The organism is Oceanobacillus massiliensis str. N'diop, from assembly GCF_000285495.1.
GTDB classification, from domain to species: domain Bacteria; phylum Bacillota; class Bacilli; order Bacillales; family Amphibacillaceae; genus Oceanobacillus; species Oceanobacillus massiliensis.
This window is the reverse complement of record NZ_HE610976.1, coordinates 646,056-690,469: the sequence shown is the minus strand read 5'-3', so window position 1 is coordinate 690,469 and position 44,414 is coordinate 646,056. Positions and strand designations below refer to the sequence as shown.

At 36.9% G+C, this 44,414-nt stretch carries 36 protein-coding genes and 1 pseudogene; 17 read left to right on the top strand and 20 right to left on the bottom strand.

Annotation, left to right across the window (positions count from 1 at the left end):
* Nucleotides 1-21: 21 nt before the first annotated feature.
* Nucleotides 22-168: a lmo0937 family membrane protein gene (locus OMHG_RS18225; RefSeq protein WP_010648309.1), complete on the bottom strand. Its 147-nt coding sequence runs from the start codon at nt 166-168 to the stop codon at nt 22-24.
* 224 nt (nt 169-392) lie between these two features.
* Between OMHG_RS18225 and fabZ the strand changes: the two genes are divergently transcribed.
* A complete protein-coding gene (gene fabZ / locus OMHG_RS03340) occupies nt 393-815 on the top strand; it encodes a 3-hydroxyacyl-ACP dehydratase FabZ (RefSeq protein ID WP_010648307.1) in 423 nt (140 codons plus the stop codon).
* A 292-nt stretch (nt 816-1,107) separates the two neighbouring features.
* The gene (locus OMHG_RS03335; RefSeq protein ID WP_010648305.1) at nt 1,108-1,290 is read left to right on the top strand and encodes a YjfB family protein; all 183 of its coding nucleotides are present in this window, start codon (nt 1,108-1,110) and stop codon (nt 1,288-1,290) included.
* A gap of 70 nt (nt 1,291-1,360) precedes the next feature.
* Here the strand turns inward: OMHG_RS03335 and OMHG_RS17470 are convergent, their stop codons facing one another.
* From OMHG_RS17470 to OMHG_RS19205, 3 genes are all read right to left on the bottom strand, one after another.
* Complete coding sequence (locus OMHG_RS17470) at nt 1,361-1,669, bottom strand: hypothetical protein (protein ID WP_049887918.1); 309 nt, start codon at nt 1,667-1,669, stop codon at nt 1,361-1,363.
* A gap of 112 nt (nt 1,670-1,781) precedes the next feature.
* On the bottom strand, nt 1,782-1,925 hold the full coding sequence (locus tag OMHG_RS18220; protein ID WP_154648217.1) for a hypothetical protein: 144 nt from the start codon (nt 1,923-1,925) through the stop codon (nt 1,782-1,784).
* Between the two features lie 114 nt (nt 1,926-2,039).
* Nucleotides 2,040-2,171, bottom strand: coding sequence for a hypothetical protein (locus tag OMHG_RS19205; protein WP_261796301.1), 132 nt, complete (start codon nt 2,169-2,171; stop codon nt 2,040-2,042).
* Nucleotides 2,172-2,356: 185 nt separating this feature from the next.
* On the opposite strand from OMHG_RS19205, the gene OMHG_RS03325 reads away from it, so the two are divergent.
* The 4 genes from OMHG_RS03325 (at nt 2,357) to OMHG_RS03310 (ending at nt 7,431) form a co-directional block, all read left to right on the top strand.
* Nucleotides 2,357-2,830 carry a competence protein ComK gene (locus OMHG_RS03325; RefSeq protein WP_237566131.1) on the top strand — a complete coding sequence of 158 codons (474 nt, stop codon included), beginning with the start codon at nt 2,357-2,359 and terminating at the stop codon, nt 2,828-2,830.
* A 282-nt stretch (nt 2,831-3,112) separates the two neighbouring features.
* Nucleotides 3,113-3,970: an efflux RND transporter periplasmic adaptor subunit gene (locus OMHG_RS03320; RefSeq protein WP_010648299.1), complete on the top strand. Its 858-nt coding sequence runs from the start codon at nt 3,113-3,115 to the stop codon at nt 3,968-3,970.
* 3 nt (nt 3,971-3,973) lie between these two features.
* Nucleotides 3,974-7,024, top strand: a complete 3,051-nt coding sequence (locus tag OMHG_RS03315) for an efflux RND transporter permease subunit (RefSeq protein ID WP_010648297.1) — start codon at nt 3,974-3,976, stop codon at nt 7,022-7,024.
* A 104-nt stretch (nt 7,025-7,128) separates the two neighbouring features.
* Nucleotides 7,129-7,431, top strand: a complete 303-nt coding sequence (locus OMHG_RS03310) for a hypothetical protein (RefSeq protein ID WP_010648295.1) — start codon at nt 7,129-7,131, stop codon at nt 7,429-7,431.
* Between the two features lie 265 nt (nt 7,432-7,696).
* On the opposite strand, the gene zwf is transcribed toward OMHG_RS03310, so the two are convergent.
* The 4 genes from zwf to OMHG_RS03285 form a co-directional block, all read right to left on the bottom strand.
* Nucleotides 7,697-9,172 (bottom strand): glucose-6-phosphate dehydrogenase, encoded by a 1,476-nt coding sequence (gene zwf, locus OMHG_RS03300; protein WP_010648293.1) that lies wholly within the window; start codon nt 9,170-9,172, stop codon nt 7,697-7,699.
* A 167-nt stretch (nt 9,173-9,339) separates the two neighbouring features.
* A complete protein-coding gene (locus tag OMHG_RS03295; RefSeq protein WP_010648292.1) occupies nt 9,340-9,780 on the bottom strand; it encodes a threonine/serine exporter family protein in 441 nt (146 codons plus the stop codon).
* Between the two features lie 23 nt (nt 9,781-9,803).
* Nucleotides 9,804-10,547 (bottom strand): threonine/serine exporter family protein, encoded by a 744-nt coding sequence (locus OMHG_RS03290; RefSeq protein WP_010648291.1) that lies wholly within the window; start codon nt 10,545-10,547, stop codon nt 9,804-9,806.
* 101 nt (nt 10,548-10,648) lie between these two features.
* Nucleotides 10,649-11,056, bottom strand: a complete 408-nt coding sequence (locus OMHG_RS03285; RefSeq protein ID WP_010648290.1) for a hypothetical protein — start codon at nt 11,054-11,056, stop codon at nt 10,649-10,651.
* Nucleotides 11,057-11,299: 243 nt separating this feature from the next.
* On the opposite strand from OMHG_RS03285, the gene OMHG_RS03280 reads away from it, so the two are divergent.
* The 5 genes and pseudogenes from OMHG_RS03280 (at nt 11,300) to OMHG_RS03260 (ending at nt 19,796) form a co-directional block, all read left to right on the top strand.
* Nucleotides 11,300-12,379: a glycosyltransferase family 4 protein gene (locus OMHG_RS03280; RefSeq protein ID WP_010648289.1), complete on the top strand. Its 1,080-nt coding sequence runs from the start codon at nt 11,300-11,302 to the stop codon at nt 12,377-12,379.
* 281 nt (nt 12,380-12,660) lie between these two features.
* Nucleotides 12,661-16,416 carry a S8 family serine peptidase gene (locus tag OMHG_RS19200; RefSeq protein ID WP_010648288.1) on the top strand — a complete coding sequence of 1,252 codons (3,756 nt, stop codon included), beginning with the start codon at nt 12,661-12,663 and terminating at the stop codon, nt 16,414-16,416.
* Between the two features lie 223 nt (nt 16,417-16,639).
* The gene (locus OMHG_RS03270; protein WP_010648287.1) at nt 16,640-17,770 is read left to right on the top strand and encodes an acyltransferase; all 1,131 of its coding nucleotides are present in this window, start codon (nt 16,640-16,642) and stop codon (nt 17,768-17,770) included.
* Nucleotides 17,771-17,969: 199 nt separating this feature from the next.
* Nucleotides 17,970-18,701, top strand: coding sequence for a glycerophosphodiester phosphodiesterase (locus OMHG_RS03265; RefSeq protein ID WP_010648286.1), 732 nt, complete (start codon nt 17,970-17,972; stop codon nt 18,699-18,701).
* A 46-nt stretch (nt 18,702-18,747) separates the two neighbouring features.
* Nucleotides 18,748-19,796: pseudogene (locus OMHG_RS03260) on the top strand (glycosyltransferase family 4 protein).
* A 149-nt stretch (nt 19,797-19,945) separates the two neighbouring features.
* Here the strand turns inward: OMHG_RS03260 and OMHG_RS18720 are convergent.
* From OMHG_RS18720 to OMHG_RS03225, 7 genes are all read right to left on the bottom strand, one after another.
* The gene (locus OMHG_RS18720) at nt 19,946-21,685 is read right to left on the bottom strand and encodes a glycoside hydrolase family 26 protein (RefSeq protein ID WP_010648283.1); all 1,740 of its coding nucleotides are present in this window, start codon (nt 21,683-21,685) and stop codon (nt 19,946-19,948) included.
* Nucleotides 21,658-22,788 (bottom strand): polysaccharide pyruvyl transferase CsaB, encoded by a 1,131-nt coding sequence (gene csaB, locus OMHG_RS03250; RefSeq protein WP_010648281.1) that lies wholly within the window; start codon nt 22,786-22,788, stop codon nt 21,658-21,660. Before csaB ends, OMHG_RS18720 begins: the two co-directional genes overlap by 28 nt.
* Nucleotides 22,788-24,683: a DUF5693 family protein gene (locus tag OMHG_RS03245; RefSeq protein WP_010648279.1), complete on the bottom strand. Its 1,896-nt coding sequence runs from the start codon at nt 24,681-24,683 to the stop codon at nt 22,788-22,790. The genes csaB and OMHG_RS03245 overlap by 1 nt, the downstream gene beginning before the upstream one ends.
* A gap of 34 nt (nt 24,684-24,717) precedes the next feature.
* On the bottom strand, nt 24,718-26,274 hold the full coding sequence (locus OMHG_RS03240) for a putative polysaccharide biosynthesis protein (protein ID WP_010648277.1): 1,557 nt from the start codon (nt 26,272-26,274) through the stop codon (nt 24,718-24,720).
* A complete protein-coding gene (locus OMHG_RS03235; protein WP_010648275.1) occupies nt 26,271-27,005 on the bottom strand; it encodes a WecB/TagA/CpsF family glycosyltransferase in 735 nt (244 codons plus the stop codon). The genes OMHG_RS03240 and OMHG_RS03235 overlap by 4 nt, the downstream gene beginning before the upstream one ends.
* 76 nt (nt 27,006-27,081) lie before the next feature.
* Nucleotides 27,082-29,295, bottom strand: coding sequence for an S-layer homology domain-containing protein (locus tag OMHG_RS03230; protein WP_161603056.1), 2,214 nt, complete (start codon nt 29,293-29,295; stop codon nt 27,082-27,084).
* Between the two features lie 196 nt (nt 29,296-29,491).
* Nucleotides 29,492-30,448, bottom strand: coding sequence for a CDP-glycerol glycerophosphotransferase family protein (locus OMHG_RS03225; RefSeq protein ID WP_237566130.1), 957 nt, complete (start codon nt 30,446-30,448; stop codon nt 29,492-29,494).
* A 1-nt stretch (nt 30,449) separates the two neighbouring features.
* Between OMHG_RS03225 and OMHG_RS18935 the strand changes: the two genes are divergently transcribed.
* Nucleotides 30,450-30,656, top strand: coding sequence for a hypothetical protein (locus OMHG_RS18935; protein WP_237566129.1), 207 nt, complete (start codon nt 30,450-30,452; stop codon nt 30,654-30,656).
* An 18-nt stretch (nt 30,657-30,674) separates the two neighbouring features.
* Here the strand turns inward: OMHG_RS18935 and tagD are convergent, their stop codons facing one another.
* Both tagD and OMHG_RS17460 read right to left on the bottom strand, forming a co-directional pair.
* Entirely contained in the window at nt 30,675-31,061 is a 387-nt protein-coding gene (tagD, locus tag OMHG_RS17715) for a glycerol-3-phosphate cytidylyltransferase (protein ID WP_044476689.1), read from the bottom strand.
* A gap of 211 nt (nt 31,062-31,272) precedes the next feature.
* Nucleotides 31,273-33,417 carry an SH3 domain-containing protein gene (locus OMHG_RS17460; protein WP_010648267.1) on the bottom strand — a complete coding sequence of 715 codons (2,145 nt, stop codon included), beginning with the start codon at nt 33,415-33,417 and terminating at the stop codon, nt 31,273-31,275.
* A 384-nt stretch (nt 33,418-33,801) separates the two neighbouring features.
* Here OMHG_RS17460 and OMHG_RS03210 point away from each other — a divergent pair, with 384 nt between their 5' ends.
* Complete coding sequence (locus OMHG_RS03210; RefSeq protein WP_161603055.1) at nt 33,802-34,884, top strand: O-antigen ligase family protein; 1,083 nt, start codon at nt 33,802-33,804, stop codon at nt 34,882-34,884.
* 363 nt (nt 34,885-35,247) lie between these two features.
* Here OMHG_RS03210 and OMHG_RS17455 read toward each other — a convergent pair whose 3' ends face one another.
* Nucleotides 35,248-37,674 carry a CDP-glycerol glycerophosphotransferase family protein gene (locus OMHG_RS17455; RefSeq protein ID WP_010648265.1) on the bottom strand — a complete coding sequence of 809 codons (2,427 nt, stop codon included), beginning with the start codon at nt 37,672-37,674 and terminating at the stop codon, nt 35,248-35,250.
* 213 nt (nt 37,675-37,887) lie between these two features.
* Here OMHG_RS17455 and galU point away from each other — a divergent pair, with 213 nt between their 5' ends.
* On the top strand, nt 37,888-38,772 hold the full coding sequence (gene galU, locus OMHG_RS03200; protein ID WP_010648264.1) for a UTP--glucose-1-phosphate uridylyltransferase GalU: 885 nt from the start codon (nt 37,888-37,890) through the stop codon (nt 38,770-38,772).
* A gap of 48 nt (nt 38,773-38,820) precedes the next feature.
* Here galU and OMHG_RS18215 read toward each other — a convergent pair whose 3' ends face one another.
* Both OMHG_RS18215 and OMHG_RS17450 read right to left on the bottom strand, forming a co-directional pair.
* A complete protein-coding gene (locus tag OMHG_RS18215) occupies nt 38,821-39,144 on the bottom strand; it encodes a hypothetical protein (RefSeq protein WP_010648263.1) in 324 nt (107 codons plus the stop codon).
* A gap of 130 nt (nt 39,145-39,274) precedes the next feature.
* Nucleotides 39,275-40,330, bottom strand: coding sequence for a glycosyltransferase family 2 protein (locus tag OMHG_RS17450; protein ID WP_010648262.1), 1,056 nt, complete (start codon nt 40,328-40,330; stop codon nt 39,275-39,277).
* Between the two features lie 141 nt (nt 40,331-40,471).
* Here OMHG_RS17450 and OMHG_RS03185 point away from each other — a divergent pair, with 141 nt between their 5' ends.
* The 3 genes from OMHG_RS03185 (at nt 40,472) to tagH (ending at nt 44,357) form a co-directional block, all read left to right on the top strand.
* Nucleotides 40,472-42,589 carry a CDP-glycerol glycerophosphotransferase family protein gene (locus OMHG_RS03185; RefSeq protein WP_010648261.1) on the top strand — a complete coding sequence of 706 codons (2,118 nt, stop codon included), beginning with the start codon at nt 40,472-40,474 and terminating at the stop codon, nt 42,587-42,589.
* 127 nt (nt 42,590-42,716) lie between these two features.
* On the top strand, nt 42,717-43,538 hold the full coding sequence (locus OMHG_RS03180; RefSeq protein WP_010648260.1) for an ABC transporter permease: 822 nt from the start codon (nt 42,717-42,719) through the stop codon (nt 43,536-43,538).
* Nucleotides 43,539-43,553: 15 nt separating this feature from the next.
* Nucleotides 43,554-44,357 carry a teichoic acids export ABC transporter ATP-binding subunit TagH gene (tagH, locus tag OMHG_RS03175; protein ID WP_010648258.1) on the top strand — a complete coding sequence of 268 codons (804 nt, stop codon included), beginning with the start codon at nt 43,554-43,556 and terminating at the stop codon, nt 44,355-44,357.
* The last annotated feature ends 57 nt before the right edge of the window (nt 44,358-44,414 follow it).

Genomic DNA, 44,414 nt, shown 5'->3' with positions numbered 1-44,414 from the left:
CTTTTTTATATATCTTGTTTGTTAAGGTACTTTGCGGCCGGTCACAAGACGAATAATTAAGATAACCACCGCAATTACAAGTAACAGGTGAATGATACCTCCACCAACTTCAAATGCGAAACCAAGTGCCCATAAAACGAGCAAGATGACTAAAATTGTCCAGAGCATCGTAATGCCTCCTTTTCTTGCAAAATAATTGCGAAACAATGAATAATGATTACTGCCTTTTGGTTAATAAATACCTCATATTGCTTTTTCTGAAACATTTCTTTCGATATAATGGAAAGGAACCAGAGCGTGATCGCCGGAAATAAGGCGGAACATGCAACATGTTCCGCTTTTGAATCAGATAGCCCATTTAAATATTTTAATGACTAAAGGAGAACAGACCTATGCTGGAAATTGAACAGATTAAAGAGATTATACCGCATCGTTATCCCTTTTTATTGGTGGACAAGGTAACGGAAATGGAAGAAGGAAAGCGGGTAGCGGGAATTAAGAATGTAACCATTAACGAACCATTTTTCCAAGGGCATTTTCCGGAATATCCGGTAATGCCTGGCGTATTGATTCTTGAAGCACTTGCACAGGTTGGCGCAATTGCTGTATTGGATATGGAAGCTAACAAAGGGAAAATCGGCTTTCTTGCAGGTGTGGATAAATGCCGCTTCAAGCGCCAGGTAAAGCCTGGAGATCAATTAAAATTAGAGGTCGAGATTCTGCGTATGAAGGGGCCAATCGGAAAAGGAAAGGGTATCGCAACAGTAGATGGTCAGCTTGCGTGTGAAGCAGAGATTACGTTTGCAATCAAATAAGGATGTAAGCAGAGCTTCTGAAAACTCCACAGCGATGATTTTCCGCGAGAAGGCTGAAGCTGTGTCCAAGGAAAGCGACTTCCCGAAGCTGAAATCAACGAAGCAGTTACTTAGGAGTTTATATCATATATATTAAGCACTCAACCGTCAAAAATTAGCTTTCTTTAATAAAATCGTTCATCTTTAGATAGGTGATTTTTTGTAATGTCCCAGTCTTACTTTTAAATGCGGGGCATCTTATTCGATATGTTATACTGTCCTTAACAAGTGGATAAATATGGGAGGGGATAATATGGATATAGCCGCAATGTCAGTAGCTATGGCAAGCAGTCAGGTTCGTTCGGAAGCAAGTCTCGCCGTAATGGACAATGTCATGGATGTATCGGAGCAGCAAGGTCTTCAACTATTGGAAATGCTGCAGGAGCCGGCAGCAGCTCACCCGACACTAGGAAATAGCATCGATATAAAATTATAGGTTTCTCACTTTCATACAAAAGCAGAACACCTCTTGATGGGGCTGTTCTGCTTTTTTTGTCTTTTAACATTTACTCTTGGTCTTCTAAATCATCATTAGGCGTTCCCTCTGTCCCGCCATTTGTACCGTTTTCTTCTTCCATTGCGCCGCCGTCTTCCATGTCTCCGCCATCGGTGCCGTCTCCTTCATCAGGAATCTGGTCTTCCTGATTTAATGGAGCTTCTTCTTCTGTAGGACCTGATTCGTTGGCAGGGTCTTGTTCATTAGTGGGATCTTGTTCATTAGCTGGATCTTGTTCATCGGCAGTTCCACAGGCTGCGATTAGGGATATTGCCAATACAGGCGCACCTAATTTTATGAGCAATTTACTTTTCATCATAATTTTCCTCCTTTTGATGTTCGCTATCGCAATTAGCTTAACCATTTTCAAAAAAGAAATACTAATTTTTTTGAACGGAAATGATAAAATGTTCCATGACTCGATTGCAAACCTAATCGTGCTGTTCCCGCAGGAAGCCGACCTTCTGCACTTCAATCAACCAGCTTAATAGCAGGAAGCTATCTCCATTTAGAAATAGCATACCCACATTCACATGCCAGGAATCAAAATCACCAAACAAGCGTAGTAAATACACCAACCATCAATCGTTCGTGATAACATCCCTAAGGTAAAATTCGACCTGTTTTGCAGCGGTCAGACTTAACTTTGACTTAAATATTTGGTCCCAGTCTTACTTACAGTTGGAAATTTATTCGTCCTCATCCTTCGTTTCCTTTTTATTTCCCTGTGCTTTCTCCATTTCGTTGGATTGCAGCTGTGATCCTTTTTCCGTATCTTTTTGATCCTGCTGTATATTTTTATCTTTTTCCTTTTCAGCCATTTGTAATGCCTCCCTTGAGATTAGAAAATTATTCTATATTTATACTTTACCCTGACTTTAGGAATTAAAAACAAACCGCAATAAAGAGAAAATTTGCAAATCAAAGTAAATTTAATGAAAATTCATGTAAATTGGTATAATATGGAGATGTACGTTTTGCGGGAAATACTTTTTATTTAATGGAGATGATAGGAATACTCTATCTTATTGCGAAAGAAACAAAGGCATTAATGATTGCTGATTCTTCCTACTACCGTACGAAGGTGCTGGAAGGAAGTGAAGAGAAGCTTTCCATACATTGGCCGGAACAGATAATTGATAATAGCTGTATACTTCATGGAGCAGATCTCAAAGGAAGAAAAACGGCAGTAAAGAACATCCTGAATTCAACCTCTAAATTGCCCATCCCCATTGCCCCGGCTCGAGGGATATTCATGTTCCCGACAGCATCGATAAAAAAGAAGGATTGTATTTGGTTAGCATTTCATCATATAAAATTTTATGAACAGAGGGGAAGTCAAACATACATAGGATTTTATGACGAAACGGGTGTTACAGTGAATGCATCAGAAAAAACCGTTGACAGTCAATACAAAAGGGCAAGCCAGGTAATCGTTCATTACAACAGAAGAATGCTGTTCGGTACTGGTGTATGGTAACGACAGGCAATTTCCCGCTGTCTGGAGTTACCTTTTTTTCGATAAATCCAGAAGATAGAAAGCTTCAGAAAAGTAAAAGTGCCTAGAAAAACGAAACCAACGTCTAGAAAGATGAAACCATTTAAAACGAACTATCGTATTAGAAGTAACTGGTCAGATTTCATATGTCAGGGCAAACTAAAAAAGCGAAATCGGTTAGACAACATAATTGGAGTACCATTTTGAATGTACATAGAGTCAATATGAAATCGAAATACAAAAGGTATTTGGGGGGAAGCGATTGTGAAGAAGATACTGCAGGGAATTACATTATTACTGCTGATAGGACTGCTTGCTGCGTGTACAGAGGATAACGCGGATGAGGAGGAAGAAGCTCGTGTCGTACCAGTCGAGACGGCCGAAGCCGAGAAAGGAGATTTTGTCATCGAAAAGGTTCTTTATGGCCGTACAGCACCTAGCAGTATGACACCGGTTATGCTGCAGGCACCGGGAGAAGTAGATTCGATTGAAATAGAAAATGGTGAAGAGGTAGAAGAAGAGGACTTGATTGCAACAATCTCTACTGCAGCCGGCAAGCAGAATATCCGTGCTTCAAGGAGCGGTGAAATCGTCCAGCTGCAAGCTTCAGAAGGGGAGATGGCAACAAACGAGGAACCTTTTGCAATGATTGCGGATATGAACCCAATGAAGCTGCAATTATCTGTTACTGCAAACGTACTATCTCTTATAGCTGTAGACGATAACTATACATCGCTGCTAGGCGGAAAAGAATATGAAGCTACTATTACGGAAGTAAGCGCCATGCCGGATGATACAGGCCTATATCCTATTGAAGCAACAATAGAAAATGATGGATCAGAGATGCTGACTGGACTTATTTCGGAACTGCAGATCCCGGAAACAACCATCAGTGATGCGGTTCTTGTTCCGACCACAGCAGTTGTACAAGAAGATGATCGGTCCTTTGTTTATGTTGTAAACGACAATACTGCCCAAAAGGTTGAAGTGCAGGTACTTGAAACACAATCCGATCAAACGGCAATCGAAGGTGACATCGAGGCTGGCGATCCTATTGTCATTACAGGTCAGCTTACACTATCTGATGGTGAAAAAGTAGATGCAGCAGCGAAAGGGGAATAAGTCTTGAAGCTAGTAAACACATCTGTTAAACGACCAGTTGGGGTCATCATGATTGTTCTTGCCATCATAGCGCTAGGAGTTGTATCTGTAAGAAGTCTGGCGGTAGACCTTTTCCCAAAAATTGATCTGCCAATTGCCGTCGTCGCAACAAACTATCAGGACGGAGCACCGGAAGATGTGGAGAACTTAATCAGTCGTCCGATCGAATCCTCAGTCAGCTCCGTAGAAGGAATTGATACCGTACAATCCCAATCACAGTCAGGATCCTCGCTCGTTATGATGATGTTCAAAAACGGGACAAATCTGGATCAGGCGCTACTTGATGTGCGGGAGAAAGTGGATCAGGTAAAAGACTTCTTGCCTGAACAAGCAGCCGAACCGACTATCTTGCGATTTAGCCCAGATGCATTGCCTGTTGTATATCTCGGTTTAACCGGGGATGAACCGGAAGTATTAACCGAGATTGCCAATGAACAAATTGTACCGTATTTTGAACGTCAAGGTGGAGTGGCATCCGTTACTGTGGAAGGAAGCAAGGTTCGGGAGATACAGGTAGAGCTGGACCAGGCCAAAATGAAGCAGTATAGTGTCACCGCCCAGGGAGTTATGCAGTCCCTCAGCAGTACCAATAGCTCTGCATCTGTTGGTACGGTTGAAAAAGGCGATCAGGATCTCCAATTGCGTGTGACGGGAGAATTCGAATCATTAGACGATATCAGAGAGACCATTATTCAAACAGAAGCAGGAGCAACACTGCTTGTTGAAGATATAGCGGATGTCAGGGAGGCTTTTAAGGATTCTTCTTCCACAACCTTGGTTAATGGAGAGCCATCGATTGTCTTATCGATTATGAAGCAGACAGACGCCAACACTGTGGAAGTCGCGGGGAATATTCAAGAAAGTGTGGAAGAGTTGACAGCAGACTTACCGGAAGAGGTAAATCTGGAAACGATTATTGATACATCTGAATTCATTCAGGTGTCAATCGATTCCATCATATTCAATATCCTGATTGGTGGAGCGATTGCCGTTATCATTTTGCTTTTATTTTTGAAGAGCATTCGTGCAACCATTGTGATCGGACTATCCATTCCGATTGCACTTATCTCCACATTTGCTCTTATCTATTTTACCGGTCAGACGCTAAATGTGCTTACACTTGGAGGACTTGCTCTGGGGATAGGGATGATGGTGGACAGCTCTATTGTCATTCTGGAGAACATCTACTCCTATCGGAAAAAAGGCTATAATCTGTTTGAATCAGCAACAAAAGGTGCCTCAGAACTTGCGCCAGCGGTAATTGCATCGACAACCACAAGCCTGGTTGTGTTTTTGCCGATTGTATTTGTAGAAGGCTTGGCATCCGATCTATTCACACCACTTGCCCTGGCCGTATCCTTCTCGCTGATTGCATCCCTAGTGGTCGCAGTAACACTCGTACCGATGCTTTCGTCAAAGCTTCTTTCCAAAACATTTGAGAACAATGGGCGGAGATATTGGTTTGACCGTTTCCTCGACTGGCTGCGGGATAAATACAAAGGCGGACTGAAACGCGTATTGAAATTTCGTAAAACCACTGTGTTTGTGACAGTGCTGGCAATCATTGGCAGTCTTGGTTTAATACCGCTCATCGGTGCTGAACTAATACCGGCATCTGACCAAGGGCAGGCACAGATAGTTATAGAAACAGCTTCGGGCAGCAGTCTGGAATATACGGAAGGAATTGCAGAACAAGTAAGTGAAACAATAAATAAATATGATGATGTCATCGAGATTAGCTATGTAACAATCGGGGGAACCGGGTTGACTGGAGGTTCCGGTAATCAGGCGACATATACCGTGCAGCTGACACCATCATCAGACAGAGAAAGATCGACACAGGAAATCGTTAAAGAAATGGATGAAGAACTACAGCACATTGCCGGGGCAGAAATTACGGCTACCGCACTCGATGGTGGAATGAATATGGGAGACCCCATTTCCATACAGATTAACGGTCCAGAGCATGAAGTACTGCGTGAAATATCCAATCAGATTGTTACGGAAATCTCATCCGTGGAGGGTGTATTTAACCCAACCTCAGCAGCATCTGAAGGAATACCGCAGATGACTATTTCAATAGACGAAGAGAAAGCAGCAACCTATGGCCTGACAGAGGAGCAGATTTCCGGACAAATTCAATTGCAGTTTACCGGCCAGACAGCAACAAAGTATCGGGAAAATGGCCAGGAAATGGATGTTACCCTGCTCTATCCAGTAGATGAGCGCAGTACCATCAATGACATGGAAGACATGAAAGTACAGCTGCCGACAGGGGAGAGCCTCGCGCTTGAGCAAGTTGCCGACTTTGAAGAAATCCAAGGACCTGTATCATTACTGAGGGAAAATCAACAACCACAAATGAATGTAACGAGTGAAATAATTGATCGTGATCTTGCCAGTGTTGCAGCGGATGTAGAGGCGAAGCTCGATACCATGAGTCTTCCGGAAGGTTACAGTATTACTATTGGCGGCCAGGCAGAGGATATGGCCGATTCCTTTACAGATCTTGCCATCGCGCTAATCTTCTCGATCTTCCTTGTCTATGCCGTTATGGCAGTACAATTTGAGAACTTCCTGCAGCCATTCATTATTATGTTTGCACTGCCAACAAGTATCGTTGGGGTACTCGGAGGATTGTTTATTACGAATCTTTCCATCAGTATACCTGGATTCATCGGGCTCATTATGCTCGCCGGAATTGTTGTAAATAACTCCATCGTGCTGGTGGATTACATCAATATCCTGCGTGATAGAGGGGTAGAGCGGTACGAGGCCATCACGGAAGCGGGACGAAGCAGACTGCGCCCCATCCTGATGACAACGTTGACTACCGTCTTGGCTATGATTCCACTGGGTATGGGACTTGGAGAAGGGGCTGAAATGCAGCAGCCGCTTGCAGTCACAATCATCTTCGGCCTTAGTGTTTCAAGTATCTTCACCCTGTTCTTTGTGCCAGTCATCTACACATTTTTTGACGACCTCAGTGCAAAAGTCAAAAGGAAGAAAAAATAAAATGGAAGCTCTCCACCAATGGAGAGCTTCCATTTTAGAATGTGTCAGATCCGGAAAAACAGGGAATATTAGAAGAAGTTAAATGAAAGTAGGAGGCGGGCAATTTGTCGACATCACGAATTTTTAAATGGATAACGGGGATCTTTGAAGCACTTCTAGGTATTCCGATTCTCGGCGGCTTTTATATCATTGCTAATGGATGGTCACCGCTTTTCGTCATGCTGGTATTGCATATCATCACATGGGTCCTTACTGCAAAAGACAATGGATCCCAAGCAGGAAGCATTCTCGGAGTCATTACCTCCATCATCGGATGGATTCCAATTATAGGGATGATCATGCATATTATCACAGCAATCGTTCTGCTTCTTTCTGCTATGAGACCGGAGAGAAAGCAATTTGTATAGAGGCAGATGGCTTTTTGGGGGAGCGGCTACTTAGCAGTTATGACTGGTGGCTTTGGGCAATGGGGAGATAAGCTACGATGCTGGATATTTTATCCTGGCAGAGGATTTCTTCCGAGCGAGGGGAGGAATAAGCCGATCAGCGAATATATCATCCGTGGAGAGGATATATCGCCAGAAAGCTACCGTACTAAAATCCCAACACAGCAGGCCATCAAGCCTACAAAAAAACGCCACTGCATTTTCTTGTGCAGTGGCGTTGATTAAATTAAATATCCCACCAATGGAAGCCATCTTTTTCAAGCAGCTCGTTTGCTGCGTCTGGCCCCATGGATCCGGATTTATAATTAGGGAAATTTGCTTCATTCTTGGACCATACATCCAAAATGGTATCAACGAATTTCCAGGAAAGGGCAACTTCATCCCAATGGGTGAAATTAGTTGCATCACCAATCATACAATCATATAGCAGCTTTTCATAGGCTTCTGGAGTGTTGATGCCTGAAACAGCATTGTGATTGTAGGCCAGCTGAATGGGCTGGGCAAGTGAGCCGGAACCGGATTTTTGTGCGTTTAGGCATAGCGTAATCCCTTGGTTTGGCTGAATATTAATAGAGAGCAGATTCGGACGCTTGTCTTTATCTCTCTTATAATATAAATTCATCGGAATATCTTTGAACTCAATGACAATCTTAGTTGATTTTTCTGCCATATGTTTTCCGGTTCGTATGTAAATCGGAACACCTGACCAACGGTAATTATCGATAAGCAGTTTTCCGGCTACGAACGTTTCTGTATTGGAATCAGCAAGCTCATCGGCTTCATCACGGTAGGCGGATACAGCTTCCCCTTTTATTTCTCCACTATCATATTGTCCACGAACAAAATATTGGCTGACTTTATCGGAATCCATGTTTCGCAGTGCACGCAGCACCTTGATTTTCTCGGAACGAATCTCCTCGGTTGTCAGACTGATAGGCGGCTCCATCGCAAGTAATGCAACCATCTGAAGCATATGGTTTTGCACCATATCTCTGGCGGCACCAGAATGGTCATAATAACGGGCGCGTTCTTCAACCCCAAGTGTTTCGCTCGAAGTGATCTGGATATTTGAGATGAAACGGTTATTCCAGAGATGTTCAAAGATACCATTGGCAAATCGAATAACCTCGATATTCTGGACCATTTCCTTCCCTAGATAATGATCGATTCTGTAAATCTGCTTTTCATCAAATGCAGCGCGCAATTCTTTATTCAGCTTTTTCGCTGATTCCAAATCGCGTCCGAAAGGCTTTTCAATTACAAGACGTGACCAGCCTTCAGAATCCTTCAAGCCATTTTCCTGAAGTTTATTGGCTATTGTACCAAAGAATTCAGGAGCCATTGCCAGGTAAAAGACACGGTTCCCTTCCGTTTGGTAGGTACCCTCTAAATCATTTATCAATATATTTAATCCGCTATAGGAGGATTCATCCGTCACATCGAAAGATTGGTAATAGAAATGGGAGATGAATTCTTCAAGATCCTCATTGGGAGAAATAGCATCACCAATTGATTTTGCGACATTTTCACGCAATACTTCATCTGTCCAACCCCGGCGTGCCAAACCAACAACAGCAAAGTTCTTACTTAATTTGCCGTTTTGATAGAGGCGGTAGATGGAAGGGAACAATTTTCGCTTAGCTAAGTCTCCTGTTGCTCCAAATATTACGATAACTACTTTAGGTTGTAGCACATTACTCATGATTGATTCCCTCAATTCTTATCAAAATATAGTTCTATTTTATAGGAAAAAAATTATTAATCAAACGATGGGATTGTAAAGGGCTAAAATGATAATGAAATGAACGGAAATGGGTGAGTCAAGCGCGCCATTCCCGAATTACATCCTATGATCAAGGTCATATTTCGCTACTCTCTTTCCATCGATTCAATTTTCTTTACAATCTGATTCACTACTTCAGAAAACATCAATCCAAGTGCAATTCCACCGGCAAGCAGCATGACCTGGGCAGAGAGCTGGACAGCGGTATTATAGTCATTCTGGACGAAGCTGCGCATTGCATTATAAGCGATTCCTCCGGGGACAAGGGGGATAATACCGGATACGTTAAAGATAATGATCGGCATTTTATAATATCTGGCACAGAGATGGCTGAGAACGGCAACAAGCATTGCAGCGAAAATCGTTGCCGGAACGATATCCATGCCCCGTTCCGAAAGTATGTAGTATACAATCCAGCCGAACATGCCGACAAGACCGCATTGAATGAGTGATTTTTTTGGAGCGTTAAACAACACGCCGAATCCAGCAGATGCGAAAAAGCTTGTTATAAGTTGTGTGACAATCATAATTTACCTCCTAATCCAGAAACCTATACAAACGTAAATATTAAGGCAACCCCCGCACCGATGGCAAATGAGGTCAACAATGCCTCCACACCTTTAGAGACACCGGAAACCAAATGACCAGACATCAGGTCGCGGATGGCATTGGTAATATGCAAGCCGGGCACAAGCGGCATGACGGCCCCGATAATGACCATATCAAGTGAAAGCCCAAATCCTGCCCTTACAAATACGTATGCCGATATGCCAACCAGAAAAGATCCGAAAAGCTCTGCGAGGAATCTGATTTCAATAAGGCGTTCAAAGCCTAGCATCCCAGTAAAACCAATCGCCCCGGCTATAATCGTTGGAAGGAAGTCAGGCCATGAACCGCCAAACATAATGGTAAAGCAGCCACTTGCAAATGCGGCAGCGATAATCTGCACCCAAGGATTATAGGCAACTTTCTCATGGTCAATCACCCGCAGCTGCTCATATGCCTCTGTAATCGACATTTCTCCTGCTGTAATCTTGCGTGACACGCTATTTACATCCGCTATTTTATTTAAATCGGTGGACCGTTTGCTAATCCGAAGCGAATTCGTCATTGTGGCAACGTCCACTGAAAAATTAATTCCCGTAGGTGTCGCATAGCTTTGTGGGTTCTCAATGCCGAAATTGGTAGCAATACGATTCATCGTATCCTCCACGCGATGCGTCTCCGCCCCGCTGACAAGCATGATTTTCCCTGCCATCATACACACCTTTTCAATAGTAATCCGTTCTTTCATCCGTAACACCAGCTCTCGAAAATCATTTAATCTTCATTATAAGTAAAGGACCACAGGAAAGAAAGAAAAAATGCTCCTGCCAACAGGAGCATTCAAACGTATTAGGCAATATTCATGAACATCATAACCAAGGCAATGATCGGTATGGAATTCGCAAGTGCCAGAGCAATCATTGAAAAGCTGATTACCTGTTGCTTCTGGCCTTCCTCGACATCCACTTTCTGCTGCAAAAAAATAAAAAATGCTGCAAATACCATCATCATAATCACAATCAGAGCAGGAATATACAGCTCATCAACCGGTACAGGCTCTTCCTGAATATTGATGAATGCGTAGATAATCAGAATTAATGGAAGGCTTTCGCTTATCGCCACACCAATAAAGAAATTTGTCTGCGCTTTTTCCATCAAATTAGGATTTTCTTTAATCTTATCCAGGTTAATTTTAAAAACAATGATAATACCAATAACTGCAATTACTGCCGCAGCAGCAAATATATAGGGTGCCAAATAATTCTCCTCCTATTGCTCAGATAATTGAGAATCATGCCTATCGTAGCATAGATTGGAAGGGGTGTCAGCAGGGTGGGAGGAAGTTATATATAGCAGATAAATGGTTCAGCTAGGTAAGATTTGCTAAACCTTCCTATCTTTAGTTATAATTTAAGTCGCATACATACAGTGAAGGGATATAATTTCAATTTCAATTTCAATCCATAAATAACTGTCATCAAAGCACAGTAGGAGAATTCTATGTTTAACTATGTTGATTTATTTATCGCATTTCTAATAGCCGCAGTATCATCTTGGCTGATCACTTATCCTGTAAAAATGTTCGCTACCAAAATTGGCGCTATGGATAAGCCTGAAAGTCGTAAAATCCATAAAAAAACGACACCTAGACTAGGTGGTCTGGCAATATTTTTCGGTGCTCTTCTAGGAATGCTTTATTTGCAGCCGCATCACGGAGAATTACCCGAAATACTAGTTGGAGCAATTGTAATCGTCCTAACTGGGGCTATAGATGACAAATTCACTATTAAACCTATCGCTAAATTGACAGGGCAGTTGCTTGCCGCCTCATTATTAATAAATGCAGGATTGATCATAGAACGGATAACACTACCAATTTTCGGTGTGGTTGAACTGGAGTTTTTCAGTGTATTCATTACCATACTTTGGGTTGTAGGAATTACCAACGCAATTAATCTGATTGACGGTCTAGACGGCTTGGCAACTGGGGTCACAACGATTGCCATGACAAGTATTTTTATCATGGCTATTATCGATTATCAGGTTATCGTTGCTTTTTTATGTATAACCTTAATAGGTGCTAATCTAGGATTCCTTTATCATAATTTTTATCCTGCAAAAATCTATATGGGAGATACTGGTTCGAACCTTCTTGGATATATGATTGCAGCAATATCGATGCTAGGCTTGTTCAAAAATATCACGTTTTTTAGTTTTATTATCCCAGTTATCATACTTGCAGTACCAATCTTTGATACACTCGTCGCGATGGTGCGCAGAGCATATAATAAAGAGAGCATTATGGCTGCCGATAACAAACATATTCATTATCAATTGATAGAAGCGGGTTACAGCCACAGAAAAACTGTACTTATTATTTATACCTTTAGTGCTCTTTTCGGTTTGTTGGGCATATTTTTCTCTAATGCAAGTTTAAGCGTATCGCTTATTATAACGTTGTTCGTCGTTTTTCTCCTGCATATCTTTGCCGAACTTGCCGGATTAGTTATGGGTGGCAAACGCCCAGTAGTTAGTTTACTTCGGAAAATACTTCGAAAAATACAGAAACGATCGCGATAATAACCAAGGCTCCCAATACAGGGAGCCTTATTTTTTTGCGACAAACCCCGACAAAAACCGGGGAGTGACAGTCACTGTTCGATATTCGACAAAAACCGGGGAGTGACAGGCACCCATATGGCACCCATGCACAACTTTGGGACTATGTCTTTTTACACTGTTTGGGGTGATAGAATTTCTATATGATAGATATATCTGAATATTAAGTCTCTTAAATTTCAAACGATGGGACCGATATAATCAGAAATCTAGCATTTTATTATATACGAAGGGAGAAAATTATGCTGAAAAGAGTCGGAACATTATTATTAGTCATTTTATTGGTATTTAGTAATTTTTCAGCAGTAAGTGCCTCATCGGCAACGCCAAAGCTACAAAAAAAGGAGGACCTGTCTTCAGAGGATGTAAAGGAAACCGTAGATCCGAATGATGAAGTAAGGGTTCTGGTGGAGATGGAAGATGAAGCTCCGATAAAAAAGGCAACAAAAAAAGGCGTAAAGTATGATAAATTAGCAAAATCCGAAAAGAAAAGCCTGGAGAAGGCCGCAAAAGCAAAGCAAAAAACAGTTAAGGACAAAATAAAGGACAAGCGCATCGATGCTGAGTACATAAATGAATTTACAGCAGTAGTTAACGCATTTAGCGCTGAAGTAAAACAAGGCGACATTGAAGAAATCAAATCAATCACGGATGTAAAAGGTGTTTATATTGTTAATGAATATGAACGCCCGATAGCTGAACCAGATATGAAATATAGTAAAGAATTGGTACAAGCCCAGGAAGCATGGCGCGATTACGGATATAAGGGCGAGGGTATGATTGTCGGTATTATCGATACAGGAATTGACCCAAGCCATCGCGATATGGTTCTAAGAGATGCTGAAACAGCTGAACTGACTGAAGAAGATGCCAACCAAATCATCAGTCAAGATGCATTGCCGGGTCAATTTTATTCCGAAAAGGTACCATATGGATATAACTACATGGATGGAAACGATGAGATTCGCGAAATCCATTCAGAAGCATCCTATCATGGTATGCACGTTGCAGGTACAGTTGGTGCAAATGGTGATGAAGAGAATGGGGGAATTCTCGGAATTGCACCAGAAGCACAGCTGCTTGCATTAAAAGTTTTCGGAAATGATCCAGAAATGCAGTCAACGTATGGAGACATCTATATCAAAGCGATTGAAGATGCTATTAAATTAGGGGCAGATGTATTGAACATGAGTCTTGGTTCAGCAGCTGGATTCGTCGATCCGGAGTCACCGGAGCAGACGGCAGTGGCAAATGCAGTCGATAACGGTGTGCTCATGTCCATCTCGGCTGGAAACTCTGCAATGTTTGGTGATGGCTATTTCTATCCATATGCATCCAATCCGGATTATGGTGTGAGTGGTTCTCCAGGAGTTTCTTATGACTCCCTGCAGGTTGCTTCCTTTGAAAATACGTATATGGAAGTGGATGCAGTTGAATATACGATTGATGGAGAAGCAGATATAGCGGCATATTTATCAGCAAGCAGCACCCATCCGAATGATGTCGAACAGAAATCCTTTGATGTCATTGAAGCGGGCGAAGGTTATCCGGAAGATTTTGAAGGGGAAGATGCAACAGGCAAGTATGTTCTGATCCAGCGTGGCGGCATCGCCTTTACAGAAAAAGCATTAAACGCACAGAACGCAGGAGCAGCAGGTGTGATTATCTATAATAATACGGATGGTATCGTAAATATGGCGACAGAAGCAGCCATAACCATTCCACAGCTATTTATGCTGAAAAGCGATGGGGACGCACTGGCAGAGTCCATCCGAAACGGTCAGTCCGTTACATTAGAATTTAATGGAGAAAAAACAACTATAAATAATCCGGATGCAGGTAAAATGAGTGCATTCTCTTCATGGGGATTGACACCAAATCTTGATTTCAAACCGGAAATAACAGCACCGGGTGGACAAATTCTTTCCACACTGAATGATAACCAATATGGGTTAATGAGTGGTACTTCGATGGCCGCTCCGCATGTATCAGGTGGCGGTGCCCTGGTTATGCAGCGGGTTGATGAAGAGTTTGGCTATGAAGGTTCTGAGCGCGTGAACCTCACGAAGAAACTATTAATGAACACATCGGAACAAGTGGAATTTGATGGGGCACTTGTATCACCGCGTCGTCAAGGTGCAGGACTGATGCAGCTCCATGCAGCATTATCTACGCCGGTTGTCGTTACAGAATCATCAACAAATGAAGCCAAAGTGGCATTGAAGGAAATCACAGAAAATGAAGTTACATTTGAGCTGACTGCAGAGAACTTCTCTGATGAGGCAGCTGTTTATGAAGTACAGGCGAATGCCCAAACAGATACCCCAGCTGATGGGGGCGGTGTGATGGTAAGCGCACCTAATTTATTCGGGGCAACAGATCTCGGTGACATCGCAACAATCAATGGAGAAGCAGTTAGCACAGTAGAGGTGCCAGCGAATGGAACTGCTTCATTTGAGGTAACGATTGATGTAAGTGAAGTGGATGCGGAGCTAAACAGTACATTCACGAACGGGTACTGGCTGGAAGGATTCGTCACGTTAACAGATCCAACCGACACAAACCCTAAACTGACTGTTCCATATGTTGGCTTCAAAGGGAATTGGGATGCAGCACCAATCTTTGATACGCCAATGTGGGATCCTCTGACATTTTATGGCATGACTGGAATCGGAACGTCCTTAGGTGAAGACAATTATGGATTCCTTGGTGAAGATTTAGCAACAGGAGAATATGACCCTGAAAAAATCGCATTCTCGCCAAACGGGGATGGTGTGCAGGATGATGCATTGCTTATTCTATCGTTCCTGAGGAATGCGAAGGAAGCGAAATTCAATGTATTGGATGAAGATGGAAAAGTGGTCCGTACAATCAGACTGGAATCGGAAATAAGAAAGGACTACTACGACAGTGGACTGGCCTCCTATTATTCACTGGATCCAGCACGTGCATGGGACGGGGAAATAAATGGAAAAGCGGCTGAAGAAGGACAATATTATCTATCCGTCGATGCAGTAATTGACTATGAAGGTGCCGAATGGCAGTCACTTGAGTTACCAGTTCTGCTTGATGTAACGGCACCTGAACTGGAAGCAACTATTGATCCGGATACAGATATTGTTACAGTAGAAGCAGCGGATAATGAAGAAGGCAGTGGACTAGCATCATGGGATGTCCTCGTTGATGGCGAATCTGTTTTGGACGCACCATATGTTGCCGATGAAACGGAACATCAATTAGAGAACCTTGAGGATGATCAGATAGTCAGCGTTGTAGCAGTTGATTATGCCGGTAATTCAGTGGAAGAAGAGGCGGAAGAACCTGTAGCGGAGGATGTTACGGTGCCAGACCTTCACTTATTAACACCAGAGTTCTTAGGTGTTGAAACAAGCAAAAAAGTAGAATTCACAGGATATGTTACGGATGAATCCGGTGTGAAGGAAGTTACTGTTGACGGCAAGCAGGCAAAACTCGTCTATAATGAGGCGGAAGACCGCTATGACTTCTCCTTGACGGTCAAACAGAAAAAAGATGGCTACTATTTCAACCAGATAAAAGCAGTTGACAATGCTGGCAACGAAACAGAAATCGGCCGCAGATACTTTGTTGATACAGAAAAAGCAGATCTGTCTGTTAAAGCGAAGAAGAAGACGAAGGAAGATACGATTAATGTAACAGCCCATGTAAAAGATGAATTTGATGAGATCAGTCTATATGTCAATGGAAATCATGTTTACGCGAATGAACTTTCCGAACCATATGGCGATAATAAATTCAATGACAAGATTGAAATGGAACTGGATTTAGAGGAAGGCAAGAATGTATTTGAATTTAAGGTTGTCGATCTTGGCGGACACGAAACGATTGAAAAAGTCGTCATTGAGAAGCAAAAAGACAGAGGCAAAGATAAGGATAAGGAAGACATTGGTGAAGCAATCGGATACTTCGTAGATAAAATCCGTTACCTGCTTACCGCCTTATGGAGCTTTTTTGGATAATAGAGAGTATGTTATGGAAGGCTATCGACTAATGATGGCCTTCTTTTTTTGCAAATTTTCAAGAGGAGCTAATGAATTCGTGAATAACATGATACATAAATGAAACATAAATTGAGCCCTAAAAAGATAAACATAAACGAATTTTATGTTAGATGGTACCAAAAAATAGCGAAATTAAACTCTTTTATAGAACTCTAAAGCAGCGATAGGAGATGTGCAGACAATGGAACGTAATTATAGTATTGATTTTGTGAAATTTTTTGCCATATTTGCAGTAGTATGTATTCATACAGGCACATTAAGAGGAACACTTATCGGTAATATAAACGGAGATGACATTGATTTTATTATTGATATCTTAGCTAGATTCGCAGTGCCTTTTTTCTTTGTAACATCAGGATATTTATTTTTACAGAAAATGAAAGGTATTGAAGTAAAAAACGCTTCTGCTAATGCCACAAAAATTCAGATTTCCTATTTCAAAAATTATTCGCTTAAACTGATAAAACTTTGGGCAGCATGGTTTTTATTTTATTTTATGTTTGATTTAGCAATTAGATATATAGAGACGGAAAAGAATATCGAAGCATTAAAAGCAATGTTTTTAGACTTAGTCTCAAATGTCTTTACATTGGATCTATTTTATTATGGTGCGGGTCACTCACAATACCATTTATGGTTTCTATTAGCACTCATATGGTCTGTATTTATCTTATTCATATTTTATAAATGGAAGCTGCTGCCCTTGCTGGTTATTATAAGTTTTGGGTTTAATATCTATGGAGTGTTTGGCCAGTCCTATTCTTTCCTTTATGAGGTAACAATGAATACAAGGGATCCATTGTTTTTTGGATTGTTTTATACAACGCTTGGTGGAATGCTGGGCATGTATGCACATAAAGTAACAGCAGCTGTTGCTAAGATACCATCTGTCTTGTTAGTACTAATGATTATCTCGCTTGGTTTTCTACAAGTAATTGAAGCATATATAACACTAAAGATAAATCAAGGGAATGCACAGGACTATTTTTTAATGACAATTCCTTTGAGTATCGTATTATTTCTTACTGTAATGAAGCACAGGAATATCGGAAGGAATTCATTAATATCTAAGATTGGTTCTCAGTCAGTAGGGATATATGTATCACATGTATTTGTTATGGAATTCATTCGAATCATAATGACAAGATTGGAACTAAACTACATTCAAGATTCTTTAGGATGGAAACTTTTATTTACTCCGGTAGTATTTATTTTTGCATATCTTATGTATATGGGAATACAGCATCTGAAAAGCTATTCCTTTACGAACAAAAAAATTCTTGTTTTAAGAAAAAAACAACTTAAATCATAACTATAAGAGGCGATCATTCCGTTTAGCTTAAATGCGGATGAAGGCCTTTTTTTATATAACAATCATGACTTCATTTTAAATTTACAAACAATTCACTCTTGGTTAATACGTGATTAACATTCTATCTTTATAATTAAAAATAAGGAAACGGAATCTATTCCCTTAAGAAAGTACAACTTACCAGAAAAGGAGAATGATGATGAGTATAAGAGGCATAGCTCACAGAGGTTATCCTGTAAAGTATCCAGAAAACACAATATCTTCATTTCAGGCAGCTATAGATTTAGGGTTTTCACATATGGAGCTCGATGTTCACCTTAGTAAAGACGGTATTCCAGTTGTTATGCATGATCATACGATTGACAGAATGACAGATGGAAGCGGGGAAATCCGTATGTATACATTTGAGGAATTACAGCATTTTAAAGTAGCGGAAAATGAAAGAATTCCATCATTGGAAGAAGTACTTAAAATGGCAAAAGATAGAATCATTGTTTCCATAGAATTGAAGAATACAGAACTATATCGAGGGGTAGAAAAAATAGTATATGATGTTATTCAAAAATTAGGAGTAGTGGATCAGGTCTATATTATCTCTTTCAACCATAAATCGCTGGCAAAACTGCGAGGGTTATCAAAGGAACTTGAACTAGGTCCTTTGGTAAATAAAATAAGATCTTCGAATTATCGGCTCATTGAGAAACTAAATGCCAAGTATTTTGCAGTCCGATACGATGGATTAAAGGAAAAGCATATAAAAAGATGCAAGGAAATGGGCATCCAGCTTGTAGCGTGGAAAGTGAATACATTAGAACACATGCAATACATTAAACGGAATCCATCCATATTGGGAACGACGGATGAATTAGAGAAGTATAAAGAGTGTTTCCAAAAAGATATTCATTTGGAGATGGAGCAGGTCATTATCTAAGACGTTGCCAACCTGACAACTGGCTTCATCTAGTAGGAGGATTTATATGAGTTATATAGCTTTAGTCGTTTGCTTTTTAACGGCTATTATCGTAACCCCTTTCGTAAAAAAATCGCATTTAAGATAGGTGCTGTAGATCAGCCGGATAAGAGAAAGGTTCATAGTAAACCAATGCCCAGAATAGGTGGACTAGCCATATATACTAGTTTCCTAATCGGGCTATTTTTCTTTTTTCCGGATTCAGATGTAATAGGACCAATAATAGCAGGATCATTCATCATTATCATGACGGGATTGCTGGATGATATATTGCAATTGTCACCGAAGATCAAGCTTATCGGACAAGTAGGGGCAGCAGTTGTAACCGTTCTTGGTGGAATCCGCATCGAATTTATAACACTGCCATTTGGTGATAGAATAGAATTTGAACTTTTTGTCATTCCAGTTACAATTTTATGGATTATAGCAGTAACAAATGCTATCAACTTAATTGATGGACTGGATGGACTTGCTGCTGGAGTGTCATCAATAGCACTTATTACCATATCGCTGTTGGCGATTTCAATGGGAGACTCTACCAGTGCATTGATAGGATTGATACTGCTTGGAAGTACACTAGGTTTCTTAGTCTACAATTTTTATCCGGCCAAGATTTTCATGGGAGACACTGGTTCTCTCTTTCTGGGCTATATGATCAGCGTACTTTCTGTTACGGGATTATATAAGAATGTAACACTGTTTTCCCTTATCGTTCCAATTATTATATTGGCTATCCCGATTCTGGATACAGCATTTGCGATAGTCCGCCGCATCGTTCATAATAACCCAATATCTGCACCGGATAAATTTCATCTGCATCACTGTATAATAAGACTGGGGTTTTCCCACCGGCAGACAGTAATCATGATCTATGCAATGAGCAGTTTGTTCAGTATTGCAGCCGTGATTTTTACAAAATCGACGCTATGGGGAGCGACAACGATAATTATTTCCTTAGCTATACTCGTTGAAATAATGGTTGAGATAACAGGTTTAGTAAGTGAAAACTATCGTCCAATATTAAGACTGTTTGAAGGAAGTAAAGTAAGAAAGTAAAATAGAATCTGTCCTGCCAAGTCTTATTGAAAAACTACTATCACAGCAACCTAGCTGTTCTCCTAATGGTTTTCTGTTGCCTATTCAAAAGAACGATTAAATCAAAAGCATCAATAATGAAAGCCCCTTCGTATGAGAAGGGGCTTTCATTATTGGTATATATGGAGGTCGCCGTTTTCATAGCGATATTCGAATTCAAGTTTGTCCAGAACTTCTTCAATAGGGACCCCATGGATCTCTCTCTTTTCAAAGAAAGCAGCTTTATCTATCGTTAAATCTTCTCTTTTGATTGTAAACTTCTTGCCTTCATAAGAGGCTTCATATGTTCCATCATCTATTTCCTTGATTTCTACACCTAGATATTCTTCTGCAAACTGAACATCTACAAATAGCTCGCTTTTATATTTAAAAAGAAAATCCCGATAGGAAAAGGTTTCCTCGTTCATAGCGTTTTCTTGGACACCGGATAAATAGTTATCATGTTTAATGCTTGAGGCATAAGCATTTGTAATGCGTTCATTTTCTGTAATGGCATAATTGTTTATTTTTCTTCCTTCAGGTGCATTCACCAAATTATTTACATCGAAGTAGTAAATAAATTTTACTCTCGGATACAAATCAGGGAGATGCTTATACATTCGGGTAATCTTTTCCGTTGCGAAGTCAATGTGAAATAATCCGTCGGTGACTGTATAATTTGTAGCTCCGAATTCGCCGATAACGATAGGCTTTGTATCGCTGTACGTATTATATACGTAGTCCAATAATCTTAACGGATCCTCAAAATCTGATTTTCCTTCCAGGCTATCGTTGTGATAAACCACATTATAAATATTGACTCCGACATAATCAACGTAGTCATCGCCTGGATAAAAGTCCTCTATAGTTCCTTCAGGCATTGTAAATACATTCCAAAGCATCATGACATTAGGGGCCTCTTCTTCCATAACATTATGAACCAGCTTCCATTTTTGAATATACAATTCCTGATTTCCGGAATAGGCTGTCCATGTTCCATTCATTTCGCTTGCATAGCGCAGTAATACTGGAACTCCTGCTGAAGCGGCATCCTTTGCAAATTGACGAAGATATTCGTCGTCTTGTACTTCTTCAAGGCCGTTATTTGGTTCCCATGCAATCTGAGGGAATCCGCCTGCTGCAATTACTTCATTAACCCACTCAGTAGGGAAAGGCTTTCCATATCCTACATATCTGAAATAAGATGCATGTTCTTTACCGGTAAGTTGATTAAATTTATTCATACTTGTATCAATATATTCATCTTGAATGACGTAACCACCTAAATAGATGCCATTCCTTGGCTCATATTTGGCTAAAGGAACATTTTGTCTATGTAGAAATATAGTAGAACCAATCTCCTGATCATAATTCTCCTTTTGTTGCTCTGCAGGGCTTAAAAGTGAGATTGTATTTGTTTGCTTATCAAGGTAATAATCAACTTGGATTCCTAAAAACTTTTCAATATGCCTATCAGGTATAAATATAGTATCTCCTTTGACTTGATATTCGTTAATTTCATCTTCTTTCAAATTACTGTTTTGTACGACCTTTTCCTGATAGGTTAAGGTACTGTCTTGATAGTTCAGAATCAAAGATTGCCCATCTAGTTGAGTATCTAAATCAGTAATTTCTTCAAGGTCGGAAAGCGAGAGATATAAATGGCCTTGATCGTTATATGGTGCGTGATCTGCTTTAAAATGATTGCCATTATATACAATATCCTTTGAATAATTCACGGAATCAGTGGCTATCTCTTTAACTGCCTGTTCAGTTTTATTTAGGATTCCTCCTGGATTTATAGCAATAATTGTCAGTATACCTATTATTACGAATGCTGCTATTATGAATAGAATTTGCTTCTTTCCCACTTTTTATCACCCTTTTTTGATTCAATATGAAGCGAAAATGTTTGCAGTGCTTTTTCTGCAGTTTGAAATGCCATCTCTTTATATGGATTTACATTATTTTTTAAGATTTCCTTTACATCACTTTCATTAGCTAAGGTGCTGATTACCGCCTTATAAAGCTTATCTTCATCCCAATCCTTCTTTTCTACATGTCCAACGATAGTCTGCTCACAAATCTCAGCAAAGGAGTCGATTTTTGGATCATATGAAATCGCGATAAAAGGAATATAATTTATTGCCGAAAAGATAAGGGAATGCAGTCTCATGCCAATTAATAGTTTGGACATACCTATGATAGCTATCTTTTCATTGATTGTTGAATCCCCAGGTGATATGTAGCTTTGTGCGCTCATGAATGATGCCGTTTCTCTCGATGCCCTTTCATCATGTTTTCCGTGCATTGGGACAAATACGATTGTATATCCACGAAGGGCTAAACGATCTAGACAGATTGCTAATTTCCTTTTAAAGCCCGTATCGGAAGACCAATTTCTTACACTTACTGAAATAAATGGTTTATTCCAATTCTGGGATTGCAGCCACTGGCTTACATAGTTACGTTCCTTAAGAATCATTACAGGATCAGGTACAATTGAAGACTGCTGTTTAACTCCAAGATTCAACAGCAGGGATTGAGAATCTTTATCCCTAACTGTAATTCCTTCAACCCCTTGCAAAGTGTTTCTCACAATCCATTTACATAGTTTCCTTCGAATCGGTCCAATACCTTGCGCATAAATGAAGACAGGCTTCCTATGCCATTTGGCAATTTTAATGATGCCGGTGTAGTATGGAATAGATTTTATCCCTGTTGCATCCTGGAGGAGACTTCCTCCACCACTGATCAAACCATCGGAATTTCTTATGGCACGGCTTACTTCATGTATTTTTAAACGATTTACAGCATTGACCTTATAGGTTTCTTTCGTAGCATCAGGATTGTTCGAAAGCACAGTTATTTGGATGTCTGGTTGGATATTTTTCAGGGCAAGAATGATAGAAAACAAGATTGCTTCATCGCCTACATTGTCAAACCCATAATAGCCTGATATTACAACGTGCATTATGACCACATCCTTTTATATACTTTGCCAATATAAGGTGTACAGATTTTGTATAAGTAAATAAGCAGAAGCCCGATAATATATCCAATGACAATACTATAAGCTGTTCTTAAAAAGGATATATGCAAAGGTATATGAAAATGTGTAAAAGTATTCATGATCGACAAAAATCCTATCGTGCCGGGGATTAGTAGCAATTTCCCAAGATTATAGTGTTTGCTCAATACATAAAGCGAAAGGATATATAAAGGGAAGCCAATCAAAAATTCTTTCGTCCTTGGTCGGACATATAAGACTTCCTCCAATGTGTTTCGAATCATCAATTCAATTTCACTGACAGTTCCAGTATTACCCGTGCGACTAATATAATAGATCCCCATTGCTCCTATTATGATAAAAATGATGAGATGCCAATATTTTACTTCTGCTTTAAGTAAATTAATTCCATGATTCTTAAGAAGTATCGTTCCTGGCTTAATAAATAAGTATCCAGCAACAAAAAGAATAGGAAGTATGTAAACCAGTTTCACACCTCTAAATATTTCAAATCCGGTAATAAATGCATTCCCATTCAATAATCCAATTACGATAAATATGCCAAGGAAGCTAATAAAAACGGCTTTGATATATTGGATCGTAATTTTACTAATTCTGTCTGTCCCAATTGCACCAGTGGAGAGAACAGCAAATATTGGTGTGATAACGGCAATAATTAAGGCGAAAGCCTGGAGCAATAAAAGTTTTTGTAATAGGAAATACGATAAAGCTAATAGGCACATAAAAAACACTGCAGATATCCGTAGCCATCTGTTTTTCAAAATACTGGATGCTAAGAAGCTAAACATTACGCCTGCTATAACAAGGGTAATCTCTATCCATAACGGTGTATTTATCTGTTTAAATGGATTGGGAGTACCTGAATGGAACGAGTCAGGCAAACGATCATGCACACCGGCAATAAAACTTTGTGCATTTTCCAAACTCTCTTGAGAATCACCTGTTTGTAAATGTACGAAAACAGAGCGAATATTACGCTCCTTTACAGCTCTTACTGCTTGGTCAATGTTTTCCTCCAAAGTCTTATTGTCCAAACTAATACTATGCAAACGGACTATGCTATAATCCGTCTCTCTTGCTACAGACTGTAATCCCAATTGTCGTGTGAACTCGATTGAATAAAACCGGAATCCAGACTGATGGAGTTTTTCAGCTATTTTATTCATATTCTGTATCTCGGGATAGCCAATGACCTCCTGACCGGAAAATAAAAGATTTGAGTTCTTTTCAGTTTTTAAATCGAGTAATGAATCTACTGTGCTATTATTAATAGCCTGTGCTGAATCACTCGTATCATTTATAACCCTTAGAATATAATTAAGCCCATGTTTCTCAATTTGTTTGATTGACCTTTCATCATAACCAAGTCCTGTTGAAAGCTTTATATCTGAATCTTCCGGAATGAAATAAAAGGATTCCCCGGATATGGTTAACTCTTCAGGGTTGAATGTTTCTACTAGTAAGTCATTGTAATAGGCGGATTCTGATTTTGTGATGTAATACCCGGTTTTGCTTAAATCAACGTTTTCACTATTAGTGAATCTAAGGATATCGTATAGTTCAGACTCATTGTAAATACTAACAATGCCTTCTGCTTCCAAATCGTATATATTAAAAGGATTTAAACTCACCGTTGTTAATCCAGATTCTCTAAAGGAAGAGAGTACCTCATCGATTGTCATGGAGTCATCTATCGTTTTGTCATTGATCTCCTCAAAAGGAGCAGCAAGTTCATATGTTTTATTTTCTGCTTCTGCTTTCCATCGATTGAGTGTCCCCGATGATGAGACCAGTAACAAGACAACTAATACTATCCATATCCAAATGTTTTTTCCCATTACATATGCTCCTTTACTGTTCGCCAGACTGATATCACTTCATTACTTTATTTAAAAATGGAATATCTTTAACCGTATCTTTCTTGATAACTTTAAAGAAGTATAATTGAACCAAATATAGAATGGCTCCAAATACAATTGCCGCTATTACATAAGAGAATGATTGAGTCCTGTTCCAGTCATCAATATTGAAATAAATCGTTGGTAAGCCAATGATTGCACCCATAATAATGGAAGAGAAGATCATTTTAAATGTTTCAGAATTGATAATTGTAAACTGTATTTGTTTGTATATATACAAAGTATTCATCACAAATAAGACAATATATACAAGCAAAGTGGAAAAAGCAGCTCCGTCTAAACCATATAATCGAATGAAATAAATATTCATCACTGTTTTTATTACAACACCACATAAAATAATAACGGCTCCAGTCGTAGCTGAATTAATGCCCTGAAGGATACCTGTACTGAGAACTGTTAATGAAGTAAACACAGAACTAAACCCGATGATTGCAAGCATTGTGCTGCCTTCTAAATTGGTGAATAAAGCAAGGTTCAATGGGAGGGTTAAACCAAGAAGTCCAAAAGCAGCAGGCCAGGATATCAGATGTGTCAGCCAATGAGTCTTTTCAAGAACTGTTCTGGTTCCATTTATGTCTCTTGCTGCCAGCTTTGCTGAAATCAAGGGCACTAATGGAAGTACAATCGAAGTGGCAAACACAGTTGCAATTTGAACTAAGGAAAGTCCCCGCCCATAAATTCCATATAAGTAATTCACATCACTCGTTTCTGCCCCCGCTGAACGAAGACCATAGGAAACGGTAAAGGAATCAACAAAATTTAAAAGAGCCATGGTAATGGAACCGATCGCAATTGGGATTGAGACCTTTAAAATTTTTATGCTCCAACCTTTAAAGATTCGGAAAGAGAATTTCTTTGCTATAGGTAAATTGAAATTGGTCCTCTTATATTTCCTCCTTAAGTAGAGAAGTGATGAAAGTGCGCCAATAACAGAACCTATCATAATACCGCCGGCAATGATTTCATCTGAATAATTTTTCATGACGAAGATATAGGCGGCAACAAGAATTAACCCAACACGGACTACTTGTTCAATCACTTGAGAAACAGCGGTGGGCCCCATGTTACCAAAACCTTGAAAAAAACCCCTGTAAACTGCCATATATGGAGCCACGAGCAATGTTGCAGCTACTGTGATAAGTGCTAATTCAGTAGTTGGGCCTCCTAACAGATTAGCAATTGGGGATAAGAAACTGTATATGATAGTGAAACTCACAACCCCAAATAATAGGCCGAGAATACTTGCCGTCATATGTATTTCTTTGATAGCGGAAGCTTCATTGTTAGCTCTTGCTTCAGCTATCAATTTAGAAATTGCAAGTGGAATACCCGCAACCGACAGTATGAGTGCAACCATATAGACCGGATAAACTAAGCTGAATATACCGAGCACCTCATCACCTGCAATATTCTGCAGTGGGATTCGAAAGATGCTTCCCAACACCTTAGAAAGCAATGTAGCAATCGTTAATATAAAGGTGCTCTTTATAAATACAGATTGGGTCATGAAGTAAGCTCCTTCGCTTTCTGTTTGAGAATATGGATAGCGAACTGCGGAAGTGCCATCATTCGTCTCCAACGGGTCGGTTGTTTCAATAAACGGTAGAACCATTCTAAGTTCACTTTCTGCCAGAAAACGGGTGCCCGTTTGACCGTACCGGCTATGACATCAAAAGACCCGCCAACACCGATAAATACACCTGTTTCAAACTTATCAAGGTTTTCTGCAATCCATTCTTCCTGACGAGGTGCACCTAATGCAACAAATATAATGTCCGGTTTTGATGTCCCAATCTTTTCCGTAAGGACATTATCCTGCCAGTCAAAGTAACCATCATGAGAACCAGCTATATGAATAGCTGGATAAGTGGAGGAAATAGCAGTTATTGTTTTACGCAAAGTCTCATTCTTTGCGCCAAGGAGAAATATCCTATAGGCATTTCTATTCGCCACTTCTAATAATTGCATCATCGTATCGTATCCTGTAACACGTTCAGGCAGGGGGGAGCGCAGTAGTTGAGCTGCTTTTACTACACCTATTCCATCAGCGGTTATATATGTTGCCTTATGAATACAATTCATAAGATTGACATCCTCATTTGCTTTCATAACAATTTCGGGATTGGCAGTAATAACAAATGTCTTTTCATTTTGTTGGATACGTTGATCCAACAGCGAAACAAAAGATTTCTGATCAGTATGTAAAAAGGGGACCCCCAAAATCTTTACTTGTTTCATTCCTCATCGAACTCCTTTGAAATGATAAGATTTCAGGAGGAAATATTCCCTCCTGAAACCCGCTCATTATACGTCCTCAATTTTCTGGTTTGACAAAATCTCCATATATCCAAGCAAGTTGATCTTCAAAAATAATTTGTACCCAATTATCTTTGTGAACCAGCTCTCCATTTTCATCTGCTATTCCAAAAACATGGTCACCATTAACAATTTTACCGATGATTTCACTCGTATCATTGGATTCACTTCTCACATTTAACCTAGTTTCCGTACCCACGATTTGCAGAAGGTTATTAATGTCAATAAACTTACTGAGAATCCAACCCTCTTGTTCACCATAGACGACCAAATACCAGCCCTTCTCATTTTTACCTTTAATCTGAACCTCTGCAGCGATGGGAATCTTGGTAATGATAGTCTCTGGATTTGAGCTATCTGGCTCTGTTCTTAAGTGAACATTGTCGCCATTAGTCTTTCCCATAAGTTTAACTGGATATTGATCAAATGTTTGATCAATTTCGGGATTATCTTCGTTTAGAGAATCTGGTGAGGCTTCCTCTTCCGGAATAACTCCAGTATCTCTTTCCTCCGTCGAATCTGTTCTCTCAGCATCACGTCCGATTGCTGAATCGTCGCTAGAGAGACTCCTTAAATCCCGATTCAACCGAATATAAGCACTGGAGACCCATCCAGTTGTTCCATTTGCATTAACTTTATACCAGCCGCCATTTTCACCAATAAGAGTTACGGGAATGTCTGTACCAAGTGTATGAATAATGTTAAAGCTTGTAGTAGGACCTTTTCTTAGATTTAGGTTTGCGGTTGTTACACCAATTTTTCCGTTCTGTGTAAGATCAACATGATACTGTAATTCGCCAGATGGTTTAGATGTCTTCCCTGGCTGGTGGTTAAACGTTGGAACATCATATTTTAAAACATATGAATCCAACAGATTATATATTTCCTGGATACGGGTTGTCTGCAATACTGCCCAGCTGACATGGGTGGCATATTGAGGATATCCTGGACTGCTTGGATTCCATCTCATCTTATAGAGTGTATCCTGTCCACTGTTTATATACCCATCAGCGATAAATGCAGCACCACCTATTATGGCGTCCCTCGGAGTGAACCAGCCCTCTTTATATGCATGCTCAGAACCCAGCCTTAAGGGATTACTATCATATGCTCTTATTCCATACATATTATATGTCTTTTTTGGATATACACTTTTACCATCCACTGTAGAAACAAGGATACCTTTAGCAAGCTGGGAAGTACCATTCCCTGTTTCATGAAGTGCATGTGCGATCAAATAGACCTCATTGACGTTATACTTCTTTCCTGCATCGATGAATGCTTGTCCCTGGCCTTCAAGAATTCCTTTTCCCTTAAGAACCTTTTCGTTTATCTCCTGTGCATTTAATCCAGCATTTTGAGATAGAATGAGAAATTGCAAATAGTCACTTGATCCCTTGGAGTAATTATTTGGATTAGCATAATAGGATACCAGTTCTTCACTGGCCAGGTAGATACCAGATCCATCCACTTTTGGTGTCTTAGTCATTTGGATGTTGACCATTTCATTAAAATCTAAGTCATAATGTGTAGTCGTCACAATTTCTTTTCCTGTTTCACTGATGCTGAGCAGTCGATTCAGAATTGCAGCTGCTTCTCCGCGAGTAGTTGAAGCCATTGGATGAAAAGAAGTATTTCCATTTTTATCGATCTTTCCGACCATTATGTCCAAATACAGCAATTGCTGTATTGCAGAATAATAGATTGGATTAATATCTGGTGTATCTACGAAATCCAGCGGTGCTTCTCCAGCGCTAATTCCAGCTATGGCTAGAGCCCTTTGTACCATAGCCGCCATTTCTTGTCTGGAAATATTTTCATTCGGCTTAAATGAACCATCTGGGTACCCATTAATTAAATCATGAGCGGTTGCTGATGCAATTGCAGAATAATACCAATCACTCTTATCCACATCGTTAAATGCTACGGATTGAGAGGCTTGGGATATTTCCAAGCTCCTTACAAGGAAAATAGTGAATTCAGCACGAGTTACATGCCGGTTTGGTTTATAAGTTCCGTCACTGTATCCGACGATTACCCCTTTTTCTATTAATGCTCTCATATCATTTTCGAAATAATGACCACTTATATCATCTGAAGCAAAAGCTCGCGGGGCAAATAATGATAGTACCATGGCCAATAAAACGACATAAATCGGGAGTCTTCTTGTCTTTATGTAAGATCCTCTCCTTTCATCTACTATTCTAATCATCATGCAAATAAGTTTTGCAAATTGATTTTCAAAACTAGAATAATAGATAGTGCTGTTGAAATTACATGACCAATATTAGTACATTAAACTATGAAATGCATTACGTTTTACAGATAATTAACATTATTTACTAAAAATTTATAAATAGAAAAAGAAGCCCCTTACTTGAAAGCTTTCCTTCCGAGTAAGAGACTTCTCATATAAATACCTTTTCTTTTGTTTCCTCTTTTTCTTCTACTCCAGCCAAAAATCGAGCTAAATTGATACTGGAATTTCCAGTGGAATATTCATTCCATTGCTCTTTAAATGATTGTATCTGATTCATATCAAAGGCCTTTTCTCTGATAGAATATATAATTTCGTAAGTCGTTGAGACTACTGGCCCAGGCATTTGATTTCCATAATCATTAATAAGTCCGCTGGTAATTTTATATTGTTCCATATCATAGGCGAAAAATATCATCGGCTTCTCCAATATTGCGTACTCAAAAGGAATGGAGGAATAGTCGCTAATCAACAAGTCAGTAATGAGCAATAGCTCGTTAGTGTCCTTGTAATCGGATACGTCATATACAAAATCATCAAACTCTTCGCTTATAACATAGTTGGAAACAGCAGGGTGGAGCTTAATGAACAGCACATATTCATCTGAAAGCTCTCTATACATCTGAGGAATATCCAATTCCAATTGATAATCGGTGAACTGATCTTCACGGAATGTCGGTGTATATAAGATAATCTTCTTGTCACCTATTAAAGGATATTTAGAATGGATATAATGATATATTTGCTGTTTTTTCTCTTGGTTAAATAAGATATCTGAACGTGGAACTCCCGTACGCAAAATGCGATTATTGGTAATTCCAAAGCTTTCCCGAAAGGTATCGGCCATTTTTTCGGAACCAACCACTGTATAATCAAAGCGATCATAAACCTGTTGGAAACGATCAATCGCTCTTTGGCTCCTCGTCTCATTGGAAGGGTCCTGAAGGCCGAAATGTTTAATCGCTCCTGCAGCATGCCAAAGCTGTATACACGTTGTACCCGGTCTAAAGTTTGTAACTGCTAAAAAACCAAAATAGGTATCTACCAATACCGTAGTAGCGGTAGCCAAATGGTAGATGGATTTTAAATAATCAATTGGATGCTTCATATTGAATGAGATAATATTAGCAATAGAGTCATCGAAATTATATTTGCAGGAACTGTCTTTCAAAATCACTATCTCTTCATCTGATAGCTTTGTTAAAGATTTGGCAGTGAAAAAAACATTATCCCCAAACGAAGCAACACCAACGGTTTTGTTCTTTTGGGGAAATAGTTTAAAAGTATTAAAGAGTATACGGAAAACAAAAAGGTAGAGAGATATTGCTAACTCTCTAACCATTGTTTGCTAGGTTTAAATCTGACTTGATCTTAGTAGTGGAGATACCTACTGTTCGCGGTAAATAAACAACTTCACAATGTTCCTTCAAGAAGTCAAATTCGCCTTTCCAGTCGTCTCCCATTACAAAGACATCAACAGTGTGATTTTGTACATCTTCTACTTTTTGCTCCCACGTATTCTCAGGAATTACTTCATCAACATATCGAATAGCTTCCAGAATAGCTTTACGCTGTTCGAAAGTATAATAAGCTTTTTTATCTTTAAGGGCGTTAAATTCATCAGATGAAATGGCAACGATCAGATAGTCACCGTATTCTTTAGCTCGACGTAGTAAATTTATATGACCAGTATGGAGTAAATCGAATGTTCCATATGTGATTACTTTTTCATTTTAACAACCTCCGTTGAGTTTCTTATATAGTATTATAACATATTTTTACGTTAATTTAATAATGACTTTACATCTACTTAACAATTTCACTACAAGTTATTATACTATCATTCACTTCTAATTGAAATAGTAATTTTTTCAAAAAAAGAACCATATGCTAAGTTAATAGCATATGGTTCTTTTTAACAAAATTTACTTTTTATTTAATTCTAATATATTGGGTACCATTAGTTCCGCCGCTTACCCAAGCTTGTTTTCCATTATAATAAATTTTATACCATTCATTTTGTCTAACTATCTTATTGTTAGAATCCAGTACTGCAGCCAATAATTCATTGCTCACACTGCCCACTTTAGTACCATTAGGTGTTTCACGTACATTTAGATTAGTTGCAGTGACCTCAAGTAGATTTATTAGATTTACATAATCACTGTGTACCCATCCGGTTTTGCCGCCAGATGTAACCTTGTACCAATTGTTATTATTGGTACCTTGTACTTTAATTGAAGTACCATCGGCAAGACTTCCTATTTTAGAACCATTAGGAGTACTTCTAATGTTCAACGAAGGATCGGCATCAACAATACCATATACATTATTTGGATAGGCTGTTTTAACTGCCTCCGAAGATTCGCTTGAATTCGGATTTCCTGACGAGTCAGGTTGATTTTCATATTTAGGGATATCAAAAACCAAAATATAATCCTCTATCAAATTGTAAAGATTACTAATGTTTTTGGTTTGTGCAACAGCCCATGCAACGTCTGTTGCATATTGATGGCTCCCAGGTGCATCAGGATTCCAACGCATTTTATACAATGTGTTTTGTCCAGAGTTAATATAGTTATTTCCTATAAATGCAGCTCCACCAACTATTGCATCTTCTGGGGTAAACCAACCATGATCGAATGCATACTTTGCCCCGCATTCTAAAGGGCAAGCATCTTTAGCGCCAATTCCATACATATTATATACAGTATATGCTGCATTACTTTTACTTACTACATTTCCATTTTTATCTACAGGAACACCGATAGACAAACTTGAAGTGCCATTACCAGTTTCATGTAGAGCGTGAGACATTAGATAAATCTCATTTATACTATACTTTTTACCGCCATTTATAAATGATTGCGCTGTACCGGCAAGTATTCCTTTGCCCTTCAATATCTTTTCGTTGATTTCATTGGCATTTACTCCAGCTGTTTCAGCTAGATCAAGAAATTGGAAAAACTCGCTATCACCTTTATGAAAGTTGGAGGAATTCACATAATATGCCACTTGCTCACTGGAAGCATTTACAAATCCACCATCTTTCCATACTTGTGGTGCTTTTTCCATCTGAGTATCGACAACTTCATAGTAATCGCTCTCGTAGTCAGTTTCAACATAAACATCACCAGTAGTTACATCATCATAATGGATATAACCAGTTTTAGGCTTTCCATCTACATAGACTAAAGCTTCATACCAGTTCTTAGAGAATGTTTTAAATAATAGATTACTGCCACTTTTATAATTTTTTAATACACTGGAGTCTCTAGAAGCCTTTGAGTATATATTTGTTGGATTTTTTGACGCGCGTCCTTGTAAGGATTCTTGTGTATCTTGTATGTTTTCAACATCATCGATATGAATATAGCCAGAGGTTTTTTTGCCATTAATATAAACGAATGCTTCGTACCATCCACTAGTAAAAGTTTCATAGTAGAGGATATGGCCCTGATCATAAGTTTTCAGTTTACTAGAATTAGTAGAAGCCTTAGAGTATACAGCAGTTGGTTTTTTTAAACCTATACCAGTCAAAGATTGTTGATTTTCTGAAATTTGTTCAACATCTGATTTATTGATGTAACCTGTAGTTTTTCTGCCATTAATATAAACGAATGCTTCATACCACTCACTAGTAAACGTTTCATAGTAGAGGATATGACCCTGATCATAAGTTTTAAGTTTACTAGAACTAGTAGAAGCCTTAGAATAAACGGCTGTAGAATTTTTAAGCCCAATACCTTTTAAAGTTTCTTGATCGGAAACGGAAGTGTCAACATCCGATTTATGGATATAACCGTTATGTTTTTTTCCATTTACATAAACTATAGCACTATACCATTCTCCTGAATGTGATGTATATAGTAGAATAGAACCTTTGCTATAAGACTTTAAAACGTTGCTTCTTGAAGTGCTATCATATACATTAGTAGAATCTTTCAATGCAACGCCTTGATAAATTTCCGCAGCAAAAACTTTACCGCTTGTGCTAGTTGGAATTATTATTAGTGTAAATACTAGTGCAAGGAAGCAACTAACAACGACGAATTTACATTGTTGACCTTTTCTCAATTAATTGTTTTCCCCTCTCTTGCTTTTGATATATCCTTACGCTGTTAATAATATTTCTATTCACTCCTATCTTAATTAATTGAAGGATATACCTATTATCGCAAGAATCATATGAAATGTTAAGTCTTTCTATAAAAAAACTATATATTATGTCGAAATATTTCTCTATTTTGTCATTTTATTGTATATTAACATCTTGTTGTAAGGGTATCTAATCTCTTGTTTATTTGATAATATAATTTTATGTTTTGTAATAGTGGAAGGTAGAGGGAGTATCATATGAGAAGTAATAATAAATTTTATGGAAATTCGTCGGTATACTTAGTGCAAATATTAATCTTATTAATTCTAAATACGATGGTACGCACACAATACGACGTGCTAGTGAGCATAGGAACTATAAGTACAAATTTAACATTTATTCTTATGCTCATATTTTTAGTAAAAGGAATTATAGATAAAAGGCAGTTTGATTTAAACTTAAACAGGATTTACCTAGCATTGTTTTTATATATGATTGTTTATAGTATTAGCTACATTACAACACTTCAAGTTGATGCTTTTTATTATATTCAATTAATTTTGCTTTTCATTTTCATTCTGGAATCTACAAGAATGAACATGGGAATAATGAATATTAAGTTAGTAGGCTATATAATGGGGATTACAGTAGTTTTCTTGTTTATTCACTGGATAGCTTCCGGTCTTTCATTTGATGGGTTTAAAAGCATATTCCGTAATCCAAATTATTTAGCTGTATTATTATTTTGTGTTCTATACTTTAAAATTATTGCATTTAAATATAGTAGTAGCATGGAAAAAGTTTATATTGCATTTTTAATTTTTATAAATTTAATTTTAATTTTCGCAACTAATGCTCGATCTGTCTTGGTAGCGATTGGAGTAATAGTCGTATCAAGAGTAGTGTTACAATATTACTCGAAATTTTTCCCTTATGTTTTTCACATGGTTATTATTCTAAATTTATTATTTTTATTCATTTATACTAAAATACAAAATTCACATGTTGGAGTGTACTTAAATGATTTAAGTCTTCATTTTTTTGGGAAACCACTTTATCACGATTCAGGTAGAAGCGTAATATGGGAGCAACTGTTTCAGAAAATCTCCGAAAACCCGCTGTTTGGCTACGGTCTAGGGACAAATGCAAAAGATCTTATAGTAACAAACTACACAGCTCATAATCAGTTTTTGCAAATAATAATTGAAGTAGGAATGGTAGGATTCGTAATTTTCATATTTTTATTATACTCAATTTGGAAATTATTGATTAAGCGGTTGGATAGTAGTGTGGCGGTATGGTCTGCTTGCTTCTTTTTAGGGATTTTAGTGTATGAGAATTTTGAAATGACATTATTCCAAAATAATTACTCAATAGCTATACTGCAATGGATGATAATCACTATTGGTATTAATTTTAAAAATTTTGAAAGGAAAATAGACTGAGCATAGTATACTTTAGATTTTAAAGATTATAAGTAAACAGTAACATTTCATCCGGCTAGTAATAATTAGAGTTTATAATGTTTAGCAATTAATCTGTGGATAATTAGAGACCTGGAGAAATTAAAACGTCTGACTATACCGGCGTATGCCTAATCCATGGTTAAATATATTGAGGGGATTAAATTGATAATAGGGCGAACATAGTGAAGGACAACAACTGCGATATAACACTTAAGCGAAAAAGTATATCGATTATAATAACTATAGTCTAAAGTAAACATTGGCAAGTGATTGTTTGGTCTAATATCCCAGTTACACTTGCCAATTGTTTAATTTAGAATTCTATCATCTTTATGAGGCTGACTAAAGCTTTTTTTTATTTAGTGAATTAATCGCATTGAAAATTCTTTCGTTGTTTTTTTTATCAACATTTGAAAATAATAAGTCTTTTTTATCACTGATTTCCGGCGATTCTCTAAAATTATTAGTTATATATTCTTTAATAGCATCTATTAGCATTTCTTTACTCTCAAATATTTCACCAAGAAAGGTTTCTTCAGTTGGACGCAGTATACCATTCTTGAAGAATTCGTTAAAATCAAAATGATAAAATAACACTGGTTTCCCCATGTAATTATAGTCGAAGGATACGGAGGAGTAGTCTGTAATCAATAACTTACTACTTTTTAGCAACTCTTGTACACTGATTTGTCCAAACTCTATAACTTTGATATTTTCTGATTCAAGTTTTTTGAAAAAGTGTATATACTCTTGCATTCTATAATGCGGATAAAATTTTACCTTTACATTATATTTATTAAGAATAATTTTGAGACTTTCACTTTCCAATAATTCTTTGTATTTATAATAATAGTTTGAACTAGAAAAATCTTTGTCGTTTTTAATCCAATCTCTCCACGTGGGAATAATGGTAATACAATTATCCTCTCTTTTTTTCGCTAACAGGTGGTCAAATCGGGATAATCCAGTTATTTCTACCTCACTTGTTGAGTAACCCATAGTTTTTGTAACAAGATCAAACTCAGAATCTGAACTTACACAGAATAAAGTAAATGGAAATTTATAATATTTCTTAAAGTAGTCCACTTTTTTTCGCCCTATCACTCCATGCTGAAGAAATACACGATTATTTTTCTGATAGTTGGTCCAATCAACACTGCGTGTAGGTAAAATATATTCTAAATCATGAGACCCGATAAATGTATTAGCAACTGCCGCTATTCTAAAATGCTTTAGGGAGCCAAAAGTTACAACATTTCCTAAATAATAAATATTTTTATAATCAGGTGAATCAATGTTAATAACATAATAGATATCTTTTTCGGGATATTTTTCTCTACAGTACTTAAAGAAATGATATCCAGTATCTTGAGCAGTATCTGGCCTTTCTCCTATTAACCAAATATCTTTATTAGAATTTAATTTCCTGTCGATAATTTGACCAATTTGCAAATACCACTTTTTGTTAAAAGAATATGAATACGATTCTATTTTGAAGTTGCCTCCAGGTGTATATAGAAGATAGTTTCTTATATTCTTCCCTTTATAAATTAATGAGTTTGTTTGAAGAGCATTATCAGTAAAATAATCGTATTCTTCAGACCCTAACTTTTTCTCTTTCACTGAACCCTTATATTCCAATTTAATATAAAAATCATAAATCTCTAAAAAGTTACTATTCATGGATGATATTTTCTTTAGAGGAATAGTAAAATCGAAACCGGAATACATATACTTTCCATTTAACGGATTTGAAAGTTCTATGTTTTTAATTTGAAATTCTAACTCTATATTAGATTTTCTTTTTCTTATTATAATTGAACGATTGACGTTGTCTGGTCTATCAAAATTAACTAAATCAAAATACGCGTACCCTTTAAACCTTAACTCTTTTTTCGTAAATGAATAAGAGACCACATCTCTTATGATTTTTAAATCAGTTAAAACTATCGATAAGTTGTTGTTGACTGTTGGATAAAGATATATTTGATAAATAGTTTTATCTCTTTTAAACTCATGAAGAGTATCAGTTTCTAAATTTTCAGAAGCCGTAATCTGCATTCTGAATAAAAAATCTACGCCATTTATAGGTATTTTAATATAGATATCCCATCGCTTTTTTTCTGGTTTATTCAAAATTATTTTATCATAATTAATATTCACTTCTAATTCAACTTCGCTATCATTTATTTCATTGAATATTATTTCTTCCTCAGATTTATGATTAGATTTTCTATCTTTTACAATAAATTTTGCTTCAATTAAATTCTTTTTACTTATAAGTTCATTAAGCTTTAAATTACCTGTGATTTTTATTTCATGCTCAGATATAAATACTCCTGATAAGTCACTGATACTAATAACCGTTGTCTTGCTTATTGTTGAAAAGGATCCTTTTTTTGTAGTATAACAGTGCATTTCTTTGCTAACGTTTTTATTCTTAAAGAGTAAGATGTAATTAGCTTTAGTTATAGAGTTATCTTTTATTTTTATGCGATACTTTATATCTTGATTGTATACTAAGTAATAATCCCAATAACCTCTTGGATAGTCATTTTGATTATAGTCTATGGTTGCTTCCCATCTGTTTTCTTCTATTCGTATGGGAAACTGATAGAAGATCTCAGTTTTTCTCTTTTGAATTTTTAATTTCAGTTTATTTTTAATTTCAGTAAGATTTTCCCCCTCTAAGTAGCCTCTTATAGTTAAAAGACCATTCTCTATGTTAAAATTATCTATAAAAACTGAAATGGCATTACTATTTGACATAATGTTACTCCTTTATCCATAAAATATAATCAGTGAATCAATAATTTAACTATAACAAATTTGATAATAATAGTGAATGAAGTTTGGAATACTTAAATTGACGTAAGTAAGAGACAATATTCTTGAGCTTATGTGTATGTAAGGTTGAATAACGTTGTCTATTTATTTATACTAAAAATTGGTCAGACAAGGATTTGTATGAGGAGGAAAAAAATGACTAAAATAAAAAAGGCTATTATACCAGCGGCAGGACTTGGAACAAGATTTTTACCTGCTACAAAAGCAATGCCAAAAGAGATGTTACCTATTGTTGATAGACCAACAATTGAGTACATTGTAGAAGAAGCAGTTAATTCAGGAATTGAAGATATAATTATAGTGACGGGGAAAGGCAAAAGGGCTATTGAAGATCACTTTGACTATTCCTTGGAACTGGAAGAAAATCTTGTGAAGAAGGAAAAATTCGATTTATTGGATAAGATCAAAAAATCAGCGAATGTGGAAATTCACTATATAAGGCAAAAACAGCCAAAAGGTCTTGGGCATGCAATATGGTGTGCAAGGAAATTTATAGGGAATGAACCTTTTGCCGTCTTATTGGGTGATGATATTGTAAAAAGCGAAAAGCCTTGCTTACGACAACTAATTGACCAATTTGAAGAAACTAATTCTTCTATTATAGGTGTACAAAGAGTGCCGGATGAGGATACTCATAGGTATGGTATTATTGATCCACTAGAGAAAAGTGACCGAAGGTATCAAGTTAAAAATTTTGTGGAGAAGCCAGAAAAAGGAACTGCCCCTTCTAACTTAGCGATAATTGGGAGATATATACTGACTCCTGAAATATTCGATTTTTTAGACAAACAACAAATTGGAGCTGGTGGAGAGGTTCAATTAACAGATGCAATAGAACAGCTTAACCAATTTCAAAGGGTATTTGCATACGAGTTTACTGGCAAACGTTATGACGTTGGGGAAAAGCTAGGGTTTATTCAAACAACAATTGAGTTTGGGTTAAATAGAGAAGATCTAAGAGGACCTCTGGAGGATTATCTAAAAGAAATCACCAAAAATATAAATCAATCTAAAGTTTAATTTTACAAAAAACCATAGGAAAGAGAATTTCCTATGGTTTTTCAATTGCTATTGTATTTTTAAACCTAAGTTCGAATTTATTGTTGTATAAAATGATATGTCTTTCTTCCTAATATTAATTCTGTTATAACCTTTATATCTCAAGAATATAGCATAACTGGAAGGTGGGATATCATTTAACTTACTTTCATCTATTACTGCAACTCCTTCACCATTAGAGTTGATTTTAATAGCGAAAGAATATTCTCTAAGTACATCGTTTCTATCTCTAATTAATAAATCATTTACTTCATTAATATAATCACCGTAAATGGATAGTTCTATATAATGTTTCTTATTTTCTACATACCTATTTTTATAAATTGCAAGCATAGGAATTCTAATATACTTGTATTTTTCTTCAGAAAAAGGAGAAATTATATATGGAAGACCCTCTTTAATAATAAAATTTTTAACTTTTTCTTTTTTATCCCACTTAAAGAGCTCTGTTATGTCTTTATAATTACCTTCTAAAAAAAGCTGATAAGCAACCTTGTTGATTGGGGTGAAAGAAACATTCTGAAATATCGTAATTTAACCTTCTTGTGGTTTCTAATACTTCATTAAATTTTTCGTAATATAGATTCTTCTGCTTACTTTTAATGTAATGCTGCCTGTTAAATAATCTGGTTATCGAATCAAATTCATAAAGTCGGTTCAAAATCATCTTTTCTTTTTGGGAATCTAAATTTTTACTCTGTACATAGTTAATAACTTTTATATTACTATCCATTTTTTCCATAACATCGGTTTGCTTGGTTAGTGAAGAATTATTATCATCCAGGCGATTAAGATAGTATATTACTTCTTTAGTAGTAGAAATACTTTTACAGTTAATTAGGACATCTATGAAAAATTGTTTGTCTTCAGCAAATTTCATCTCTGGAAATTTAATGTTATTTTTCTTAATGAGTGATGTTTTCATCATTCTAGCTCGTGGACCTAAATGATGAAATATATGGGGTATGGTAAATGGAGAGATGTTTCTTCTCTCGATATAAGATTCATACTCACCAACAATTTTAGCTTTTTCCGATCCGACTTGAATCGTCTTACCTACAATATAATCGTCATTAGTTTCCTCTAGGATATTAAACATTGTTAATAGACCATTTTGAGCTAACCAATCATCAGCATCCAAAAAGGTTATATATTTGGAAGTTGATAGTTGAATACCTAAATTCCTTGGTTGGGAGGGAGTTCCTGTGTTTTCTTTTAGAAATACAACAATAATATTTTTGTGTTTATTAGCATAATCTAATAAAATTTCCCTTGAGGAATCCGTAGAACCATCATCAACAAGTATGTACTCAATTTGGGAGAATTCAAATGATTGATTAATTACAGAGTCAATCGTCTTCTTTATATAATCTTCGGCATTGTAAACAGGTGTAACTACTGTAATTTTTGCCTTTTTTGAAAATATACTTTTATTTTTAATATAATAACCATCCTTATTATATTGGATATTATTTTCTTTTTCGAAAGCAATTTTCTTTTGTAATAATTCTTCAGACATTGCGCTCACTCCTTATATGTTAAACTTATAATAAATAGATGACTATATCAAGTTTGATACTAAAATTGAAAATAACAATGTATATAGTTATAATATGTCTTGTAATTGATAATGAGAAATGAGAGGAGATTTATTCTCAATATGATTTTAGATAATATAAAAAACATTAAAATAATGGATATAAATTTAGAAAATAATAATTATATAATAACATTACCTGTAAAACAGAGTTTTTTACAGGATATAGACGAGTTTTACTTTACCCTAAAGGAGAGATATTCTAATAACGAAATAAGATTACATTCTTCTTTATTAAAAACTTTAGAAGACTTTAATATATATAATTTAACTTTCTCATTTAATGATCATATCCAGTCCTTTTTGGAAAACGAAATTTGGGATTTATATATCAATCGGGTAAAAGAAGAAGATTTAATGAAGAGAAGAATAAATAGTAACTACGATAACAATCGTTTTCAAACCATTGTTCTTTCAGATCGAAAGAAGATGTTTTATCCGTATACAACCAAAAAAGGGAAAATTTCCTTTAGAATGAATCATTATTTCTTATACACGCAATTTGAAACAGTGAGTTTAACTGAACAAGAAGTGCACTTCTCAGGCTATTTTAATTTTCCGCCGCTATATAAAACAAATGATTATGAAATAAATAACCTGAAGTTAATTATTAAAACAAATACAAGTGAAGAAGAAATTGAAGTTCCAGTGGAACAATTTAAAAGAGAAGATTTAGATGAAAAATATGAAGGTAATGAAAATTTATTACAATGTGGAATTAAGGGTAACTTTATAGTCCCGCAACAGTTAAATCTTGAAAAAAGGGTTTTCTTAAAATTTTATTTAGAGATGACTTACACTGAGAATAATAAGCATCTGACAATGAGAAGTGCTAGGATTAGGGTTAGCCATTTTGGTGAATATCCTATAAAAAATATTTTTAATTACCAAGGTGAAAAAGCAAAGTTAGTAATAAAGCCGACTAAAGAATCTAAATACTTATCTTTTCAATTGGCAAAATACAATTTTAAGAATGAAGTTATTAAAAGAGCTAGAACTAAATGGGTTAGAATCCGAAGAGGGAAAACACTGAAAAAGGCTTATAAAGCTGCCTTTTACCTTTTGGGCAAGCTTCCTGTCAGAAAAAGGTCAGTTATATTTGAGAGTTTTCTGGGAAAACAGTATAGTGACAGTCCTCGGGCTATATATGAATATATGTTAGACAATCCATTAGGATATGATATGTATTGGAGTGTTGATAGACGACATATAAAACACTTCAAAAGCAAGGATGTAAAGACGATAAGAAGGTTCTCGATAAAATGGTTACTCCTAATGGCAAGAGCAGAATACTGGGTTACAAACAGTAGGCTGCCATTGTGGATTCCAAAACCGAAACATACTACCTATGTACAGACTTGGCATGGTACGCCATTGAAACGTCTTGCTGCAGATATGGATGAAGTTCATATGCCAGGGACTAATACTGTTAAATACAAGAAAAACTTTTTAAAGGAAGCAAGTAAGTGGGACTATCTAGTTTCTCCAAATGCATATTCTACTGAAATTTTCAAAAGAGCATTTGAATTTGATCGAAAAATAATTGAGTCTGGATATCCGAGAAATGATTTTCTAATTAACTCCAATAAGGAGAAGATGATAAATGATATAAAAAAATTGTCGAATCTTCCTTTGGATAAGAAAGTGATTTTATACGCTCCTACTTGGCGTGATAATCAATTTTATGCGAAAGGTAAGTATAAGTTTGATCTTCAAATGGATATTGAACGAATGAGGGAAGAATTAGGGGAAGAATATATTATAGTATTAAGACTTCACTATCTAGTGGCAGAAAATTTAGATCTAACGGGTTTTGAAGGATTTGTTTATGATTTTTCTTTCCATGAGGATATTAGGGAACTTTATCTAATCGCTGATTTATTAATTACAGATTATTCATCAGTATTCTTCGATTATGCTAATTTAAAACGCCCAATGCTTTTCTATGTATATGATATAGAGGATTACAGAGACAATCTGCGTGGTTTTTATTTTGACTTTGAATCCAAAGCACCAGGTCCATTAGTTAAAACAACAGACGAAATAATTAGTACTGTTAAAGAAATTGACAATCAAGGATTCCATCCTATAGAAATAACCGAAGCTTTCTATAATAAATTTTGCTATTTGGAAGACGGAAACGCCAGTAAAAGAGTAGTAGAAGAAGTATTTCATAATTAATTATTAAATACTGTATTTGGGCTTGTTTATACAGGCCCGATTAGTTATTGTTTTTTACGTCTGTTGCTAGTATAATTCAATAACATGATTGTAAAGATTAAATGTAGAATTTTGAAAGGAAATACTTATGAAATCTGCGATAAAAGTTATAAAAGAGCAAATAGATCATTTTTATTTAATACGTAGGCTTTCATTATACGAATTAAAAAGCAAAAATAAAAACAATTATTTAGGAATGGCTTGGGAAATAATAAACCCAACTATACAAATTCTTATCTATTGGTTTGTATTCGGTACTCTTCGTGAGAAAGCTCCAGTAGTAGTGGCTGGAGAAGAAATACCTTTCTTTAGTTGGCTGCTAGCTGCATTCTTCTTGTGGATTTTCTTTTATCAAGCAACTATTCAAGGTTCAAAATCCATTTATTCAAGACTTAGAATGTTGTCGAAAATGAATTTTCCGATGAGTATCATCCCAAGCTATGTAATATTTTCTCAATTTTACGCTCATATATTTATGGTAGTAATTTCAATTATTATTTTTCAATTTAATGGGTACTATGTCAATATATATTATGTACAGCTGATTTATTTTATGTTTGGAGCGTTCTGTTTAATTTTTGCAATATCACTTATTACTTCAACGCTTTCAACAATAATAAGAGATGTACACATGTTATTAAATGCAACTTTACGTATGATGTTATATTTATCAGGAGTATTATGGCCAATAACTTTATTAGCAGATATGCCTGCAGTTATGAATCTAATGAAGCTGAATCCTTTGTTATATTTAATAGAAGGGTATCGGGCAGCATTCTTCAGCAATGAGTGGTATTTCGTCTCAAATTGGGAATATACACTCTATTTCTGGGCCGTAGTAATAGTGCTATTACTATTTGGATCTATGTTGCATACGAAGTTTAGAAGACATTTTATTGACTACTTGTAAAGGTTTGTGAAAATTATGGGAAAAGCAATTGTAGCTAATAATATTACAAAAAAATACAAATTATATAAAGGAACAAAAGAGCGGATACTGGACCTAATCACTCCAAAAAGCTACGGAGAAGATTTTTATGCGCTTGCGAATGTCAGTTTTGAAGCTGAAAAAGGAGATATTATTGGATTTATTGGTATAAATGGATCTGGTAAATCAACATTATCCAATATTGTTGCTGGTATAGTCCCTGAAACCTCTGGAACGGTTACAATTAATGGACAAGCTGCTTTAATAGCAGTTTCGTCAGGGTTAAAAGGAGAGCTTTCAGGTAGAGATAATATTGAACTTAAATTGTTGATGCTAGGATTTACGAAAAATCAAATTCATAAACTCGAATCGGAAATTATAGAGTTCGCTGAACTCGAAAAATTCATTGACCAACCGGTTAAGTCCTATTCAAGTGGTATGAAGTCACGCTTGGGGTTTGCAATATCAGTTAATGTCGATCCCGATATACTTATAATTGATGAAGCACTCTCTGTTGGGGATAAAGCTTTTGCTGAAAAAAGTTTAAATAAAATGAAGGAATTTAAAGAGAAGGGGAAGACAATGATTTTTGTTAGTCATTCCCTGGGACAAATGAAAGAATTTTGTGAGAAAATTTTATGGCTTGAATATGGTATGGTGAAAGATTTCGGTTTAACGGATGAAGTAATTCCTAAATATGAAGAATTTCTAGATCGTTGGAAAAAGATGACTAAGAAAGAACGAAAAGAATATAGAAATGCAGGTCTTGCTCGGCAAGAAAGTGCATTAATTACACAATGAAATGAAAGTAATGATTATATAACCTGGAAATATATTTAACTATGCCAACATGAATGT

Coding starts and splice junctions, on each gene's coding strand:
- OMHG_RS17470 (WP_049887918.1), bottom strand. CDS start 1,669: ATGATGAAAAGTAAATTGCTCATAAAATTAGGTGCGCCTGTATTGGCA.
- OMHG_RS19205 (WP_261796301.1), bottom strand. CDS start 2,171: ATGGCTGAAAAGGAAAAAGATAAAAATATACAGCAGGATCAAAAAGAT.
- OMHG_RS03325 (WP_237566131.1), top strand. CDS start 2,357: ATGATAGGAATACTCTATCTTATTGCGAAAGAAACAAAGGCATTAATG.
- OMHG_RS03235 (WP_010648275.1), bottom strand. CDS start 27,005: ATGAAACAAGTAAAGATTTTGGGGGTCCCCTTTTTACATACTGATCAG.
- OMHG_RS18225 (WP_010648309.1), bottom strand. CDS start 168: ATGCTCTGGACAATTTTAGTCATCTTGCTCGTTTTATGGGCACTTGGT.
- OMHG_RS03245 (WP_010648279.1), bottom strand. CDS start 24,683: ATGGGAAAAAACATTTGGATATGGATAGTATTAGTTGTCTTGTTACTG.
- OMHG_RS17450 (WP_010648262.1), bottom strand. CDS start 40,330: ATGTCTGAAGAATTATTACAAAAGAAAATTGCTTTCGAAAAAGAAAAT.
- OMHG_RS03270 (WP_010648287.1), top strand. CDS start 16,640: ATGGAACGTAATTATAGTATTGATTTTGTGAAATTTTTTGCCATATTT.
- tagH (WP_010648258.1), top strand. CDS start 43,554: ATGGGAAAAGCAATTGTAGCTAATAATATTACAAAAAAATACAAATTA.
- OMHG_RS18215 (WP_010648263.1), bottom strand. CDS start 39,144: ATGCTTGCAATTTATAAAAATAGGTATGTAGAAAATAAGAAACATTAT.
- fabZ (WP_010648307.1), top strand. CDS start 393: ATGCTGGAAATTGAACAGATTAAAGAGATTATACCGCATCGTTATCCC.
- OMHG_RS03225 (WP_237566130.1), bottom strand. CDS start 30,448: ATGAAGCATCCAATTGATTATTTAAAATCCATCTACCATTTGGCTACC.
- OMHG_RS03180 (WP_010648260.1), top strand. CDS start 42,717: ATGAAATCTGCGATAAAAGTTATAAAAGAGCAAATAGATCATTTTTAT.
- OMHG_RS03335 (WP_010648305.1), top strand. CDS start 1,108: ATGGATATAGCCGCAATGTCAGTAGCTATGGCAAGCAGTCAGGTTCGT.
- OMHG_RS03240 (WP_010648277.1), bottom strand. CDS start 26,274: ATGACCCAATCTGTATTTATAAAGAGCACCTTTATATTAACGATTGCT.
- galU (WP_010648264.1), top strand. CDS start 37,888: ATGACTAAAATAAAAAAGGCTATTATACCAGCGGCAGGACTTGGAACA.
- OMHG_RS03185 (WP_010648261.1), top strand. CDS start 40,472: ATGATTTTAGATAATATAAAAAACATTAAAATAATGGATATAAATTTA.
- OMHG_RS03265 (WP_010648286.1), top strand. CDS start 17,970: ATGAGTATAAGAGGCATAGCTCACAGAGGTTATCCTGTAAAGTATCCA.
- OMHG_RS17455 (WP_010648265.1), bottom strand. CDS start 37,674: ATGTCAAATAGTAATGCCATTTCAGTTTTTATAGATAATTTTAACATA.
- OMHG_RS03290 (WP_010648291.1), bottom strand. CDS start 10,547: ATGAAAGAACGGATTACTATTGAAAAGGTGTGTATGATGGCAGGGAAA.
- OMHG_RS03230 (WP_161603056.1), bottom strand. CDS start 29,295: ATGATTAGAATAGTAGATGAAAGGAGAGGATCTTACATAAAGACAAGA.
- OMHG_RS03295 (WP_010648292.1), bottom strand. CDS start 9,780: ATGATTGTCACACAACTTATAACAAGCTTTTTCGCATCTGCTGGATTC.
- zwf (WP_010648293.1), bottom strand. CDS start 9,172: ATGAGTAATGTGCTACAACCTAAAGTAGTTATCGTAATATTTGGAGCA.
- OMHG_RS19200 (WP_010648288.1), top strand. CDS start 12,661: ATGCTGAAAAGAGTCGGAACATTATTATTAGTCATTTTATTGGTATTT.
- csaB (WP_010648281.1), bottom strand. CDS start 22,788: ATGCACGTTGTAATATCAGGCTATTATGGGTTTGACAATGTAGGCGAT.
- OMHG_RS03280 (WP_010648289.1), top strand. CDS start 11,300: ATGTTTAACTATGTTGATTTATTTATCGCATTTCTAATAGCCGCAGTA.